Here is a 57,671-nt window from a genome sequence, read left to right as displayed (position 1 = left end):
TGAATGAAATAACTAAAAGGCCCGTCCCCCAACGCTTTAAAGCAGTGAGGGACGGGCCTTTATCTTAGTATGTCCGAAACTCTGCAGTGACCGTAGCTGTGACACCGATTTGTCCGGGCTGAAGATTCGTGCTTTCTTCGGCTGCTTTGACAAAGGCTGTCGGGGCAAGCGGAACCAGTGGTGTGCCAGCGTGCTCGATAATCGATTTCGGGTGCGGGTCCAATTGCTGGCCGGATTTGTTTGATAGGGTCAGGGCTTTTTCCAATGCTTTTTGATAAGCCGCTGTAAGTGCCTTTCGGTAGGTCTTTTCAGGGGATGAGTTGATAAATTGGATGTTTTCAACCCGGTTTGCACCGCTTTTGACGGCATCGTCGATGATCGATCCGATTGAGTCGATGTTTTCAACCGTTACTCGTAGAACATGCCTGACCTCATAACCGGAGAACACCTGCTTCCCATCTTCATAGTTATATTGCGGGAAGATTTGATAGGTGGAGGTCTGGATATCCTTTTTTTCAACATTATTGTTCATGAGCGATTGGATCACTCTATTTGATATCCGGTTATTTTCTTTCTGCGCAACTTCAAGATTTTCATTCTTTGTCACGATGCCGATGGATAGAATGGCTTGATCGGGATTTACATAAACCGTATGTTCCCCTGAAACGGTAATGCTGCCCGACCTTCCTTCTTGGTGGGCGCGATCAAAGTGTGGATATGGATACATATCCATCACCTACACACAAGTGAATGATCGGATCTTATCTAAATCGATGCCAAAGTATACCCATCTCCACCCGATCCATCTCCATCCGGCAACCGATTGGCGGCCGACGAATACAGGGTAAAACCAGAACGCATCCCGTCTCAGCCAAATATAGGTGTATCGGAACATACAGCGTCTGATGCCGCCTGGGTCGATCGAATAGGTGCTAGGCGCACCGGGGCCGCCTTGCATGGATGTCATTTGTGGTGTGAAATTTGGTGGTGGTCCGGGTGGCTGCTGATTGCCCCCTTGTTGTCCTCCGGGTGGCGGTGAACTTGGTGGACCTCCACCGGGAAAGCCTCCACCGGGAAAACCTCCAGGAAATAACTGTCTGTCGTCGTACATAGAAGAACCTCCTCATAAACGAATTCTCAATAGTTTATGAGGAGGCTTTGTGGGCGTGCCTGTCTATGCAATGTCGGGGGACAACCCCCTTATTTCGTTTCGGCGAATGCTTTATTCATGACCGCTTTTAACGTTCGAGCAGAATGGTCGAATTGACGCTGTTCCTTATCATTCAATGGGAGCTCCACTACTTTCCGGATGCCTTCACGATTGATGATCGCGGGTACCCCGATGTATAGATCCTCTTGGTCATATTCCCCTTCAAGAAGAGAAGATACGGTCAGGATACTATTTTCATTGTTGAAGATCGCTTTTGTGATCCTCGCAAGTCCCATGGCGATTCCGTAATAGGTAGCCCCTTTCCGCTCAATGATATGATAAGCGGCATCCCGTACATTGATGAAAATGTCATCCAGTTTGTTTTGGACATTTTCTTTATTCATATCGACTAATTCAGAGAGGTGGCTGGCACCGACTGTTGTATGGCTCCAAACAGGGAATTCTGTATCACCGTGCTCTCCCATGATGTACGCATGGATGTTCCTTGTATCGATATCAAAATGCTCACCGACCAAATAGCGAAGTCTAGCCGTGTCCAAAATGGTACCTGAACCGATGACTCTCTCTTTCGGCAAGCCGGAGAATTTCCAGGTTGCATATGTGAGGATATCGACCGGATTGGTGGCAACTAGAAAAATGCCGTTAAATCCGCTTGCCATCACCTGCTCGACGATGCTCTTGAAGATGGTGATGTTCTTTCCTACAAGATCAAGGCGGGTTTCACCTGATTTCTGATTTGCCCCTGCGGTGATCACAACAATATCAGCGTCATGACAATCACTGTAGTCACCGGCATGAATCTTCATTGGAGAGGCAAAAGCCAGTCCGTGATTAAGGTCGCGGGCATCTCCGTCAGCTTTTTCTTTATTCATATCGATCATGACGAGTTCATGGGCGATTCCTTGATTCAAAAGGGCGAAAGCATAACTTGATCCGACAAAACCAGTCCCGATAAGAGCTACTTTGTTTGTACATTTGATTGTCATTGTTTCACACACCTTACTTTATAGAAGATTTGATATGGTTCTATTGAATGAAGTATTGTGAATTAATTCACAAACTAATCATATCATGAAATTCTTGATTATTCTACTGCTAACATCCTAGGAACATACCAATAAGGAGAATAATGTTCCCGTTTTCACGGAATTGTCAATTTCAATATGGAGAAAAGATGCCTTCACTTCGGTCTCAAGCAGGAAGGTACGTCCCTCGATGCACTACCGTGGTGAAGGAATGGAGGATTTTGGGGTGGGGGTAGTGAATAGGTAATGGGAAGAGGGGGAATCAGTGGTGAAGGTGAATGTAGGGAATATTGGAATTCGTCCGATTGAACTGGGCGATAGGGAGATCATGGCCGCTTGGCTGTCTGATCCTGAAGTGCTGCGTTTTTATGAAGGTAGGGATCGTCCTTTCACGCCTGAAATGGTGGAGGAGCACTTTTTATCTCGAAGTCGCGATGTTACAGGCTGCATTGTGATCTGTGACGGGAAATCGATCGGGTATCTTCAATACTATCCGATTGATGATGGAGAAAGGGAGAAATATGGCTACAAGGATCGTGAAGAAATCATTTATGGTACCGATCAGTTCATAGGAGAGCGGGATTATTGGAATCGGGGAATCGGGACGGAGCTGATCAATATGGTCAAACGTCATCTCATCAATACATACGGAGTTAACCGCCTAGTCATGGATCCGATGACGTGGAACGAACGGGCCATCAGGTGTTATGAGAAATGCGGGTATAACAAAATCAAAATTCTTCCCCGGAATGAACTGCATGAAGAGATATGGCATGACGCCTGGCTTGTGGAATACTCTGCAGAGGAAAGAGGGAACTCGGAAATGGTAAAAGAAGGGATCAGACTGCGAGAGAACGGGGAGTACCAGGATTCAATCGACTATTTCAAAAACTTGATCGAATCCGAACCCGATAACGGAGAACTTCACTATCAATGTGCATGGAGCCATGATGCCTCGGGTAGAGAAAAGGAGGCCATCCCTTTTTACAAAGCAGCCATTAGCCTGGGACTGAAGGATGAAGACTTGAAGGGTGCCTATGTAGGGCTCGGCAGTACATATCGCACATTGGGGAGGTACAAGGAAGCGGAATCAATCTTGAGAGAGGGGATGGAACGATTCCCGGATCATCATGCACTGAAGGTTTTTTACGGCATGACCTTGCATAACCTTGGCGAACACAGCGATGCAATGGAGATCCTGCTTCACATTCTTGCGGAGACCTCTGAGGATCACTCCATACAATCTTATAAAAAAGCGATCTTGCTTTACGCCAGTCAGATGGACACAATTTGGGATCAATAGATGAGATGAAACCTTAGTCCACATATAAACGTATAAAGAGTGAAGCAGGGAGGGATCGATTTGGGTTTCGCACTCATTTTGCTCGTTGTTGGTACGATGCTCGGCCTAACGGTTTACCTTATCCAACGGTCTTATGCGACATGGTTCTACGGCAATAAAGGACTAGATCAATCTTCGAAGGAAGTCGAGTGTCCGAAGTGCCGGAAGCATACAAAAAGACAGAGTAGGTCCCAGCAGTGTGAACACTGCTATACAAGTTTTTAAGAAGAGATGTGAGAGAATGAAAACACAGGTTTATTTTGTGCGGCATGCCCATTCGGATTACACACCAGATGAGCTGAAAAGACCGCTCTCAAAAAGAGGCAGGAGCGATGCAGAACGAGTGCACGCTCTCCTGAAAGATCAAGATATCCACGCCGTTTGTTCAAGCCCTTACAAAAGGGCGATCGAGACCGTGGAGGGTACAGCTACATTCTTCAATAAGGAGATCGATCTTTATGAGGAACTGAAAGAAAGGCAGCTTTCCGGTGAACCCGTGGAAGATTTCAATGCTGCGATCATGAACGTATGGAACGACCCTCATCATTCCCTTCCAGGCGGTGAGTCCAACGTCCAAGCACAGGAAAGGGGTGTCCGGGGATTCCTGCAAATGATCGAAACGTATGAAGGCAAGAATATCGTTGTCGGCACACATGGGAATATCATGGTATTGATCATGAATCACTTTGATGAACAGTATGGGTACGAATTTTGGAAGGGCCTCGAGATGCCGGATATTTACAAGCTGACCTTTGAAGGGAACGAAATGACAGATGTGGTACGGGTCTGGGGATAGGACTCGTACTACATAACAAAAGCCGCTCATCACTGAGCGGCTTTTTTATTAATGAGGCAGGAAGGCGAGCTGGTAGAAGAATAATACCGCAAAGATGTAGACAAGCGGATGTACCTGCTTCCATTGCCCTTTTACGACTTTTAATAATGGGTAGGAAATGAACCCGAGCGCGATCCCTGTTGCAATGCTTGATGTCAGTGGCATGCTGAGGATGATCAAGAATGCCGGAAATGCTTCATCAAGCTGATCCCATTTGATATGGGAGATGCTCCCCATCATCAGGCTTCCAACAATGATCAACGCAGGTGCCGTGATGGCTGAAATTCCTGACACTGCACTGACAAGAGGACCGAAGAAGGCGGAGGCGATGAATAATACCGAAACGGTCAATGTCGTCAAACCGGTCCTTCCACCTGCGGAAACCCCTGCAGAAGATTCGATATAGGCTGATGTAGGGCTTGTACCGAACATGGCCCCGATTGTCGTTGCCACGGAATCGGCAAGAAGTGCTTCCCTGGCCCTTGGAAGCTGATTCCCTTTCATCAATCCAGCTTGCTGTGCAACCCCGATCATGGTTCCGGTCGTATCGAAAATGGTAACAAGAAGGAACGAGAAGACAACGGCATACAGCCCGTATTGCACCACATCACTGAAAGCAGTGAGCGGATTACTGATGATGATGCCCTCCGGTAGGTGAGGGATGGCGAAGATCCCTTTATCAAAGGATAGCTCACCGGTAAAATAGGCAATCAATGCCGTCACGATCATTCCGATGAATAATGCACCATGTACATTCAAGACCATGAGAACGAGTGTCACCCCGAGACCGATCAGTGCAAGAATGGCAGAAGGAGAATGAAGGTCTCCAAGCTTCACTAAGTTCGTCGGGTGAGCCTCGATCAATCCAGTAAGGCGCAGACCGATGAACGCGATGAATAAACCGATTCCTGCCGTGATCCCGTGCTTGAGGTTCTGAGGAATCGCCTCTATCAACTTTGCCCTGAATGGGGTAAGGGAAAGAATGACGAAAATGATCCCTGCAACGAAAACGGCTGAAAATGCAACAACGTATGAAATCTCGTCATTTGCGCCTACAACGGAGTAAGTGAAGTACGCATTGAGTCCCATACCCGGTGCAATGGCAATCGGATAATTGGCGAATAACGCCATCCATAACGTACCTGCCACCGCTGAAATGATTGTAGCTAAGAAAACTTGGTCAAATGGTACTCCTGCATCCGCTAAGATGATCGGGTTGACAATGACGATATAGACCATCGTCAGGAATGTCGTTAAACCCGCCAAAATTTCAGTTTTAGGAGTAGTGCCGTTTTCTTGTAATCTAAACATAATAATACCTCCATAAAAACGAACATTAAAAACACACAAATTATATAATATTCGGTATTGGGGTGGAATTCAATAGATGTGACTCAAAAAATATAAAAAAATATTTTGAAACCCCTTCCATATGGTACCCATTTTGGTTAAGATGTTATCAATCATCAAAAGCATAATATTGAAAGGAGCGGTTTCAAGGTGTATGAACAGCTGAAAAATAAATCAACCTCCGAAAGGATCGAACTCATCACACGATCTTTAGTCGCTCTGAAAAGCTATAACGGTACATTGGGAGAAAAACAAAAAGCTCGCTATATATATGAAATCATCCTATCATTCCCTTATTTCAGGCAGCATCCTGACAAGGTGTGGATGCAGGATGTGCCGGGTGATCCGATCGAAAGGCAGAATGTGTTCGCGCTACTCGAGGGGGAATCAGTAAAAACGCTATTATTCCATGCCCATTATGACACAGTGGGGACCGATGATTACGGTGCCCTGCAGGAAATGGCCCATGATCCGGATTTCCTTCAGAAGTTCTTCATGGATTATGAAGGCGAAGAAAGAGTCAGGGAGGATGCCAGATCAGGAAATTGGCTGTTTGGAAGGGGATCCCTTGATATGCAGAGTGGGATCGCCGTACACCTCGCCAATCTTCTTTTCTTTACGGAACAAAACAGTGCCCCCCCTGGGAATCTCCTATTCTTGTTCAATGGTGACGAAGAAAGTGAACATGCCGGGCTGATTGCCGCATTGTCCGAGCTCGATCGTCTCAAGGGGGAAGGGCTGGATTATTTGGCGGCAATCAATACAGATTTCATATCGCCGATTTATGACGGTGATTGCAAGCGATATATTTATACAGGTGCTGCAGGCAAATTTTTGCCTGGATACTATATTTATGGGCGCGAAGCACATGTCGGCGACGTACTGACGTCCATCGATCCGACCGCGATCGCTTCAAAAATCAACCTGGAAATCAATCAGAACCTCGACCTCGTCGAGAAGATACCGGGTGAATTCACTCTGCCGCCTTCCTGCCTCTACTTCAAGGATGATAAGACGGCGTATAATGTTCAGACACCGCTTAGTACGTCGATCTACTTCAACTATTTCGTCTATGAAAAGACGGCCCGTGATGTTCTATATCAAATGAAGAAAGCCGCCATGAAAGCGGTCGCGCATCTGGAAGAGCGAAGCAAGGAACAGTATGAGAGCTACCGGAAATACCATGGGTTCCCGGAAAGGGAGTTGTCCTGGCAAGTCGAGGTGCTCACATTGAGGGAATACATCTTCTGGTTGAAAGAAAGGGGCATCGAACCTGAGCCTGTGATGGAGGAAGTTTATGAACAGCATAAAGGCGAAGACAAGCGCTCGATTGCCTATAAAATGGTGGAAGCCCTTCAGCTTCTGGATCCGGACCGGACACCGAGAGTCATCATTTTCTTTGCTCCTCCATTCTTGCCTCATAACTACCTGAATGAAGAAAATGAGCACGGGAAAAAAGTGAAGGAAGTACTAGGTAAGTGCCTGGATGACATTTCGGAAGAGACAGGTGAAGAGTTTGTGATGAAACGGTTTTTCCCTTATCTTGCAGATGGGAGCTTTCTATCACTGCATGAAGAAGATGAAGACATTGAAGTCATCAAAAAAAATCTGCCGTTGATCGACGAACTATATCCTGTCCCGATCGATCACATCCGAAAGTTGAATATCCCATCGATCAACATCGGGGTCTACGGAAAAGATGGTCATCAGTGGACGGAGAGAGTATATAAGCCATATACCTTTTCGGTGCTACCTGTGATCATACAAAGGGTGACAGGGGAATTATTGGACATCTGAAGGTATTGAAAAAGCCACATCCATGTAAAGAGGATGTGGCTTTTCCTTTATCACTCTGCCCAGTCAATCAGATTGCGAATATCTAGGCGATCGGTTTTACGCGCTTCTTGCAAAGGTTTTCCAATCGTGATCAGCATGATCGGCAAGTAGCGATCAGAGACATTGAATTCCGTCATCAGGGCAGCTGGGTTGAAGCCTCCGATCGGACATGTGTCCCATCCCTTGGCTTTCGCAGCGAGCATAAGCTGCATGGCTGCCAGGGAAGCATTACTGAACGCTGCATCCCTTGGGTATTGTTCACGGCTGTACGCGCCTTTGATTTGCTTCGTTAAAATTTCTTTCAATTCTGCGGTCATTTCCCCTTTTTCCACTGAAGGATCGAGGACTGGATCGATATTCTTATCGGCTTCAAGATCACCTAATACCGCTACAACCGCGGAAGCATCAACAACTTGCTGCTGATTGTAGGCAATCGATAGCAAGCGCTCCTGAACATCTTTTTGGTCGAACACAAGAAATCTCCAATGCTGCAAGTTCCATGCCGAAGGTGCCCTCCCTGCAGTCTCAAGAATTTCAACCAATTCTTCTCTCGGAATCTCAAGCTCCGGATTATACACTTTCGTAGATCGTCGTTCCTCTGCTACTTGAAAGAAGTCTGTCATGATATTTGCCTCCTTGATGTGAGAAAAGTGCTATAATATAGGGTATATTTGGATGATGCTTACTTTTTGTAAGTGAATCTTATAACATGACTACTATAACGGACGTCAAATTTTGCGTCAAGATATGAGCTTGTAAGGAAGTGTAAAGGAAGTTGAAACCATTGATCTGTCCAAAATATGAAGCTGCTTTTTCAATCTTGGGAAAGCGCTGGGTGGGTGTCATCATAAAAGTATTATTTGACGGAACCTGCCGTTTTAAAGATATTAATGAAAGAATCCCGAATCTAAGTCAAAAGGTACTGTCCGACAAGCTGAAGGAACTTGAGAAATGGGGAATCGTCAAACGGGATTGTGTGGATGGCCAGCCTGTAAAGATCACTTACAGCCTGACAGATAAAGGAAGAGACCTTCAACCGGTCCTTGAATCGGTACATGGATGGGCCAATAAGTGGATGGACCAATAAATAAATCTTGACCGGCTCGTTCCTTTATCATAGGTCGGAGCCGGATACAGAAGATTACATGCGATCATTAAAAAGTGAATCAAACGGATCATCTCTGTCTTTAACGGTGAAGAAATTGATCGGTTCCAAAGCAAGATAGCCACCACCTATTATAATGAAACAAAGAACGGGAAGGTACAAAATGCCAAGCATGCTTCATTCCTCCTTTAGAGAGCATCTTTTGTAACTACCCCCACTATAATTTGTGAAACGCGTTTCAGTGCAAGCGTTATTTTTAAAATCATCGAATCTAAAAATAAGAGGGGATAGTACCATGACGAATATCCGAAAGATCGCCCATAAGGCCGGTGTCTCGGTTTCGACCGTCTCGAGGGTGTTGAATGACCATCCTTATGTAAAGGAAGAGAAGAGACAGAAAGTATTGCAAGCTGTTAAAGAATTGAACTACATAAAAAATGCCAATGCTGTCCACCTCTCCAAAGGAAAAACGTATTGTATCGGTGTCGTCCTTCCATTCCTGAATCTTCCCTACTTCGGTGAGATCCTTCAGGGCATTGCCGGGGAAGCGCTGAAACATGGTTATCACCTCAAGGTTTTCCAGACTGATTATGAAAAGGAAGCGGAGCTGGATGCATTTCATCGCCTCCAGATGAAAGAGGTCGATGGCTTGATCATCGCTTCAAGGACGAATTCCCTTGAAACCTTATCACCATTTCTCCATGGACAGAATGTCGTATTCTGTGAAAACCTTCATGGGACTGAGAAAAAAGTATTCATTAATCATTATGAAGCCATCCGCGCCGGTATCGATCATCTGCAACCAAGGGGCCATAAGGAAATCGGATTATGCATCCACCGTACATTCGGTACAAACAGCGAGGAACGAATACGCGGTTTCTCCGATGGAATAGAAGCCTCGGGACAACAAGTAAGAAAAGAGTGGATCTTTACAGAGTGCATCGACCTTAAAGATGGAAGGGAGGTCCTTCTCCACTGGCAGGAATTAAAGCAGAAGCCAACAGCCCTCATTGTGACAAGTGACCAGGTAGCTGCAGGAATCGTATCCGAAGCAAGGAGAAAGGGGATTGTCATTCCCGACGACCTGGCCATCCTGAGCTTTGATAACCATCCAATCGCAGAAGCTTTCGATATCACTTCATTTGAAGTGCCGATCAGGAAGCTTGGCGAGGAGGCATTTAACTTGTTCTTGGAAGACAATGCTTCTGCCCCGGTCATACTTGAAACACATCTGATCGAACGAACCAGTGTGTAAAAAGTGAAACGAATGCTAAATTATCGTACACTGGGGGAAGGTAAACTACAGGGAGGCGAATCACTATGCTTGGTAATAAGGAAGAAAAAATCCTTGTCATTGTCATGTTCATCGTTGCCTTATTCCTTCTCTTTGCCATGGTACGAAAGTATATCATGTAAGAAGCCGATCATTGGACCGGCTTCTTTTTTTCATAAGTTTGTCCTCATACCCGCCTGACCCGGACCATATGATTTAATAAGGGAATGGTAGGTGAAGAAGTGGATGTTGAAAGAATTCAAGCATTTCATTTCAAGGGGAAATGTCTTTGACCTTGCCATCGCTGTCATCATCGGGGCAGCTTTTGGAAAGATCGTAGAATCCCTGGTTCAGGATATCATGATGCCCCTCGTCGGCATATTATTCGGAGGCATAAACTTTGAAGGATTGACATTGAAAGTAAAGGCTGAGGTGATCGAAATTGGGAAGTTCATTCAGACAACAGTCGATTTTCTCCTTGTCGCTGCCAGCATCTTCATCATGATCAAGCTCTTCAACCGCTTAAAGGGAGGGGAGGAGCCTTACAAAGTCAGACCGACCACGAACCTTGAAGTGCTACAGGAAATAAGGGACTTGATGAAAGCGGATCAAGCAGTTGAGAAGCCCCTCGGTAAACCCACGAACGAAACGCCCATTGCGAAAAGCGGAATGAAAATCCAGATAAGAAATAAGAGATCCCGAAATGATAAACGATTTTGACAGTAATCCTACTTTTATAGTAGGATTACTTTGTATTTAAGTCGGTTTTATCATCTTTTAAAAAATGAGGGAATGCTCTTGAAAAAAATTCATGTGATACACGAAAACAGTGATTGGACCCAACATCTTACGAATCGCCTGAATGAACTGGACCTCCCGTTTGAGGAGTGGTTCCTCGATCAAGGAGTGGTTGATTTAACGGAAGCGCCCCCGGAAGGCATCTTCTATAATCGGATCAGTGCATCCTCGCACACCAGAAATCATCGCTATGCACCGGAGCTCACGGAAAGCGTCCTATCCTGGCTTGAGCGCCATGATCGGAAGGTCCTGAACGGCACACGTGCACTTCGATTGGAAGTCAGCAAGGTCAATCAATACATGGCATTGAACGCTGCAGGCATCAAAACGCCTCTGACGATCGCTGCAGTCGGGAAAGACCAAATCATCGAAGCCGCAGAAAAACTCGGTAAGCCATCATTCATCACAAAGCATAACCGTGCCGGTAAAGGCTTGGGTGTACAATTATTTCATTCGGTGGAAGCATTGAAGGAATATGTATATAGTGATTCGTTCGAGGAGCCGCTGGATGGGACAACCCTGATCCAGGAATACATCGAGTCTCCCGATTCATCCATCACCCGCTGTGAATTCATCGGTGGCAAGTTTATCTATGCAGTCCGCGTCGATACGTCCGAAGGCTTCGAACTATGCCCCGCGGATGCCTGCCAAATCGACGATTTATATTGTCCGGTCGGAGAGAAGGAAGAAGCACCAAAATTCAAGGTGATCGATGGTTTTGAAGACGGAATCTTAACAAAGTATGAGGAATTCCTTCGTATGAACAAAATCGATATCGCCGGGATCGAATTCATCAGGGACGCTGAAGGAACGATCTATACGTATGATGTGAACACCAATACCAACTATAATAAAGACGCCGAGGAAGCTGCCGGGAAGTACGGCATGCTAGAGCTTGCAAAGTATCTCGGCAGTGAGTTGGAAAAACTGTGATGGTTGTTGGATAGGTTGGAATGGGAGCCCTCTTGGATGAGGGCTTTTTTTGGTTGGTTTGGGGTGTGGTGGTGCGTTGTTATAGGTTTGTTGCTGTTTGTGGGTTTATTTTCCAAATGACGCAATAAACGTGAAAATCGAAAGAATAATGGGTGGAACTCGAAGATTGTTGATTGGAACCGAAAGATTAGTGGTTAACGTTAAAAGATTTTTGAACAAACCTCGAAGATTGAGGCTAGAAGACTGGGTTAATCTGCTATAGTCGAGTCTGATCGTGGATAAATTTACGAGCCTCTATTTAAATGGCGACTTTTTGTTTGTCTGTTTATGGATTTATATTCCAAGTGACGGAATAAATCTAAAAATCGAAAGAATAATGGATGGAACTCGAAGATTATTGATTGAAACCGGAAGATTTATAGTCAAAACTAAAAGATTCTTGATCAAACCTCAAAGATTCGGACTGGAGACTGGTTTTTTCCGCTATAGTCGAGTCTGATCGTGGATAAATTTACGAACCTCTTTTAAATGGCGACTTTTTGTTTATGGATTTATATTCCAAGTGACGGAATAAATCTAAAAATCGAAAGAATTATGGATGGAACTCGAAGTTTATTGATTGAAACCGGAAGATTTATAGTCAAAACTAAAAGATTCTTGATCAAACCTCGAAGATTCAGGCTAAAAGACTGGATTAATCCACTACGAACGAGTCCATTCGTGGACAGATTTGCGCACCACATTTGGATGGAGGCTTTTAGACTTTAAGTTTTGCACCTATATATTTCGCAACGACACCATAAATATCCACCACATCCAAGCGGATTCCCGCCACTCCCAAACCCACTCCGCATTCCTGTTGTACTTTTACCAATTATCTGATAATATATATTTCTGCTCCCAAACGCCTACATAATTTTTACAGATTTCCATGAGTGTCATTTAACGTGTTAAGCCGCTCGAGAGTCGTTACCTCGGCCGGTGTGAAAGAGACGTTAATTTCTCCATTGCGGCAACCACATTTGAAAGGAGAAAGCTATGACGAAGGAATCAGCATTACACCCCGATTTTTCAAATGAATCAGAACGCCTGGAATTCACGAAGAGGTACATTGATGTGGTGATTGAGACATCACAATCAAGCAAAGAGAAGTACAAAGAGAATATGGAGAAGGCTTTCGGAGATGTTGATTGGGGCGAGTCCAGTGCGGCCTATATCGATATCCTGACGAACTCGAGCTTTTTCGAAATGTCCAAGGAAGAGCTGGAATCGCTTCAGAAAGCGAAGAATAAACCATACTTCGCCAGGATCGACTTCATGAATCAAGGGTCGGACAAGACTGAGAAGCATTACATCGGTAAGACGTCCCTGTATCAGCGCGAAAACCAGGAACAAATCATTGTTGATTGGCGATCCCCGATTGCCAACCTCTATTATGAGGGAAGGATTGGCGACGTTTCCTATGAAGCCGAAGGGGAGACTTATCACGGTGACTTATCGTTGAAGCGCCAGTATATGATCGAAGATGGCAGCCTTGAAGAAATCAGGGATATCGACTTGACCACCACGGACGAACTTCTTCAGGATTCGTTGGCGAAGAGCTCCAGCAATCGATTGACCGAAATCATTTCCACCATCCAAGAGGAACAGAACCGGATCATCCGGGCCGACCTGAATAAGCCAATCATCGTGCAGGGTGCGGCAGGAAGTGGAAAAACGACGATCGCCCTTCATCGGATTTCCTATTTTATCTATAATTACAAACAGCATTTTGACCCGAGGCAGCTGATGATCCTCGCACCCAGCAATCTATTCATCGACTACATTTCGGAGGCATTGCCCGAGCTAGGGGTGGAAAGAGTGAGGCAGACCACTTTTTCCGATTATGTCATGACTTGCCTTGAGAAGAAGTTGAAGCTCATCGAGGATGACAAGTTGATCAGATTGATTGAGCAGGATCAGGATCTTGAGGTGGAGAAGGCATCGTGGATATCCGGATTCAAAGGGTCAAAATCATTCAGAAAGATCTTGGACCGGTATATAGAGGAAATCGAGAAAAGGTTTCATCCAACGGAAGACTTTTATGTGGATAAATACAAGCTGTATTCCGCAAAGAAATTTACGTATCTTTTCAAAGAAGAGTACACCTATATGCCAATTTACCGGAGGATGGAGAAACTCAAGTCCCTCCTGCAGAGTTATGTTCGGTCAAATAAGAAACAAATGATTGAAAAAGTGGAAACATTCTTTGATGAAAGAATCGAGAAAGCCTTGTATCAGCGCAAAGGCGCAGGTAATCGCAAGGAATATATATCGAAAGCGTTGGATAAAAAGGCTGAGCGTCTTGATGAAGTGAAGAAGGCAGTCAGGACCAGTGTTTCGATGTATATGAAACAATTCGAAAAAAAGAAACTGGAAGACTACTATTCAGACCTCTATACAGATCCTGAAAGGCTGGTAGCTTATTCTGGCGGGGAACTGGACCTTGGTCAGGCACAGGATCTTTGCAATTATTCGATGGCGCTATTCACCAAGAAAAGGTTTGAAATGGAGGACTTGGCACCGCTCTTATACTTGCAGACGCATCTTTATGGAGTCGATAAATTCCACAAAGCCAAGAATATCGTGATCGATGAAGCCCAGGATTACAGCTATTTGCAGCTTTATGCACTGAAACGGGCATTGGAAACCGATATGTTCACCCTGGTCGGGGACCTTGCCCAGGGGATCCATTCCTATAGGGGTCTTCAAGCCTGGGATCCCGTTTACCGGGAAGTGTTCCCGAGAGCGACTTATACAGAGCTTCAAAAGAGCTATCGTACCACCATTGAAATCATGGAAGAAGCAAATAAACTGTTGAGTCTGCTGCCATATGAATTTCCAAAGGTAAACCCTGTGGTAAGGCATGGGGATGCACCGGATGCTTGTACGTACGAAGAGGAAGAAGAGCTGGCAGCCATCATCAAATCGAAAGTCAAGCAGGGAAAAGAAGACGGCTTCCAAACATTCGCAGTCATTGGGAAAAGCATGAAGGACTGCAAGAGGATTTATAAGATCCTGAATGAACACATGCCGGGTACGATCAAACTGCTTGAGGAACAGGAATCGATCCCGAAAGATAAAGTGGTCGTAGTTCCTTCTTACCTGTCCAAAGGATTGGAGTTTGATGTCGTCATGATTGCGGTGATCGATGAAGTGTTCAGCAGTGAGAACGAACTTGATATCAAGCTTCAATATGTTGCCATGACCCGTCCGCTACACAAGCTAAGCCTGATAGGAAGGAACCCCAATCAATTTATCACGTGAGCAAAGGTACGTCCCTCATTGCTTTAAAGCGATGAGGGACGTACCTTTCAAAAAATAGGTAATTTGTCACGGTTTTTGTAGTATAATGAAAATTGAGAGTTTGATTGTAGTGACTTTGAGGTGAAGGTGGTTGCTTCTATGTTCTCTGAGATTTCTATACTACTGGTTGCAGCTTGCACCGTGACGGGAGCACTGCTGCTTTTTTTAGCGTGTAAAGCGGTTGCGTTCTATAGACGGAAAATATCGAATTTGGAGGCGATCTATCAGCTGGTGGAACGTTCCCAAGATATTATTTATCATTTCGAGGTCAAACCTGACTTTGGATATAAATATTTAAGTCCTGCCATTGAGAGGGTATTGGGCCCGAATTTGATGGAGGAGAGCAAGACCAATCCATTCCTGGCCTTTGAACGGGTTCATCCGGACGACTATCCAATCCTGCTCAGGAAAATTTCAGGTAAACTTGATTATTCTAAACCTATCAGGCTGCGGTGGAAGAATGAACAGGGAACGTATATCTATTTTGAGGAATTTGTCACCCCCATCTATGAAAATGGTGAACTGACCGCCATTCAGGGGATCATCCGAAATGTAGATGATAAGGTGACCCTTCAAAAGGAGCTCGAATACAAAGCGACACATGATTCTTTGACCGGTTTATTCAACCGCGAATGCTTTGAAGCCGATATGCAGAAGTGTGATCAATGTGAGGATATCCCGGTAGGTCTCATCATCTGTGATCTGGATAACCTCAAACAGATCAATGACCGCAGGGGACATAAAATGGGGGATCGATTACTGATGGAAACTTCCGACATTTTAAGGAACATTTCCGGGGATAAAGTGTCCGTCTGTCGGATAGGTGGGGATGAATTTGCCATCCTCATCGAGAACTGCACCCTGCAGTCCCTTGACGATCTGGTCAAGGTGATTCAATCTAGCATCAGCATGTTCAATCAAAGCAGGCATGAGTTTCCCATCAGCATGTCGATCGGAACCGCTTATATGGAATCGTCCCTTGGCACGATGGAAGAGTTATTCAGAAGGGCCGACAACGAAATGTATCGGCAGAAACAACACCACAAGAAGGTACGTCCCTCGATGCTTTAAAGCGTCAAAGGACGCACCTTCTTTTATTTGTGTTGGATGACGGACATTCCCGAGTAGGTTTATCAAAATATTAATTGAAAAAAAAGAAGTTTAATTCACTGGGAACAGTGTAAATCTTGAATCGTTTATGTGAAATTTGTGAATCTTAAAGGTTGGATGAACGCTAGAAACATATTATTCGCGTATTGACTGGCGATTTTAGTAAGATAAAAAAAGGAGGGATGCTACATGTTAAAAAACTTACAGAGTAAGAAGACGTTACATAATGGAATCGAGATTCCATATGTCGGATTGGGAGTCTTCCAGATGAAGGATCCCCGTGAAACGGTTGAATCTGTCAAGACGGCCATTGATAATGGCTATCTATCGATCGATACGGCAGCCGTCTATGAGAACGAAGAAAGTGTCGGTGAAGGGGTAAGACAAAGCGGAGCGAAAAGGGACGACCTGTTCATTACTTCCAAGGTGTGGAACAGCGACCAAGGTTATGATACAACGCTTAAAGCTTTTGAAACGAGCCTGAAGAAGCTTGAGATGGATTATCTTGATTTATATTTGATCCACTGGCCAGTCGAAGGGAAGTACAAGGATACATGGAAAGCACTTGAAAGACTGTATAGTGAGGGACTAGTCAAATCGATCGGGGTAAGTAACTTCCATCAGCATCATCTTGAAGATCTGATGAACACGAGCAACGAAAAGCCGGTGATCAACCAAATCGAGTGTCACCCTGTACTGAATCAGGGAGATTTGAAATCGTTCTGTCAGTCAGAAAACATTGCAGTGGAGGCATGGTCGCCGATTGCTCAAGGGCGAGTCCTTGATGAACCGGTTTTGAAGCAGATCGCCGAGGCACATGGTAAGTCATCTGCACAGGTCATCCTGCGTTGGCATTTGCAAAATGATGTCGTGATCATCCCGAAATCTGTTCATGCAAATCGCATTAAAGAAAACGCTGATTTATTCAATTTCGAACTGTCCTCAGATGAAATGAACCAAATCAACGACCTGAACAAAAACGAACGATTCGGTCCGGACCCGGACAACTTCGACTTTTAATTTGAAGGTACGTCCCTCATCGCTTTAACGCGATGAGGGACGTACCTTTTTAAATTATCTGTTGACAATCGAGAGTGGGAGTTATATGATTATCTTGAATTCGAAATATATAGGACTGAGATAATTTCTGGTGTTTTTTTATCTATATATCTCAAATTCGAGATTTTTGAGTGCTTGATATTGTGATCTGAACGTTTTGAGTAGGGCATCAATGGGAAGACAGGTAATAGGTAATTTTTAGTTTGTGAAGTAGCGGGATCTGGAAATCAACTTTTGTGTATTACCCCAATTTTTCATATATAAAGGAGAGGTTTTTACTATGTCAAACGTTAAATTAGCAATCATGTATTACAGTTCAACGGGTACGAACTATCAGATGGCGAAATGGGCAGAGGAAGCAGCGAAGGAAGCGGGAGCAGAAGTGAAATTGCTTCGTTTTGAAGAAACGGCCCCTGAAGCGGCGATCTCCTCCAACCCTGCATGGGAGAAGCATTATAACGAAACGAAGGACAGCGTCCCGGTCGCGACACTCGACGATTTGGAATGGGCGGATGCCTACTTGTTCAATGTGCCGACACGTTTCGGGAATGTGCCATCCCAAGTGAAGTCATTCTTGGATACAACAGGAGGTCTTTGGTTCCAAGGGAAACTTGCAAACAAAGTTGTCAGCGCCACTTCATCCGCTAGCAACTCACACGGCGGGCAGGAGCAGACGGTTCTAGCATTGTATACGACGATGATGCACTGGGGCGCGATCATTGCGGCACCTGGCTATACGGATGAATCCTCGTTCGCGACAGGAGGTAACCCTTACGGAACTAGTGTGACGGTCGATCAGGAAGGCAATATGGTCGAGGGCGTAGAACCTGCCGTAAAACACCAGACTCGCCGCACAATCCAAGTGGCTGAAGCAATCAAGAACGGAATGAAATAAGAATGTGAATGGGGTACCCGGCTGTTTGCGGTCAAGGGGCCCCTTTTTGTTTGCAAAAAAAAACCGCTGCACTGGCAGCGGCAGAATGATCACGTTCAATTAGTAAGGCCGACATCATCCAAACACTCAGCCTCACACTCCACTCTTTCTCCCGTAAGAGGATGCGGGAAGGAAATCCGTGCGGCATGAAGGGCCTGGCGTTTAACGACAGGTTTCCCGCCATACAAGGTGTCTCCGACCAAAGGATGCCCGATATGACTCATATGGACACGGATTTGGTGGGTTCGCCCCGTATCAAGTGTGACTTCGACAAGAGTCATATTCTCCCTCATTTTTAATACCTTATAATGAGTGACGGCTTCCTGGCCGGAAGGGGACACCCTCCTTCTCGTACCATGATGGCGGTCGCGCCCGATTCGTTCTCTGATGGTCCCTTTTTTCTGTTTGAGCTTTCCATGAACCAGTGCAAGGTAAGTCCTTTTCACTTTGCGCTCGATCAACAGGCGGTCAAGAATGGCTTTGGCCAAGGGGTGCTTGGCGAAAATGACGGCTCCGGAAGTGTCGCGGTCCAATCTGTGTATGTGCATGACCCGGCAGGTTTCCCCATTTGCTTGAAAATGAAAGGCGATTAGGTTTGCAAGCGTCTCTGTATCTTCAGGACCGTTCGGGTGGGTGTCCATGCCTGCAGGCTTGTTGGCGACAATCAGGTGATCATCTTCATATAACACTTCTAGGTCCCCGTAAGTTGGAGGTACATCATATGCTATGTCCTTGAATAGGTCGATCTGCAATATGTTCCCAGGGATTAACGGCTTATCCCAAGGGTACTGTTCACCGTTCACCTTGATATCCTTATTCATCCTCATCGAGTGTATAAGCTTTTTCGGGGCTTGCCACTCCTGCTTAAGGATGTGCTCAATCGTTACATTTTTCCAATTTTCGGGAATCACCAGTTGAAAGAGTGAACCTTTTCTCATTGTTTTCATCAAAAAGCTCCTTTAAATGACAATAATCTTATGTGGTATTAGGTAATAAGTCCTTATCAATCGCCTGTTTTACCAAATCCATGGGTATAATTACCACACTTGAGGGTAGTGATGTATGTTATCCTAGATGTATCTATTACAGAGAGATTACAACCATTACAAAGGTGGGTTATGACGGTGAAGGTTTTACTTGCTTCAACACATGAACAAGATACGAAAATCCAGGAATTGATCAATCATATGTATTGTACTATTTTCCCTGATTATTTCACAGACGATGAAATTGAGCAATTTGAAGATATGGAAATTCTACATACAGCGACCAGGAATTATGAGTATTGTGGTACATTGAAGGAGGCGTTCCAGGTGATTTCAAGTCTCCAGACGCTGATCTCGATCGTTGAATGTGGAGTGAGGGATGAAGTGTATGAGGAAATGTTCTATCACAATGTCCAGATCCTTCAGAGCTTCGGACTATTCTTTCCATTGTCTTTCGACCAATTTACAGATGATACGGAATGTGGACACTCATTAAGCGTCTATTCAAAGGCCGCGAATCAGCTATTGATATAGTAAGTGTTCAGAAAGTTTCATAAATACGTTTTATTCATAATTGAGTGGGGAATAGAATAAGTACTCAATTACTCGAAGATACGATGTATCTTCTTGAAATTCCTCCTCATTAGTGGACCGACAGGAATGTCGGTTCTTTTTTTGATGAAAGAAGGTCCGTCCCTCAGTGCTTTAAAGCACTGAGGGACGGACCTTCAAAGGTGTTGTCTGCTTTTATTTGACGTATTCTTCGAAGAATTGTTTGAATTCCTCTTCAGGCTGACTTCCGACAACGCGTGCAACCTCTTTTCCATCTTCGAAATGAACAAGTGTCGGAGTGGCCTCGATTGCATAGTCATTCCATCCCTGTTCGAACTCAAGTACATTGTATTGAACCATGTCCACTCCCATTTCCTCGGCAAGCGGAGCGAGGATCGGCGTTGTATTTTTGCAGTGAGGACAAGTGGAACTGTAGAAGTACACGGTCACATCTTCTTTATCTTCAAGCTTTTTCTCCAGTTCATCAGGTAGGATGACATTCTGATAATTAGGATCATCCAATAAGTCCACGGTTGCAGGATCGAGGTTGTCCTTTTTGAATTTATTACCTTCTGCTTTTTGGCTGTTCTGCATGTTCGTCACTAAGGCGATTGCGGCAAACAATCCGATGACTATGACTAAAAAGATGATGATTTTTTTCAATTTATTGTTCCTCCTTCAATGCTTTAAGTGTCAGTAAACTTGTAATGAATATGATGATGAATCCAATCAATGCCAGAAACGGGATGGTGATGAAGCCCATGTAATTGATATATTCCCCTGAACATGGCACACGTCCGCAAGATGGTGCGCTTTCTGAGAGGACGGAGATCTTCTGGATGGAATAATGGTAAATGGAAAACAACATCCCGATCCCGGATAGGATGGAAGAATAGAAAGCCATCCTGAAGTCTTTCTTCACATACGCGGCACCAAGCAAGATGACCAAGGGGTACATCAAAATCCGCTGATACCAGCATAATTCGCATGGTTCATATTTCATCACTTCCGAAAAGAATAGACTACCGAGCATGCTGATGAGTGATGCTGCCCAGGCAATGAAAAGGAAGGAATCGGCTTTTTTATTCATTTTGAAGTCCTTTCTTTTGTTTTCTTACTATTATAAAGGTAAATCCTTCAACCCTGGTAAGAAAAAAATGATCGTTTTTCAACAATTTCAAACCGTGCCAAATTATCCTCCTCTATCATAAAGTGAATGAAGCATTTCGGCAAACGAATAGGTCCCTGATTCAAAATCCTTCAAAACGCATCCTGTGTTTTGGTAAAATGATGGAGGATGAAAGAGAACATTGATGCATGCACTCATGAAGTCTGTTTCACACGTGCATGATAAGGGTATATAAGCGTTTGGAGGAGTGAGTAGTAATGGCAGAAAAACTGGATTTATCCCAATTTGAGAAGAAAATGATCTTACGTCCTATGGAGCATAAGGACATACCCCATATAATCAAGATGCAGGAGGTTTGCTTTCCGGGCATGGATCCGTGGAAGGTGGCCCACCTCGAAAGTCATTTGGATGTATTTCCTGACGGGCAGCTTGTGGCCGAACTTGATGGTGAAATCATTGGCTCATGTTCGAGCTTGATCATCAACTTTGATGAGTATGATGATCGCCATACTTGGGATGATGTGACGGATAATGGATATATAACCAATCACAATCCTGATGGGTATAATCTTTATGGAATCGAAGTGATGGTCCACCCCGAATATCGAAGGATGAAGGTCGGACACCGCCTGTATGAAGCAAGGAAGGATCTTGCTAGGCAGTGGAACCTGAAGAGTATCATCATCGGTGGGCGCATTCCGAATTACTATAAACATTCAGATGAAATGTCACCGAGGGAATATGTCGACTCGGTAGGACGCCATAAGATCTATGACCCGGTCCTGTCGTTTCAGCTGTTGAACGGTTTCACACTGATGCGGATCAATCCGAATTACCTGCCTGATGACAAGCGGTCGCAGAAATATGCCACGCTGATGGAATGGAATAATGTTGATTACCGTCCGTCCAGCAAACGGCATTTCAAGACGAGTTATCCTGTCCGGATCTGTGTCGTTCAATATATGATGCGCAAGATCAATTCATTTGAAGAGTTTGCGAATCAGGTGGAGTATTTCACGGACGTTGCATCCGATGCCAAATCGGACTTTGTCGTGTTCCCGGAAATCTTCACGACGCAGCTCATGTCATTCCTGAACATCAAGTCCCCGAGTCTTGCGGTGAGGAAACTCACTGACTTCACGGAAGAGTATATAGAGCTCTTCACGGACTTAGCTGTAAGGTACAATGTCAACATCATCGGTGGATCCCATTTCGTCAAGGAAGAAGATGACGAAATTTATAATATTGCATACCTTTTCCGCAGGGATGGAACGATCGAGAAGCAATATAAAATCCATATCACGCCGAACGAACGGAAATGGTGGGGAATCTCACCGGGTGATTCCGTGAGGGTATTCGATACGGACTGCGGAAAAATCGCCATTCAAATCTGTTATGACATTGAATTTCCTGAGCTTGCCCGCATTGCAACGGACAAAGGAGCCAAGATCATCTTCACACCGTTCTGTACCGAAGATCGCCAAGGCTATCTACGCGTCCGTTACTGCGCGCAGGCACGCGCGGTGGAAAATCAGATCTATACGGTTATTTCCGGTACGGTCGGCAACCTTCCACAAACGGAGAACATGGATATCCAATATGCTCAATCCGGCATTTTTGCACCTTCCGACTTTGAATTCGCCCGTGATGGAATCGTCGGGGAGACGAATCCGAACATCGAGATGGTCATGATCGGGGATGTCGACCTTGAAGTGCTGCGTCGCCAGCGCCAATCAGGGACCGTGCGGCAGCTGAAAGACCGCCGTCATGATGTGTATGGTGTGAATTATAAAAAATAAACGCCGATTCAAATGTAGTACGTTTCTATGAAAGGCCCTGCCCATTTTTAGGCAGGGCCATTTCTATGTCATTTTCATCACAATCCAGGCACGAAATTATGCTAAAATAAGAACGGTTACATCCTGTCGGAATGTGGCGAAAGATTTTAAAAGGAATACGTGCAACTTTGACAGAATTAATGATTATACACCATTAGGAGGGGATCGCAATGAGTTGGCATGCATCATATAAAAAATGGAGTGACTATGTACATATCGATCGTGAAATAAAGGAACGTTTAAGCTCCATCGAAAATGACGAAAAAGCATTGGAAGATGCTTTCTATAAGAATCTTGAATTTGGTACAGGTGGCATGAGGGGCGAAATCGGACCCGGCACGAACCGCATGAACATTTACACAGTAAGGAAAGCTTCTGAGGGACTCGCCCGGTATATCGTGGAAAACGGGGAAGACGCAAAACGAAGAGGCGTGGCAATCGCGTATGATTCACGTCATAAATCACCGGAGTTTGCCATGGAAGCAGCGAAGACGCTTGCCAGTCACGGTATTCAAACTTACGTGTTCAATGAGTTGGCCCCAACTCCTGAGCTTTCATTTGCATTGCGTTACTTACACGCTTTCTCAGGAATCGTGGTGACAGCGAGCCATAATCCCCCTGAATATAACGGATATAAAGTATATGGGGAAGACGGTGCCCAATTACCGCCGCATATCGCAGATGTCGTGATTGAAAAAGTAAATGAAGTGGAGAACGAGCTTGAAATTGACGTGAAATCAGAAGCTGAACTGAAGTCACAAGGACTGATCAAAATGATTGGCGAAGAGATCCATCAATCGTATCTTGATCATTTGATTTCAATCTCTGAAACACCACAGATCAGTAAGGAAGTGGACTTGAAAATCGTATTCTCTCCTCTGCATGGGACGGCCCTTAACATGGCGGAAAGAGGCTTGAAGGCACTTGGGTATGACAATGTCTCGATTGTTAAAGAACAGGCAAGTCCAGATCCGGAATTCACGACTGTCAAGTCACCGAATCCAGAGGATAAGGATGCATTCCAATTAGCGATTCGCTACGGCGAGGAAGTGGACGCGGATATCCTGATCGCCACTGATCCGGATGCTGATCGCCTCGGTGTCGCGGTGAAGGGTGAAGACGGGGAGTACCTGTTGATGACAGGTAACCAAACAGGTGCCGTCCTCATGAATTATATTTTATCCCGTAAACAGGAGAAGGATATGATTCCTGCAAACGGCAGGGTATTCAAGACGATCGTCACATCCGAGCTCGGAAGGAAAGTCGCCGAGGAATACGGCGCGTCCGTGGAGGATGTGTTGACAGGATTTAAATTCATCGGGGAGAAGATCAAGAAATATGAAGAGTCTGGTGAATACACGTTCTTATTCGGCTATGAAGAGAGCTACGGCTACTTGATCGGGGATTTCGCCCGTGACAAAGACGCTGTACAAGCGGTCCTGATGGCAGCAGAAGCGGCAGCTTATTACAAGAAGCAAGGGAAGACGCTGTATGATGTACTGAATGAGTTGTTCGAGCGTCATGGTTACTATCAGGAGGGACTGAAGAGCCTTACCTTGAAAGGGAAGGAAGGTGCCGAGCAGATCCAGGGCATCCTCAAGAAATTCAGGGATGAGCCTCTGGGTGAACTTGCTGGCCTTAAAGTGGTATCGGCTGAAGATTATAAGACAGGAAAGAAAGTCGAACTGTCAACCGGAGCGGAAACAAACATCGAACTTCCGGCTTCCAATGTATTGAAGTATTTCCTCGAAGACGGTTCATGGGTTTGTCTGCGTCCATCCGGCACTGAACCGAAGATCAAGTTCTACTTCAGTGTAATCGGTCAAACTCAGGAAGAAAGTGATAAGAAACTGGCTTCCTTGACCGAAGATCTCATGACAAAAGTGGAAACCATCATCCATTAACCTTTTCAAGGTCCGTCCCTCGCCGCTTTAAAGCAGTGAGGGACGGACCTTGTTTATGTGCGCCGCCCGATTATCAGGGAATCTCAGTCAAAAGTCGTAGGAAAATTCCTTCTTTATTCGAATATCGAATTTCATTCTGAACTGTATAATAATAATATGTGTTATGAGAGGACGATGATCATGCAAGAGGAGGCACTTTCAAATATAGAGCTCTTGAAAGAAATCGCCGAATTCCTGAATAATGAAACGGATCAGTGTGATATGCTGCATGGCGCTTTGAAAAAATTGATCAAGGGCACAACCTTTACAACCGGCTGGATCTTCTTTATAGAGGGGGATGGAAAGCACCAGCTTGCCTCATATGAAGAACTTCCGGAATCACTCCAGCACAACGGATGTGAATTGCTGCATGAAGGCGGCTGTTGGTGCGTTAATCGATTCCGAAAGGGGAAGCTGACGAAAGCTTCCAATATCATCGAATGTCAACGGATTGAGAAAGCCATCGAGGAAAAAAGGGGAAAGACAAACGATATCACCTATCATGCAACCATCCCGCTCCAATCGGGGGATGAAGCATATGGGCTATTGAATGTAGCCGCTCCAAACAAAACGCATTTCACAAAAGATGAGTTGGCATTGCTCGAATCCGTGGCCTTTCAAATAGGCTCCGCGATTAAAAGGATCGCGCTGACTAAAAAAGAGCAGGAAGTTGCGTTGCTTGCTGAAAGGAACAGGCTGGCAAGAGACCTGCATGATTCTGTCAATCAGTTATTATTCTCGTTAACGCTTACTGCGCGCGGCGGTGCGGAAATGACCGATGAGCATGAAGTGAAGGAAACATTCCAGACCGTTCAGACCCTTGCACAGGAAGCCTTGTCGGAGATGCGCGCCCTCATTTGGCAGCTGCGCCCGCACGGACTTGAAAATGGGTTGGTGGAGGCGGTAAAGGGTTATTCTGATATGCTCGGCCTACGTCTTCAACCCAAGGTGGAAGGAGTCATCTCTCTAAGTTCCAAAGTGGAAGAAGTGTTATGGAGGGTCAGCCAGGAAGCGCTGAATAATTGTAAAAAGCATTCAGGCGTGTTGGAAATCAGCTATCTCCTGAAAGATGAGGGCAATAAGATTGCTTTAGTCATCGAAGATCATGGTTACGGTTTTCAGTACGATGAAGAACAGCCGCTCGCTTCCATCGGGATCGGAAGCATGAGGGAACGCGTGAAAGGAATGGGCGGAGTATTCCAGCTTGAAAGTGCATTGGGAAAAGGGACAAAATTAACCGTGAAGATACCTTATTAGGAGGACCATATGACGATTCGTATATTGATTGCAGATGATCACCATGTAGTGAGAAGGGGGCTTGTCTTCTTTTTGAAAACACAAAAGGACATCGAAATCGTGGGAGAAGCACAGAATGGGGCGGAAGCGGTCAAAATGGCGGATAGCCTGAAACCGGACGTCATCTTGATGGATCTCATGATGCCGGTCATGGATGGGATCGAAGCCACGAAAGAAATCAAGCAGAGCCATCCTTCCATCCAAGTGCTCATGCTGACGAGCTTCTCCGACCAAAATCATGTCATCCCTGCCATTGAAGCGGGTGCAGCAGGCTATCAATTGAAAGATATCGAACCGGATGAACTGGTCTCGAGCATCCGCAAGCTGTTGTCTGGGGAAAACTCCTTGCATCCGAAGGCAACGAACCACCTGCTCACCAGGATTTCTAAACAAGATCCTCCCCATAAAATCCACGCCCTCACAAAAAGGGAAAAAGATGTTTTGGTAGAGCTTTCTAAAGGGAAAAGCAATAAAGAGATTGCTTCGAGCTTATTTATAACGGAAAAGACGGTCAAGACGCATATCTCCAATATCTTCTCAAAGCTCGAAGTATCCGATCGGACACAGGCGGCGCTTTATGCCGTGAAACATAATCTGGCTTGAAAATAGAAAGGACGTTAGAAATGAATATATTAATCATCAGTGGCAGCCCAAGAAAGAAGGGACGCACAGGTATTGCAGCCCGTTTCATTGCGAGGACGTATAAAACGGATCTAATCGATCTCAGTGATGGGTCCCTGCCACTTTATACAGGGGAACAGGAGCAAGCGGATCTTAATTCCGTTAAAGCCCTCAAGCAAAAAGTGAAGGGTGCCGATGCGGTCATCTTAGCTTCACCCGAGTATCACGGCGGCATGAGCGGTGCATTGAAGAATGCACTGGACTTTTTGAGCAGCGAACAATTCGCACATAAACCCGTGGCATTGCTGTCATGTGCAGGTGGGGGAAAAGGCGGGATCAATTGCCTGAATAATCTTCGCATCGTGGCGAGGGGTGTATATGCAAATGTCATCCCGAAGCAGCTTGTGCTTGATCCACATTGCTTTGATTACGACAATGACGGATTGTTGTCTGAACCGGCGAAGCTGGTTGATGACTTGGTAAAGGAATTGAGAGTATACGTAAAAGCAGCGGAGGCCGTGAAGGAAGAAGCACGGAAGAGAGACTGACACTCGATGTCGGTCTCTTTTTATATGGGAGGGTGATTGGTAGGGTATTCGAAACCCTTCCATACATAAAGCACCATCTAGTTGCACATACTAAAAGCCGATTCAACAGTGAATCCTGTTAAATCGGCAAGGTTAGGTGGAATTCTCTTCTTACATTTCAGCAAATGTCTCCTCAAGTGGTTGCTCGACACCGAAGGTATAATTTGCGTGCTCGATATATCTCATTAATGTGTAAAGACTTCGTTCAACAACAGTGTAATCTTTTGAAAAGTGATACGCGTGCAAGAAATGTTCGATTCTTTTTGAAAGAAGGTCATCTTTTGTCCTTACCATCAGAATGAGTAGGTTATCCCATTCGGACCGGTGGGTATAATACAGGGCCCGGTCATAATCGACTTTGTTCACTTTTGTTTCCCTCCTTTTGAAGGGGGTAAGCTTATTGTGTGAAGAAAAGCGTCAATCATTTCGCTGAAAAACTTGGCACTCCTGCATATACGGGCTTTCCTTCTATTGGGTGAATATTTTTGTGTTTTTACTACATCCTATCTAATGAAAAGACTGAAGAGGTGATGGAATGAAACATGTAATCATGCTGGTGACGGCGCTATTTTGTCTTAACTTCACAGCCGCTGTTCATGCGGAGCAGCCACAGCCGTCCGATTATGCAAAGTTCGGGCGCATCGCGACAGCCGTCATAAAGGAAGATTATCCAGGGCAAGCATTGAAGGATTATAAGTATCAGGGTCGACAGAAGATCGATGAGGGCAAACTCGCTGATAATTTTGAATTCACCGTTCAAGATAACGGCAAAGAAAAGAAAGTCATCGTCAAGGTGATCCATGATCTTGATAATGAGAAGATATTGAATATTGCTGTCAACGAACAGCCATGACACAACAATGAACTGACATGATGCGGATTGACGCGATCAAGTCAGTTCATTGTTTTTTTGTATAGCTTTTTATTTTCTGAATAATTTGTTAAAATTAATCAATGCGAAATGGAGAGGAGCTTTCCCCTATGTGATATGTCTTTTTTATCCTTGAAAAAATTGAATAATGGGAGGAAAAGACATGGCTTCACAATCATTTCGTCATCTTTGGGTCGGACAGGCACTAGCAAACATGGGCGATATCTTCTATGTGGTGGCATTGATCTCACTGATCGATCATGTGACTGGATCGCCTTTATACCTGACCATCGTACCACTTGTGATTACTTCTTCACGCTTCCTAAGCAGCGTAATGGTACCGCTGCTTCTTAACCGGACTCAACTGAAATGGCTGATTGCATACTCACAGCTTGTAAAGACAATGCTGCTTGTTCTCATGTTTTCGCTTGTTGTTTTGTCACTGGGGAATGGTTGGATCTATCTTGGAGTCGCTGGTTTGATTTCCTTTATGGATGGATGGGCACTTCCTGCGAGGAATGCATATGTCCCCTTCATTGTGAAGAGGGAAGAGTTGCTCGGGGCAAACGGGTTCTTGTCAACCGTCGATCAAACGATCCAATTTTCGAGCTGGGCCGTTGGTGGTTTGCTTGTTGCTGCATTGAATGAAAGTATATTACTTGCACTGGTCATACTATTGTTTTTGATCAGTACGTATTATATGCTCAGGCTTCCGGTCATCCCCCGTACCACGCTCCAACAGAAAAGACATTGGTGGGAACAATTCGGGGAAGGCTGGTCGGAAGTGGGGAAGAATAAGAGCCTGAGGAATCTGTTCGTTATTTATGCGATTGAATCTGCAGCTGGCGCTGTTTGGATAGCTGCGGTCCTATATTTATATGTAGACCTGATCCTGAATCGAAGCGAGGCGTGGTGGGGATTCATCAACAGTAGTTTTTTCATTGGCTTGGTTTTAGCATCGTATCTGATATACAGGATGCATGGTTATTTTTCATCGAAGAGGAGCGGTTGGCTGCCTGTGTGCATGCTGATGACCTCGATAGCAACATTTATCTTCGCCTGGAATAGTTCGGCGTTATTTGCACTGATTTTATCCCTGGTCTTCGGTTTTTTTGACCAAATTAAGACCATCATCCTTCAAACCTTTTTGCAGGAAACAGTAACTGCCGGGGAAATAGGGAAGGTATATGCGGCACAGGGTGCATTGACGACCCTCATCTTCGGATTATCTTCCGTTGGCGTCGGGTTGCTTATGGAGGTTACGAGCGTTGAAACTGTATTTACACTATCGGCTTCGCTGTTGGGACTGACACTCTTTCCTGTTTATAAGATAAGGAAGGTTCTCTCCTGATCAATTGGACTGGATCCGTTTTTAAAAACGGATCCAGTCCTTTTTTAAAAAAGGGGGAGTTGGGAAATCTTACGCTTGGGTATTTAGACAACTTTTCTTCTCATGAATCCCATCTTCTTCTCATACATTGAGATAAGAGTATGTAGAGGGGGATGACCATGAACCAAGAGGAACAAAAGCAATTGCAGAATGCGATTGGTGAAATCACTGAAATAGCTGCCGGATTCGGTCTCGACTTTTATCCGATGAGATATGAGATCTGCCCTGCTGATATCATATATACATTTGGTGCATACGGGATGCCGACCCGTTTTTCTCATTGGAGCTTTGGGAAGCAATTTCACAAAATGAAGCTGCAATATGATCTGGGTCTGAGTAAAATCTATGAGCTAGTGATCAATTCGGATCCATGCTATGCGTTTCTATTGGATTCCAACTCGCTGATTCAAAACAAGCTGATTGTGGCGCATGTTCTTGCTCACTGCGATTTCTTCAAAAACAATGTTCGGTTTCAGAATACAAAGCGCGATATGGTCGAAAGCATGGCGGCTACGGCCGATCGTGTAAGAAGGTATGAAATCGAACATGGTAAACAGGAAGTGGAAAATTTCCTTGACGCTGTTCTCGCCATTGATGAACATATCGATCCTTCCTTGATGCGGCCGAAACTTTCCTGGACGATGGATGATGTGGAGTGGGTGGAAGAAGAAGTGAATGCAGCCACTCCTTATGATGATTTATGGTCGCTTGACGAGAAGCCGAAAAAGAGGAATACGAAAAAAGTGAAGAAAAAATTCCCTCCTCAGCCTGAGAAGGATATTCTTCTGTTCATTGAACAATACAGCCGCGAACTGACTGATTGGCAAAGGGATATCCTTACCATGATGAGGGAGGAGATGCTGTATTTCTGGCCGCAACTTGAGACGAAGATCATGAATGAAGGCTGGGCTTCCTACTGGCATCAGCGGATCATCCGCGAGATGGATCTGACAAGCGGGGAAGCAATCGAATTCGCCAAGCTGAATGCAGGGGTCGTGCAGCCATCACGCACAGGAATCAACCCTTATTATTTGGGACTTAAGATCTTTGAAGATATTGAAGAGCGCTACGACAACCCTACGGAAGAAATGAAGAAGCGCGGGGTGAAACCAGGTTCTGGGCGGGATAAAATGTTCGAGGTCCGCGAAATTGAATCGGATATTTCATTCTTGCGCAATTATTTAACGAAGGACCTTGTGATGAGGGAAGATATGTACCTCTTCCAGAAGCAAGGAAAAGATTATAAGATTGTCGATAAAGAGTGGACCGCAGTCCGAGATCAGCTGGTGAGCATGAGGGTCAATGGAGGGTTTCCTTATATCACGGTCAATGACGGCGACTACATGAAGAGCGGGGAACTCTACCTTAAGCACTGGTTCGAGGATGTGGAGCTTGATATCAAGTATCTGGAAAAGGTGCTCCCTTATGTCCATCGCCTGTGGGGCAGGCCGGTTCATATTGAAACGCATGTGGAGAACCGGGATATGCTGTTCACTTATGATGGACGGAGTGTGCAGAGAAAATATCTATAACAGGGGAAGGGAAATGGAGGGGGAATCGATATGGCAGATGTTGAAGTGTTCATAGGTGACCTGACGGACGAAACATTCCATTATGGTGGAGGCGACTGGAATCACAATTATCCCAGGAGAATAAGCGGATTCTTCCCTAAAGGGTACGATTTGTTCTTCTCAGTGTTGGATGACATCTATTATAACCGAATCGAAGGCAGGCAGACGGACTGGGGAAGCCATACGTGCCCGATGTATCCACATGAAATCATGACGTTGCTGGAGGGGTACTATACAAAGCATATGCACGACCTCAGGGTCCAAGAGTTATTCCAGTTTGTGAAACAGCTCGATCCGGAACAGCAATATGGGCTGGTGGCTTGTGAAATGACATAGGGAATGCAGTTTGCTACGCACACCCTTGTCGGTTTTGGGATAAGAGTCATTGATCGCGGCATGAAAAAATCGGATCACTTAGTGATCCGATTTTTTTTCTGTCCGGCAATGCATTGCAAAGGGCGGTTATTGTGCCGTATAGCCGCCGTCCAGCACGACGGCCTGACCCGTCACGCCTTTCGCTTTATCACTTGCAAGGAACATTGTATAATCCGCAATCTCTTCCACCGATAGTAATCGTTTCTGTGGTACGAGAGGATAGATGACTTCTTCGAGCACTTTTTCAAGCGGGACCCCTCTGGTAGAGGAGATATCCTGTAATTGATTCCGGACAAGCGGAGTATCTACATACCCCGGGCACATGGCGTTGACCGTGATGCCATGCTCAGCCCCTTCAAGTGCAGATACTTTTGTCAAACCGATTACGCCGTGCTTGGCGCTATTGTAGGCGGCCTTCCCTGCAAACCCGATCAATCCGTTGATGGAGGCCATGTTGATGATGCGCCCGAATTTCTGCTTTTTCATATGGGGGAATGCAAATTTCGTTGCAATGAAAGGCGCAGTCAGCATGATCCTGATTAGAAGTTCAAATTTCTCGATTGGAAAATCTTCAATCGGAGCAACATGCTGTAAGCCGGCATTGTTGATCAACACATCGATTCTCCCGTAATGTTCGACCGTCTTATCGATCCCAGCCTTCACCTCTTCTTCACTCGTCACATCACACTTGACGCCGATTGCATCAAAGCCCCTGTCTTTCAGTTCTTCGACGGCTTTATCAAGTCCTTCCTGATTGATATCGGAAAGCACGACCTTTGCCCCGTTTTGTGCAAAATGCTCCCCGATTTCAAATCCGATGCCGCGGGCGGCACCAGTGATAAAAACAACTTTTTCATCTACCATGATTCATTCCTCCTAAGTGTTTGAGTATTGTGATGGTCGTTCCCTGGAAAGAGTACGGCTATATGAACAATGTCATGATGATTCGACCACGAATCAATTCTCCCTTAATATATCCCCATATTCGCCAAAATAATGGACGCAATTTCAGCGACGGTCGGAATCAGCAATCCAACGACCGCGACATCCAGATAAGAGTCTTTATGCGTCAGTCCCGTTACCGCAAACAATGTCAGCAGCGCCCCGTTATGAGGCAGGATGGAGGCACCGGAAGAAATGGATGCGATCCTGTGAAAAGCTTCCGCGCTGATGCCCGATGATTGGGATAGTTCATAGTATTTATCGCCCAATGCCTCAAGGGCAATGCCCATCCCACCGGATGCCGAACCGGTGATGGCAGCCAGGACCTGGACGGCGATCGCTTCTGAAATGACAGGATTCCCTTTGATTCCAAGAATCAGATTTGTCAGCGTCTTGAAGCCTGGAGCGGCTGTAACGACGGCACCGAAACCGACGGCGGCGCTTGTATTGATGACCGCCATGACAGAGCCTTTCGCCCCGCCGTTAATCGACGGTATGAACTTCTTGAAATGCTTGAGATTAATCAATAAGATTGAAAGGATCCCCACCAAAAGGGAGGTCAATATGTTCCAATCGAAAACATTCAAGGTCACCACCACGATGACCAAGGGCAGGAAGGACAGATAAAAGTTAGGAAGTTCATCCTTTTTGATTTCCTTTACTTCATTCCCTTCGCCCGGCTCGGTGAACGTATCACCTTTCTTGGTGAACATGCTTTGACGCCATCTAAGATAAAAGTACCCGCCGGCGGCCATGATCAATCCTCCGACAACCCCGATGATCGGAGCGGCTGTAGGGGTCGTCTTGAAATAATCCATTGGAATCAGGTTCTGGATTTGGGGTGTGCCCGGAATGGCTGTCATCGTAAACGTAAATGCCCCCAGTACGAACACAGGAGGAAGAAGCTTACGGGTTATGTCCGCTTCCCTGAACATCGCGATGGCCAGAGGGTAAATGGCAAAGACGACGACAAAGAGGCTGACTCCGCCATATGTCAAAACGGCTGCCGCGATTAGGACGCCCAATATCGCCCGATCTTTCCCGATGATGCTGGTGATTTTATAGGCAACGGACTGTGCGGCGCCTACATCTTCCATCAGTTTTCCGAAGATCGCCCCGAAAAGGAACACAGGGAACCACTTCTTTGCAAAATCAACAAAGCCGGTCATATAGGTTTCTGTATACGCAGGAAGCAAGTCGAGTCCGCTCATGAGCGCGACCAGTCCTGCCACCAAAGGGGCAATCCAAATGATGGACCAGCCCAAGTAAGCTAATAACATAAGTAGAAGTAATCCAATAATGATGCTAGTCATAATTCACCTCTCAAACTTGTTTACGATTATTCTTCCAAAATCATACCGATTTATCCTGATTCGGTGGTTGTAATATAAAAGCTCTTTTCGTAAAGGTAGTTGTAAGTAATTACTCTGTAGAACACCCTGCCCGATTCCTTGCAAGACTCCGCTTTCCGCTCAGACTTTCCCCGAGGAGGCTCAGGCTCGCTCCCCACCGAAAGTGAGTCACCTGGAGAGAAAATCAACCACTATTCGCTTCTTTCTTAAGGTACAACCATGTTTACGGGAAACCTTCGAAAAACGTAAAGGCAGTCCGCATGATCACTCGATGGTGTTCATGCGGACTGCCTTTATAGTCATTCATCAATTACACAAATCTCTCTTTTTTCTCCTTGTGATTAAAGTGCAGCTTGCCCCGAGACAGGGAAATGACGGTGTCTGAAACGAGTGAAAGTTCTTGATCGTGGGTGACGACAATCACACATTTGTTTTCTTTATGGGCAAGCTCCTTAAACAGCTCCACAATTCCCCTGGCCGTGGACTCATCCAGATTACCGGTCGGTTCATCAGCGAGGATGAGAGAGGACTGGCAGGAGAGTGCCCTTGCAATGGAGACTCTTTGCTGTTGTCCACCGCTCAGTGTCAGCACTTTCTGTCGTGCTTTTTCTTCTGATATCCCAACTTTTTCGAGCATTTCCAACGCATGTGCTTTTTTGTCTTTCACCTTTGATTTTGTGATTTCCATTGCGGTAATGACATTTTGGAGTGCTGTCATATAGGGGAGGAGGTTATAGGACTGAAATACAATCGAAACATACTGATTCCTGAAAGTTGTCAGCCCTATATCCTTAATGTTTTTCCCTTCATAAAGCACCCTGCCCCCTGTCGGCACATCAAGTGCACTGGCGAGTGACAGGAAAGTGGTTTTTCCGGACCCTGAAGGGCCAACGCATGTATAGAATACGCCTCTATGAAACTCTGCTGTGACGTCATTTAAGATCGGATGCGAATCTGCCCCCTTTTTATAGCTGTAGCTTACGTTTTCAAATTGCAACAACTGACTCATATTGATGACCTCCTTAGTCCTTTGTCAAAATTGTCTTTGGATGCAGTCTCAGTACGGTAAGTGATGGGAGGATGGTTGAGACGAGGACAACGAGTAGTCCGATGAAGAACAATCTCATTAGATCTCCGCTCGTGATATCAATTGATAATTCATCCACTACATCTACATCTTGAAGCTGCTGCTGGAATGGGTTACGGCGGCTGTTAGGTAACGAAGCCGGCATATCAGCTGTCTCGCTTGTCGTGATTTCTTGCTGGAGCAATTGTTTTCCTATCTGTTCAGCAACCAGGTTACCTGAAAACGTGGATATTCCCATTGCAATGAATGCGACAATGGTGATTTCAATGAGGAATTGACTGATGAGCTTCGATTTCCTCTCACCGATCGCGAGCAATACGCCCATTTCATATTTTCTTTCCCTTATTGTCATCATGATGATGAGTGCTAATATGATGGCGCCGGCTATGGTGACAAGAATGACTACATGACCCGAGAAAGAAGCCACATTCTCGATCGGTCCCATCATCTGTTGATATAATTGATCATTTGCATCAAGTTTAAATTGATTGAAATCAATGGAAGTTGAAGCTTTTGCATCATTCATGAATGCCTGGATGTCTATCGGGTCTTTCATAAAATAAACTGCCCGGTCAATGGTACCCGTTGATCCTTTTAATGTGCTTGCAGCAGTGACTGGGACAAATAGTTGATTATAAGGGTTCAACGATGTAATGTTTTGAGCACGATCGTCGATTTCGGCAGTTGTCTCATAGATGCCCACGATTTCCAGATTTAATTCCACACCATCTGCATTTGAAACTGTCAGTGAGTCACCCACACTCAGGTCATTTTCACTTGCGAGGTTTTTTTCGATTAAAGTGACTTGTTGATTCTCATCTTCCGCTGTCAGATGACGTCCCTCAAGCAGGGTTGCTTGTCCATTCATGAAAGATTCCGAAGCGTCGGTATAAGAGACGCCCTGGATGCTGACATCACCTGCCATCCTTCCTCCCCCGAAGCCTTGGCCTTGATCCGAGGAGGACTCGGTTACTTCACTTCCTATCGCATTGAACCCGTTCGCAAAAGCAGTAGTGCTGGAATAATAGTTATAGCCTTTCACATAGTTGGAATCCTTTAATTCGTTCGCAGAATCCTCAGGGATCGGGACTGGTTCAAATCTTGCCCTTCTCCCTGCATCATCTTGTTGTGTCTCCATCAGCTTTTCTCGATCGACCGTCAAGGTGACTTCTCCACCGAGTTTCTCCCGGGCCATAATACTGGATTGATTTGCGGCAGTCTGTATCGTCAGACCGGAAAGGACCAGTACGGATATAACGGTCAATACAATGAGCAATAGCATGCTTTTCCCCAACCGGGAAGTTACGTTCCAATATGCACGTTTAATAAAGTTCATACTCCTGATCTCCTCCGAAAATTAAAGGGACTCCAACGTTCCGATTAATCCCTTTCTAAATTCACGCCTCTCTTTTTTTAGCGCTTCAAGGTCAATCTTTTTGTTTTCTACGTAGTCTTGTAAACTCCTTTTATCCAGATCCAGTCCTATTAGTTCATCAAGACTTTCGCCTGTCAGTTTTGAAAGAGGGGCGAGGCGGGCAATCTTATGCAGTTCGACTCCTTCAGTTGTGTATTGTGTCAGCTTCTCTTCGGAAACCCCAGTATAAGTCGAAAGATATTTGATCACCTCTGAACGATGCTCCTCGATGTGGACTCGCATTTTATGACTGGGGCGTTTGTCTTTTTCCTTGAACTCGATCGAGTATTCTTTCGCTACACTCACCCAAGAGCCCAATTCCTTGTAACGCTTCAATAACGCTTCTGCAGATGCTTTCCCTTCAGTTTTTTTCGCCAGGTGATTGGCGATGTGAAGATCATGTTCATCGAAGCCTTCTTTCACAAGGTCATCCATTTCCACCTTCGCAGGTTGCCCTTCTTGCAAGATGGAAGATGAAGGGACCTCTTCAGCGCTTACAGGCTGGAATAACAGTAAACTTACGATTGGTATGGTAAGTGATACCGCCGAAACTCTTTTTGTCTTGAACATTGTCCTTCATCCTTTCTATTAGTGTGATACAGTGATAGCTTATCCACCATTTATGACCAAACTATGAACAAAGAATGACCTAACGTTTAAATGTTCAAGAACAAACAAATAAACATTGAAAACATGATTGAAACACAGTACTTTAAGAGAAAAGACAAGGTTCGGACAGGGGGTAATGCAATGAAAATTTTGGTTGTTGAAGACAATATGAGTGTGTGCTCAATGATTGAGATGTTCTTATTAAAAGAAGGATATGAAAGTACATTTATACATGATGGTGAAGAAGGATATCAACAGTTCCAACAGGGTGAATGGGATTTGTTGATTCTGGACTGGATGCTGCCTGGTATGGATGGTGTTTCATTATGCAGGAAGATCAGGGAGAAGAGCTCGGTTCCAATTATTATGCTTACGGCAAAGGATAGTGAATCCGATCAGGTCATCGGACTTGAATTAGGTGCCGATGATTATGTGACGAAGCCTTTCAGCCCTTTAGCTTTGATGGCACGCATCAAAGCCGTGATGAGAAGGACGAAAAGACAAGGGAATGAAGGTGTACCTCAGGAATTTGTAAAAACGAAATATTTCAAACTGAGTAAAGAAGCGAGAGAAGTCTATATCGGTGACAACCTGATACCGGATTTAACACCAAAGGAATTTGATTTGCTTTCCCATTTCATCGAGCACCCAAAACAGGTCTTTTCAAGGGAACAGTTATTGGAGAGAGTATGGGGGTACCAGTTCTATGGCGATGAACGAACCGTTGACGTACATATCAAGAGACTGCGCAAGAAGCTTGAGTACCTTCTTCCATCCTTCATCCATACAATCTGGGGAGTAGGGTATAAATTTGATGAAACAACTGCAGATCATGAACATTAAATATCTCTATCAGTTATTGATCAGTCATATGACCCCGATACTGGTTGCATTTCTAATATTGAGCTTCTCTTTTTCACAATTCATAGAGAACCTTGTGTATGAGAACAAGGTTGAAGAATTGATGACGTATGGCGAACAGATCGGTTCCCTATCAAATGAGCGGATGCCGCGTGGTAACACGATGACAAGAGTCCGCAGTTACAGTGATTTACTTAAAGCAAGGAATATTCATTTCCTATTCTTTAATGAAGAGGGAAAAGTGAATTTTCATCCTGCTAAATTACCTCCGGATCTAAAACTATCGGAAGAGGAGTGGGAAACGATCAAAAGGGGCGAGAAGCTTGTTGTGAAGCGTGATCTGGATCGGTTTGATCAGGTGGTCTCTCTTGTTGCCATTCCGCTTATAAAGGACGGGACCTTTCAAGGTGGGATTATGTTGACTTCGGCGATTTCTGGATCGGAACGTATGATATCCGAAATCAATAAATCCCTATTCACGATTATGATGTTTACCGTTTTCATAACAGTCCTGATCAGTTGGTTCCTATCTTCTTTCCATGTGAGAAGGATCCGGAAGCTAAGGGATGGGACCTCTAAAGTGGCACTTGGTGATTACGACGTAACCGTTCCTGTGACGTATAGGGATGAAGTGGGAGAATTGTCCAGGGATTTCAACGAAATGGTGAAAAAGCTCAAGGAATCGGATGAAGAGATAGAGCGCCTCGAAAAATTAAGAAGGCAGTTCATGGCCGATGTATCACATGAATTGAGAACACCTTTGACTACGATTAAAGGGATCATAGAAGGAATGAGGACAGATATCCTTTCAGGGAAAGAGAAGCAGAAAGGTATCGACCTTATGCATTCAGAGACGAAGCGGTTGATTCGACTTGTAAATGAGAACCTGGATTACGAAAGAATCCGTACAAATCAAGTACAACTGCATAAAGTGAGAGTATCCCTGGTGGAATTGTTCGAGACGATTAACGATCATCTAGCCCCTTTCGCCAAAGAGAAAGGAAACCGAATCGAGATCGAAGCAGAAGAAGGAATCACCTTATTCGCCGACTATGACCGTGTGATCCAAATACTGATGAATCTCACGAAAAATAGTATCCAGTTCACTGAAAATGGCACAATTTATTTGAAAGGGCAAAGAGGGTACAATGAAACGGTCATCATGATTGAAGATGATGGAATAGGAATGGACCCTGAAGAGATCCATTCAATATGGGAAAGGTTCTACAAAGCCGATGTATCGAGGAGGAGTCTCCCACATGGGGAATTTGGGCTTGGTCTTTCCATTGTGAAGAAACTGATTGAAATCCATGACGGGACCATAGAAGTGAAGAGTAAAAAGCAACAAGGAACCGTGTTCACCCTCAGATTTCCACATGAGCAAACAACTTGATGATCAACATGTGGAACGATTTCGCATTGTATTCAGTAAAAGTTTAGGCTTGAAATTGGATGATAATGAGTTTATCCTTTTAAAGTACCATGATCCATTTTTGGGCCAGGCTGTTCTATGTGGTGAGTGAATTGACCCTCCACAACTATTACAATCAGCATGGACTCACATTGGATGCAGAAAGGAGAACGGTTATGGCCGATGTATTCAACCAGGAGTTTGTTGTCGCTCTTATCATAGCCTTTTCTGCTTACATCATTTTAAGAGGGATCGCAATTTTCTTCGGGAAAGCAGGAAAAGGTTACTTAGAAAATATAGAAGCACCAAGAAAGCTTTATCTTCAGCTGATCGGAATCTATTACGTCATTTCAGGAGGGTTGGGGATGATGGTCCCTAGACTCGATTGGAAAACGGAAGACATCTATTTCGCGATTTCATACTTTGCAATCGTTTCGGTGGTCTTCTGGGTAGCGTTGGATTTCTTCATTAAACGTGATAAGAAAAAGCAGCTACAGCAAAATTGACGAAGAAGATCGGGGAAGGATTACCCGGTCTTTTTTCATTTGATTATACAATCAGCAGCTTGAGGCGTTAGTAGGTTTACTCCTTGCCCGTGTCAGGGTATATCCCAAAGTGGAGGGATGAACCATGCTGCATCAAGAAAATAAATCAACCGAACCAGATTCACCTGAAATGAAAAAAGATTTCTATATCCAACAGCTATTAAGAATTGGTGTATATAAATACTTTGGCAAACAGTTATATGAGCTTTCTTTGGATGAAATCCAGGAAGTTTATATCGAATATTATATTAGCTGAAAAAAGACGACCCTTTATAGTAAAAGGATCGTCTTTTTTTTGATGAATGATTCCTTACGGGACATCGTGTCCCATTGAGCTTTGGAGGATCTCGAACCATTGATCGTGGTTCAGTTTTAAATCGAGGGACTCAATCGCTCTTTGAATGCGTTCTTCTTTACCTGAACCGACAATCGGCATGATGCCTGCAGGATGATTCAGCAGCCATGCGTAAAGCACGGAGTCGATTCCTTGGGCACCGATTTCGTCCTTCACTTTCTCAAGTGTATCGCGAAGGCGGATCGCCTTCTCATCCTTGCCTGTAAAGATGTCTCCGCCTGCAAGCGGTGACCATGCCATCGGGGCAACCCTCTTCTCCTGACAAAGATTGAGCGTACCGTCTTCAAAATTTTCAAGGTGGTAGGCAGATAGTTCAATCTGGTTCGTCACTAATGGGAACGGGAGGTATGATTGCAGCATGTCCCACTGGTGTTTCTTGAAGTTGGACACACCGAAGTGCCGTACTTTCCCCTCATCTTTAAGTTGCGTAAACGCCTCGGCTACTTCCTGGCCATCCATGAAAGGATCCGGGCGGTGAATGAGTAGCACATCGATATAGTCGGTTCTCAGATTCTTCAATGACTGTTCAACCGACTCGACAATATGTTTTCTGCTTGTATTGTAGTGATGAGTCTTGTGCTGAGGACGGTTTTCAGACGGAAGGATTATGCCGCACTTTGTCACAATCTCCATCTTCTCCCTGATGGAAGGTTCCAATGAAAGGGCGTTCCCAAATAGTTCCTCACATGTATATGACCCATAGACATCGGCATGATCGAAAGTCGTGATGCCGTTTTCAAGATTGGATTTAATCAGGGATAGAATCTCTTCGTTAGATTGATTCCATTCCGCTAACCTCCATAGACCATGTATGATCCGGGAGAATGATAATTCTTCAGCGATATTGATTCGTTCCATATGTAGATGACCTCATTTCGTGTTGGTATGCAGTCGCTTACAATAAGCTATACTACATTGTATCTTACTATGATATGGGATGAATTCAAAATGATAGAGCTCGGCTCATACTGGAAACTTGATGAATACGAACTGGCCGGAGATCATTTGAATGTACTGCGGGTTTTGTCTCATGGAAATTCATTTTATTTAAAGTGCCGGAATTCAACATCAAAGAAGGAGCGACTGGAAGAATACAGGATTACAAATTATCTGGTCGAAAGGGGTGTTTCCGTAGAGACCCCGATTTTGACGATGGATGGACAATCCTTCATCGAGAGTGGCGATGCCCATTACTCGTTATATCGTACTATGAGAGGGTCTTCGACGCCAAATGGCAGCATGATCCCTCCAGTCAGCTTTTCTATACTAGGTGAATACCTGTCTGCATTCCATTCCGCGTTGATGGCATATCCGATGGATGCAGACACACCTGTCTGGGATCTAAACGGAAATCTTCAAAAGTGGCTTTCCGTTGTCGCCCCTGAAAAGGAGGGGTGGGCGTACCGGATATCCCGCATGCTTAGTCCCTATGAGGCGTTGTATGGACGGTTGCCTGTACAGCTTGTGCACAGTGATATGCATCTTCGGAATTTCATCTGGGATGGTGATCGATTATGCGGAATGGTCGATTTTGAAAGGGTGAGGCAGGCACCCCGATTGGCGGATATCGCTTATTTGCTCGTGAGTCTCCTGAGGGATTACGGAGGCGAATTGGAATCGATCGGTCTTGCCAGGCGGATTCGAAATTTCATTAAGGGTTATACCGTAAATCTGCCATTATCCGATGAAGAACAGGCATTGCTACAGCCCTTGGGCACGAACATCCTGCTTCAGTATGCGCTTTTCTACTCTAGGAATGGGTTCGAAGAAGAGTCAGATTGTCATGTTCGTATGATCGATTCCCTAATAGATGGCGAGTATTTTAGTTCCATCATTGGCAAGTCTTGAGCAATGGAGTCCGTCCATTGCTTGACCCAAGCAAAGCTTCGATGAAACATCTTTTACCATCATAATTCTCCCACAACTGAGAGAAAATGAAGGCAATGAGTCATGTATTCCTGTTGACAACCTTTTGAACTGAGCGTGCATTACTTAATCAAACAGACTCAATAATGAAAATGAGAAGGTGAAGAAGATGGAATTAAATAGTCAAGGTCTCCCATATTCTCCTGGGGATGTCGTATATGTGATTTACCGCAACCCTCATACGCAAAGTGTCGCAAATGTCCAGGAAGCGGCAGTTGTGAATAACCCGGAAAACCCGGAAGAACTGGCGCTGTTCTTATATGAAACCTATTACCCTTTGACAAATGAATTGGCTGTGTATGCTTCGGAAGCGGAAGCTGAACAGGTTTATAACCAATCATTTGGGGATTTATAAGGGGGAAGGAACATGGTTAAACCTTTTATCCCTCAGTTGGTATACTTTGAACCTGGGGCGTTGGAATACCCTTTAGGTAAAGAGCTCAAGGAAAAATTCGAAAAAATGGATGTTGAAATACGGTATACAACCTCACATAACCAGGTGCGTAATCTTCCGGGTGAGAACCACTTCCAAAAATACAGGATCGCGAAGTCCACACTTGTGGTGGGTGTCAGAAAGACGTTGAAATTCGATACTTCCAAACCCTCTGCCGAATATGCCATCCCATTTGCTACTGGGTGCATGGGGCATTGTCACTACTGCTATCTGCAGACAACAATGGGAAGCAAGCCGTATATCCGGACCTATGTAAATGTAGATGAAATACTGGAATCGGCAGATAAATACATTTCTGAACGCGCACCGGAAATGACGAGATTTGAAGCTGCGTGTACATCGGATATCGTAGGGGTGGATCATCTGACACATACGCTGAAGCGTGCAATCGAGCATTTTGGAGAGTCTGAACACGGAAAACTCAGGTTCGTGACGAAGTTTCATCATGTCGACCATCTGCTAGATGCAAAGCATAACGGCAAGACAAGATTCAGGTTCAGTATAAACGCAGACTATGTGATCAAGAATTTCGAGCCGGGTACTTCCCCGCTTGATAAAAGGCTGGAGGCTGCAGGTAAGGTGGCAAGGGCAGGATATCCGCTTGGATTCATCGTTGCCCCGATCTATATCCATGAAGGTTGGGAAGAGGGCTACAGGAAAATGTTCGAGCATCTTAGTGAACACCTGCCGCAGGATGCCAAAAAGGATTTAACATTCGAGTTCATCCAGCATCGTTTCACGAAACCTGCCAAGCGGGTCATCGAGAAAAACTATCCTATGACAAAGCTTGAACTAAATGAAGAAGAACGAAGATATAAGTGGGGGAAATACGGGATTGGTAAATATATCTACCAAAAAGACGAGGAGCAGGAATTAAAGGATAAACTGTATTCATATATGGATAAGTTCTTCCCTGACGCCAAACTCGAGTATTTCACTTGATCCGTCACAATGAGGGTTGATTCGGGATGCGACCAATGTTCATTTCCCTTAATGGGAAGGGTCGATCCTTATAAAAAAAGGACCGATTACATTTATGTTATAATGTTAATCGGTCCTTTCAACGAAATCCGAGGAGAAGGGGTTCTAGGCTCTTCACTTTTAGCGCCAATTCATCACAGATTTCCTGATAAATGATCCATTCTTCCAGACAGTCTTTCGACCGCTTGCCCGGATTCGGAAGGTCCCAGTGGATGGACTTCCTTTCCAGTTCCAGTGGTAATGGGATATCCTCCTCATACTCGGTGTCCCTGATCTTCACGATTACATCCGCCTTGATCAGGTCTGAATGCTGGATGCGCAAAAGGGGAAAAAAGCTGATATCGATGCTTAATTCCTTCATGGCAAGGACAGGAAGCCTTTGGTCGGCTGCTTCTGATAAGCCTGCGCTCCTGAATGTCCAGTTCGACAAAGGTAACTTACCGGCCCAGCCTTCTGCCATTAATCCTCGCTGGCCACAACTTGAAAGAAAATATACGGTTTTATTCATACGCACTGTTCCTTTCTGTAATCTAGCTGTTACTAATCCTTACCCAATCCCGCATAAGCTAATCCTAATATGGGGTGGAGGTTTCTGGAAAATGCGATAGGTAGAAGGAATTAATAAATCCCTTATTTTACATGGAGGAACGTCAATTACATAGTAGGAAAGATTGAAATTGAACAGTAGCTAATTAAATATTTGAATAAATCAGTATAATGGAGAGGGAAATTCAAACAGTAAAGGTTTAAAAAGTTGACCAGAGGGTAAACAAATGTAAATTATTTTGCCCGCTTACCACATTTAGTAAAGAATAAGGAGGTACATCAATGAAATTAAATTTAACAACTAAGATCATCCTTGCACTCATACTCGGGGCCGTTGTAGGACTTGCCCTGAATATATTTGCTAAAGATGCATTCGATATATTGGATCCATACTTATTCACACCACTTGGGAAGATCTTCTTGAACTTGATCAGCATGCTTGTGGTTCCCATCGTGTTTTTATCAATCGTACTGGGATCTGCAGGGCTAGGTGATCCGAAGAAACTTGGAAGAATCGGGTTGAAGACCATCTCATACTTCCTTGTGACCACGTGTATTGCCATCATCATCGGTCTGACGCTTGCCTATATCATCGACCCAGGTATGGTGGAAGGGATCGACAAGAATCAGGCACAGAGCTTCGAGGCAGATAAGGCACCGCCTGTCGGGGAAACCATCATGAACATCATCCCCAAGAATCCTTTGACGGCGATGACCGAAGGCAATATGCTTCAAATCATCGCATTCGCCATTTTCATCGGTCTGGGACTCACCGCACTAGGAGAGAAGACAAAAGGGGTCCTGAAGCTCGTGGAGCAGGGAAATGATCTCATGATGTACTTGGTGACGCTCGTCATGAAGTTTGCTCCATATGGTACATTCGGATTGATTGCTTCTGCGATCGGAAGTCAGGGAACGAGTGCGCTCAAAGCGATGTGGCTCTATTTTGTCGTTGTATTATCCGCTTTGATCGTCCATGCAATCATCACATATGGAAGTACGGTTGCTTTACTTGCCAGGAAGAATCCCATCTGGTTCTTCAAGAATTTCAGCCCTGCCATGAGTGTTGCGTTCAGTACTTCAAGCAGTAACGCGACGCTACCTCTATCAATGGAAGTGGCACAGGAAAGACTGAATGTCTCTAAACCGGTCAGTTCGTTCGTACAGCCTCTAGGTGCCACAATCAATATGGACGGGACAGCCATCATGCAAGGGGTGGCAACGGTCTTCATTGCACAGGTATACGGAATCGACCTTACACTTGAACAACTGGTCACTGTCGTACTGACAGCTGTTCTTGCAAGTATAGGTACAGCCGGTGTACCCGGCGTGGGATTGATCCTTCTTGCCATGGTATTGAGCTCGGTAGGCTTGCCGGTTGAAGGGATCGGTTTGATCCTTGGGATCGACCGTCTGCTTGATATGGCAAGGACAGCCATCAATATCTCCGGTGATGCGGCGTGTGCACTCTTCGTTTCGGAAAGTGAGAAAAAGCGTACGATAAAGGAACAAAGAGGGGAAGTCTGATGAGTGGTTTTACAGGCTTACCTAGATGTAGGTAGGTGGAAGTCATCGATCTATAGCGAATCAAATCGTGAAATAAGCTGTCTCTTATTGAGGCAGCTTTTTCTTTGCGAACACCCTTCTATTCGTTAGTGATATCCACAGTGTGGTGGGGATGGATTCAACGACTTGCTAGCAAGGGGAAATATCGTGTAATATTACACTAATGATAGAAAGGTGTGGGACGTATGTTGAAAGACGAAGTCATCCTGATCATATCCAATAAGATGCGGTTAATCCGGACAGAGGCAGGTTATACCCAGGATAAGATGGCGACAGTGATCGGGTTATCCAAAAAGACATTGGTGCAAATTGAGAAGGGACGGGTAGAGGCAAGCTGGACCGCAGCGATCGCAGTTTGTGCTTTGTTCAGGGACAGTGATACGTTGGCGTCGGCACTTGGAGGAGAGCCGCTTGAAGTCATTGAAATGATTGCAAGGGAAGAAATGGACTTCAGGAAAGAGAAAACCCTTGGGGGAAAAGTCTGGTGGAAGGAAATTAATAAGCGTGGAGGATATGTCCTTCAGCAAAACCTGTTCAGCAAACACTTTAGAATTCTTGATGAAGATGATTACAGGATTTACAGCAGCTTCGATGAAGAAGGGGCTCGGGACCGTTTCGAAGAGGTTTCTTCATAATCATTCTGTTAGAGCCTGAAGGCGAGTTGAAGAAAAAAGGGGAGAGGGCCTATAAGATTGGCCCTCTCCCCTTTTTTAGTTGGAAATGTCGTCATTTCACAACCATGACACTTGTTTCACAGTTGTGGGCGACCTTTTCACTTACGCTTCCCAATACCCATTTCTTCAAGTTCGATTTTCCAGAATTCCCGACCAACACCAAGTCTGAGTTGTTTTCTTTTGCGTATTCACAAATCCTTTTCGCTTCCGAGCCTGATAAGTGTACGTAATTTATGTTGAGATGATAAGGTTCTAGCCTTTCTTTTACATTTCTTAGGACACCATGTTCGGATGAGGGGGTGGTAATTCCCTGGTTTTGATTGCTTTGTCTTTCTGGATGTATTTTCTCATCCCGCGCAACGGATAAGTTGCCCATGTATTGGTTATCAAAGCCAGGAGATGTATCAGCCAAAACGTGTGTAGGTGTGAAATGATCATCTGAATCGACTGAGCCCTTTTCCTCTGAAACATAAAGAATCGTCAGTTTTGTATCGTGTGACTGTTTTGTTAGTTTCAATGCTTCATCCAATGCTTTTTTACTTCCATCGGTTTCGTCGTATGCCAGTAATATATGCTTATACATGCCATCACCTCAATAGTAAGATGTCTATTATGTACCCTTCTTTGATAGGTTCTAATCATTTTAATGCCGAGGTTGGATTCTGCTTTAACATTCTCGGGCACCTCCACAATCGGAAATTGCCATATTGCCTGACATTCCAAATAATTTATGAGATAGAAGAAGAGCAGGATCGGGGAAGATCGATCCTGCTCTTTCTCATTTGGACTTACATATAGAATGATTGCTGTTTGTTAAGATGATAATTAAAGCATGCTGATGATCCATCCGATGACTACGATGGCACCGATGACCATTAAGATTGTACGTAACATATGTTTCACCTCGACTTATTGATATCAGTAGAAAAAATAGGATTGTTGATAACCGGTTAGTGTATTGTTACCCCGTAGATTTCTACTCGAAACATCCATCATGGGCTTTCAGCCATTGAAGACCGTCATGTGTGATTTCTGTCCCTTTTCTACCTCTATAAATCACCACATACCCGAGATCTTGAAGTTCATTCAATCGTGTCCGGATCTGCTGGACAGATAGTGGTGTGGAACGGTCTAATAATGTAGAAGAGAGCTTTTCCCTGCTTGCGCCCTTTCCTTCTTGATGACAGGTATACAATACGGAAAGGATATTCCGATACGCCTCTGTCTGGTTCAAGGATAGAGTGGTATGATTAGTTTGGTCATTTATCGAGAAATTATGATCGTTTTTTGGCAATAAATCCGTTGTCAGCCTCTTGCCATCCGAGATGGTCATCATATACAAAAGAGTATGGCGCAACTCCCTGATATTACCGGTCCATTTGGCTTGGGCCAATACGGTGAGCAGTTCTTTGTCGATGCTTGAGATGCTGCTTTGCTCCGAGCGGAGGAAGTATCTGATCAAATCCGGAATATCTTCAGGCCGTTCACGAAGGCTCGGGAGTCTCAACGATAATACTTTTAACCGGTGATAAAGATCCTCGCGGAACGTGTTTTCCTCTATCAGCAATTCAAGGTCTTTGTTGGTCGCCGCAATGATTCTTACATCCACAGGAATGTTCTTGTTACCGCCGATTCTTCGCACCTCCATTTCTTGAAGCACCCTTAGGAGACGGGTCTGGAGTTTCATGCTGATATCCCCTATTTCATCAAGAAATAAAGTGCCGCCATCGGCTTGTTCAAACAATCCTTTTTTTCCGCCCTTCAATGCCCCGGTGAATGCGCCTTCTTCATAACCGAATAATTCACTTTCCAGTAAATCTTCTGATAAGGCACTGCAATTCACTGCAAGGAATGGACTGGTCGATCGCGATGAAGCATTGTGGACAGCACTTGAAAACAGCTCTTTCCCTGTACCTGTTTCTCCCATGATCAAAATGGGCCATTCGCTAATGGCAAGCTTTTTGGCAATTGCAATGGTCTCCCTGATCGCCGCGCTTTTTCCGAGAATACTGTCAAAGGTGTACTTGGCAATATGTCCGCTTCGCTGTAATTCGCGTCTTCGGACTTTTTCCATCTCGATGGTTTCTTCCATATCCTTGAACGTTGCAACAATGACTCCTTCCGACTCCATCCGGAAACGGTACACCATCACGTTTTTTTGCCTCAATGTAAAATGCTTCTGATCTTCACTTTCTGTCGAGGTTAGAAAGTGAGTGAGTTCGATGTTCTTAAATACCCTGCTCAGCTTTTTTCCCTTTGATGAAGCGGCGTCCATACCGAGCATTTGTTCAAGAACTTCATTGAAGACGGTGATCTCGCCGGTCTTTTCTTGGAAGGCCAATATTCCATCATTTACGCCATCGACGACTTTATTTAAAAACTTATTGAGTGTGTTGGCTTTTCTGTTGATGGTTCCAAGCCTTTGACTCAATTCAATGATTTTCTTCGTATAGCGATCGGTGATGTCGAATGTCATTTGTTCTGAAAGCTGGAAATGTTGAATGATCCTGGTGATTGTATTTAGGTCGATCAACCGTACCCCTATATCGATCTTCACAGGGATGGAATCAGGGATAAGGGCCGTTTCACCGGGGGAAATGGCGGTATCGGAATGGACTTCAGGGCTCTCGCCCGGCGAGTAAGGGATATACTCTACATGATCAATGCCTAATTTTTTTAACGTGGATATCGCTTCCTTTGCTGTTTTAAGAAAGTCATTTACATATAGGATTTTCTTACCGTGCGGCAGTTCGAAGATACGGTCGATAAACTCATAATTGACCGTCCTTCTTGCCTTGATGATGGTGCAGGAGTCATGGTCGATATAGTCTTTGACTTCATCTTCAATAAGAGTGGAAGAATAGACGATCAATTTATTCGTGAAGAAAGCAGAGATCCCTGTGTCGCAGGCATAGCTTTTTATCGAAATTAATTCACCAAAAACCGATTTCAATTGATTGTGCAGTGCTATTTCGGTTTCTTTTGTCCCTGCAAGCAAAATCAGTTCGTGTTTCATTTCATCACACCTTATTCGTTATATTGGTTATAATTGTTTCGATGATTAACAACCTTATATAACCAATATATCATAAGGAATCGGTATTTTCAGAATATTTAAAGTTGGCATGAATCTTGCATTGTTAAGAGTGAAAGATAAAATAATCGTTTGAGGGGGATGAATAATGGAGAAAGAACAAAAGGCTTGGAAAGTACCGCATACGTTCATCATTGTGTTTTTTGTTGTGTTGGCTGCTGCGGTCCTGACCTACATGGTACCAAAAGGTCAATTCGACACGGAAGAAATCACCTTTATGAAGGATGGGGTCGAACAAACCAAAACCGTATTGGATCCGGATTCTTTTCAATATTTAAAGAACGATGAAGGGGACCTGATCAGGGAAGGAACGAGTCTATTTGAATCAGGCGGAGGAATCGGGTTCCTGAATTACGTCTTTGAAGGACTTGTTTCAGGAGATAAATGGGGGTCGGCTGTAGGGGTAGTCGCATTTATATTGATCATTGGTGGAGCATTTGGAATCATTATGAAGACTAGGGCAATCGAAGAAGGGATCCTGAAAGTGATCGAACGGACTAAAGGGAAGGAATCACTGATCATTCCCATCATGTTCTTCCTGTTTTCCTTGGGCGGGGCAGTATTTGGGATGGGTGAGGAGGCCATCGCATTTGCGATGATTCTCGTTCCGATCATGATTGCAATCGGTTACGATGCCATTACGGGCATCATGATCACATATGTAGCCACGCAGATCGGTTTTGCAACTTCTTGGATGAATCCTTTCGGGGTGGCGATTGCGCAGGGAGTCTCAGGTGTTCCGGTCTTATCCGGAGCTGGGTTCAGGATTGCGATGTGGATTGTGTTTACGGCAGTCGGGATCCTCTATACATGGAGGTATGCTTCTTCCATCAAGAAAGATCCGAGGAAGAGCTTATCTTATTCCACGGATGAGTATTTCCGTCAAGACGGGAAGATAAAGGATCTAAATACCTCTTTCACTCTTGGTCATACGCTTGTTATCTTGACCGTGGGAGCAGGGATCGCCTGGATCATTTGGGGCGTGGTGGAACATGCATATTATATTCCGGAGATCGCGACTCAATTCTTCACGATTGGATTGGTTGCAGGGATCATCGGGGTACTCTTTAAATTGAATGGAATGAACTGGGACGACGTCGCAAACGGATTCATCGATGGAGCCAAAGACTTATTGCCGGCGGCATTGGTTGTCGGGATGGCAAAAGGGATCGTCATCATCCTCGGGGGTGATGCACCGGATGCGCCGTCTGTCTTGAATACGATCCTATTCGGTGCCGGACAGGTTGTCGGTGACTTCCCGCAGGCTATATCCGCATGGTGTATGTATGTATTCCAATCAGTCTTTAACTTCTTTGTTGTTTCGGGATCGGGTCAGGCAGCGTTGACGATGCCGTTGATGGCTCCACTTTCAGATATTGCAGGTGTCTCCCGACAGGTAGCGGTGCTTGCGTTCCAGCTGGGCGATGGATTGACCAATATCCTTGTCCCGACTTCGGCAGCCTTGATGGGTACGCTAGGTGCAGCGAGGGTTGATTGGGGAGTTTGGGCAAGGTTCATCATCAAGTTCATGCTGATTTTATTCGTATTATCGTCAGTCTTTGTCATTGCGGCATCACTCGGTGGCTTCTAATTGAAATTTAAGACTGACTGCAACGGGAATTGTAGATTTCGTTAAAATTCATTTATAGTACAACTTTATAAAGGCTGCTGCTTTCCATGCAAGGCACCTGCCTTGCATGGATTCAGTAGGAAAAAAAGAAGGGAGCAGGACATCATGCTGACACTCATTCGAAACGGAGAAATCTATGCTCCAGAATATTTAGGAAAGAAAGATCTTTTACTTGTAAACGATAAGGTTGGTTTCATAGAAGACCACATCAATCTCCCCGATCGCTTTGTTGACATTAAGGTGGTTGATGCATCAGGTAAATATGTTGTACCGGGTTTCATCGATTCGCATGTACATATCATGGGAGGTGGCGGGGAAGGAAGCTTTAAGACCCGGACGCCTGAAATACAATTAAGCCAAGCGACCCTCTCTGGCATAACAACCTTGATCGGGGTCATCGGTACTGACGGTACAACCAGGACGATGCCGAGTCTGATTGCCAAGGCAAGGGCCCTTGAAGAGGAAGGGATCACTTGTTTTGTTCAGACGGGTTCATATCAAGTGCCACTTAAGACGCTTACTGGTAAGATCGAAGATGATCTCATTTTGGTTGACCGTATCATCGGGGTCGGGGAAGTGGCGATTGCAGACCACCGGTCGTCTCAGCCTACCGTCAATGAGTTGGCCAAGATCGCTTCTGCAGCAAGAGTGGGAGGAATGCTTTCAGGGAAGTCGGGGATCGTTAATATCCATGTAGGTGACAGCAGGAATCATTTAAAGTTGATCGAGGAAGTGGTTGAAACAACCGATGTTCCCTTGAAACAATTCTATCCGACACATATCAACCGGAACCCGCATCTTTTTGAAGCGGGGATAGAATATGCACTCAACGGTGGCTATGTAGACTTTACCACGAGCACAATTCCTCAATTCCTTGAAGAAGGCGAAGTGAAATGCAGCGTGGGACTGAAACGGATGTTAGATGCCGGTGTCTCCATCGATCAAATCACCTTTACGTCGGATGGGCAGGCGAGCTTGCCTCATTTCGATGAAAATGGTGAATTGATAGGATTGAAGATCGGGATGGTCTCAAGCCTATACAAGGAAGTGAAAGACGCAATCAAGGACGAAGGGATCCCGCCTGAAATAGCGCTCAAGGTGATTACCTCGACTCCAGCAAAAATCTTGAAATTAACCAATAAAGGTTATGTGAAAGAAGGCGCGGATGCGGACCTGGTCCTGCTCGACAAGGAATCCTTCGACATTGATACTGTATTGGCAAAAGGCAAGATCATGGTAGAGTCCGGAAAAGCGATTGTTAAAGGAACGTTTGAAGCTTAAAGCAGCGAATATAAGGAGTAGCATGTGAAGGCATGCTGCTCCTTTTTTATTTTATGAAGGTGATTTTTCTGTATTTTCAAACGAAAAGTCAATGAGTATAATGAAATAGATTCATCAAGGGGGGATTGGGATGGTCGGAAACGTTATATTCATTGAAGGGATTCCAGGAGCGGGAAAAACATCAACGGTAAACATGATAGCGGAATTCTTAAGGGGAAAAGGAGTTGGGGTAAGGGCTATCGTTGAAGGAGAACTCGATCAGCCTGCGGATTATGAAGGGGTGGCATTCCTCACGGATGATGAATGGATGTCGATTCAAAAGAATCATTGTAAGGAAGCTGAACGAATGAATAACGATCGTAAGCCAATGCTTCATGGCTGGCTTGTCCATTATAGCAAAATGGCACGAACCGGGGATTGGCCAGAGAAACTCATACATGAACTATCGATCCACGATATTTATAACAAGGAGCCAGAATTGTATGCTGCCCTCATAAAACATAAATGGCAAGACTTGAATGAAATGCTCCATGGTACGGATGAGGTGATCCTATTGGATTGCAGCCTGCTTCAAAACCCGACGACGTTCCTTTCTGCCAAACACGATATAGGAGAGGACGGAATCAACGCATTCGTCCTGGATTTGATCCATGCGATCAGGGCTCATCGACGATTGGTCATTTATTTGGAGCCCCGTGAAATAAGGGCGTCATTCCAACATGTCATGGCTGAACGTCCGGATGATTGGTATCACTTCGTCAAGGATTACTATACAACCGGGGCATATGGAGTGAATCACCAGCTGAGCAATGATTTGGAGGGAGTCTTAACGTATCTGGAACAACGGGTGAAATTGGAAAAGTCGATTTTGGAAGTTGCGGAAATAGAATGGCTACATATTGAAAGGAATCAATCTGATTGGGATGATGTGAACAAAAAAATCACGGATTGGCTCTCACTGAAGATGGAAGGGTGGAGAGCACTTCAGACTCCAGGCGGAGGAAGAAACCACCAATAGACGTTCGAAGCCTGATAGGAACTCGGGTAGGATGAATGTAGAATAGAAAAAGATGGAAGAAGGGTTCCTATGAAAAAAATGATTGAGATCTTCAAAAATCCGATTTTTACGAAGCTGTTCCTTGCCAATCTCACGTCCCATATGGGAAGTGTCATCGGTCTTACTGCATTCATGTTCTATCTTCTAGACCGATTCACGGACCAGCCGATGTATGCCTCGTTGACGGAAATGATGTATTCCCTGCCGACTTTGGTCGTGTTTTTCTTGGTGGGTGTATTGGCTGATCGCATGGACCGGCAGAAGATCGCGTATCATTGCGATACAATCAGCGCGATGCTGACTGTGGTCTTGTTGGGTGCGATCTATATCGGATGGCTGCCGTTGATTTTCGCTGTCCTGTTTCTGCGCAGCGGTGTCCAAAAATTCTTTTTTCCAGCCGAGCAAGCCATATTGCAGGGAGTTTTATCAAAGGATGATTACTCGACTGCAGCAGGATTGAACCAAATGGTCATGAGCCTATTCATGCTGCTAGGAAACGCGGTTGCGATTTTTGTCTATTGGAATGCAGGGATTTACGGTGCAATAGTGGTAGACTTCATTACGTTTGTCCTCAGTGCATTTTTGATTAAAAAATGTGTCATCCCTGAAGAAGTTCGTCAACCGAATGGAAAGCATACATGGAAAGACTTGAATGTCTCGTTCGTTTTGAAAGATTTTAAATCTGGCCTGTTTTACATCCTGAATCATAAGCTGTTACTTTCGTTGATCAGCGGTTTCGTCGTCTTTGGGATTGTAAATGGCGGTTTCTCTGTCATTCCGATCTTCATATTGAAATACAAATTGGCTCCGCAATCGTATGAAGAATATTCAATCATCCTCGGGATTGCCTTCGGATCGGGAGTTTTGATCGGAAGTGTGGTGTCCTCCATGCTTACACAGAAATTTAAATTTTATCAATTGATCGTCGCAGGTCTCGTTATTTCAGGAACATTCATTATTGGTGCATCCTTTGCACCTACTACGTGGATCTTCATGATGGTCGTGTTCATCGCTGCACTGGGACTTCCGCTTGTCAATATTGCGATCGGAGGGTGGCTGCCGGGCATCATCGATCCGAAAATGATGGGAAGAGTGCAAGGGTGGATCAACCCACTCATGATGCTGTCACAATCGATTACGCTCGGAATCATCGCACTCACATTCCCGGGGCTGGTTTCAGTGGAAATGCTCTACTGGCTCGTCGGAGGATGCTTACTAATAGTCGGTGCATTTTATTCAGTGATTTTGCCAAGATTAATGAAAGAAGAAGAAACCCAATCTGCCGTAGTCAATGGATAAATGGCTGAAAGAATAATCTCCATGAAGCTTCATGGAGATTATTTTCGTGGAAAACGTTGTATATAATTGATAAAGAACTAAGTGTTGATTTTGTTTGATCAGGGCATTATTAGAGTCTTTTTGAATTTTTCACCGTTTACAGCTGTTGTAAGGAGTGCAAGGCGTAGACTTCTGCGGGATACCCCCGGAAAGTGAAGTCTTGCATAATTCTATTTTTAAAAAATTTGAACGTTTTTTCTTATCATTCGTATTATCAATGAACGCATTGGCGGATAGAAGGGAAACATGCGATGGAAGAGAAACAATTAATCAAACGCGCAAAAAAAGGGGACCATGAAGCCTTCGCGATCTTATTCAAACAACATTATCCTTTTTTAGTGAAATACCTCATTAAAGTGACCATGAACAAGGACCAGGCAGAAGAACTTGCGCAGGATACCATGGCGAAAATAGTGGAGAAAATACATCTTTACAATGGTAAGTCGAAGTTTTCTTCCTGGTTGATCACAATCGCAACCAACCGTTATATCGATATCCAGCGGAAAAAGGGAAAAGAGAAGGACTGGCAGAAAGAAGAAGCAAATTACCGCAGTTTGAAATGGAATCTGGAATCTAGAAATGAAGAGTGGAATGATGTACTCGATGCTCTATCCAAGCTAGAAGATGGGGTGAGGATACCAATTATCTTAAAGCATTACTATGGCTATTCTTATGAAGAAATCTCAGAAATGATTGGAATACCACCCGGTACCGTTAAGTCAAGGGCGCATCACGGCATTCTCCGGTTACGAAAGGAGTTGAAACTGGATGAACAACAGACAACAGCCAAATGAAGAACGAGAATTGGAGCACATTCTGAAAGCGGGACTGGAGCCTTTGGAAGAAGAAATGGAAATCGACGTCCCCTCCCAGGAATGGTTTGAGCAATTTGTCCTTCAGGAACAAAAAAACATAAAAGAAGGATTGAAACGGGACATCATCCTGTTTGGGCTCATTGCAGGCTGCCTGCTGCTAATCCTTTCACTCACACTTGTTAAATCGCCGGCAACGTTCCTTCTATTGCAAGTTGCTGTTTTTATCGGTGCGGTTATCTTCAGTAGCTTTACGTTTTATAAGCAGGTGAGGAAGACATGACAAAGGAAGAAATTTATTTATTGATTCTGATCATCCCCATTCTGCTTGCTCAGAGCATTTATTTATTCCTTGATGCAAGGAAGAATGGCCATCTTTATTGGTTCTGGGGGTTATGGGGTTTGATCCAAACACCAATGCCATTGATTTTTTATCTGCTTTTCGCAAAGAAAATTTGGAAGAAGTATAAAAAAGGGAGAGAATCGAATGATCATCGTAACAACTGATTTTGTACCGGGGAAGGAAATCAAGGAATTAAAAGGGTTTGTGAGAGGGAGTACGGTACAAGCCAAACATATCGGAAAAGATATTGTCGCCGGGTTGAAAACGATTCTTGGGGGAGAAATCAGTGAGTATAGTGAATTGATGGAAGAAGCAAGACATAAGGCCATTGAAAGAATGAAGGATGAAGCTTCCCAGAAAGGCGCAAATGCAGTGATCGCCGTACGGTTGGAAACATCTGCCGTGATGCAGAACGCTTCTGAAATCATTGCCTATGGCACGGCTGTGACGGTGGAATAATCAAGTCATGCGACACATATAGTGAATTGGGTGCACTATGACCGAACGAGAAACATAGAGTATAGTGAAAATTATAAATAAAAATAAAATTGACACAATTCAAAGCGTATAGTATGGTTATTAATGGAATCTAAAATATCAAGGAATTGGAGGGTTTGTGATGATTAAAGCGTATCGAGTTCAAGGCAGAGGGAAAGCTACTGCGACTAATTTCATATCATCACATAACCAGTAACCCCCCATTCGATCATTCAAATGGATTACAGGCACAGGTTATGATTGATAACCTGTGCTTTTTTATGTGCAATTATGGGCGTTAATCAGGCACCGGCAGGGCCGCTTAAGCAAATCAGACCTGCCTTAAAAGCCTTATTGACGCCTTTTTTTGTTTGGATAGATCGTTTTTATTATTGATTTCTACTGCTTCCAGGGGTTGCGCGAAAAATCAATAGCCGCATAAACCGACTATTTCGGTGTTGTCAGGTTCAGTACCTGTTCACATAAAATTAACCCATTCAAGGAGGAAGAAAAAATGCAAAAAGTACAAACGAAGAGAATGATGAAACTGGTGGAGACAGAAGGCGGATAGTGAAACGGAAATGTAAGGGGGAGTAAGCATGTTTAGTATTTTTAAGAAGTTATCATGGTTCTTTAAAGAAAACTGGAGGCGTTACACGGTTGCAATCATCCTGCTGACGATTGTAGGGATCCTCGATGTGATCCCGCCAAAGCTCGTCGGAAATGCAATCGATGATATCCATCTCGGGGGGATGTCCTGGGATACATTAAGTAAATACCTATGGTTGTTAGCGGGCATTACGATCATTTCATACTCTATGACCTACGTGTGGATGTATCAGCTGTTCGGCGGGGCGTTCCTCGTAGAACGGAAGCTACGTTCCAACTTCATGGGACATTTATTGAAGATGACACCAACATTCTTCGAGAAAAATCGTACCGGCGACCTGATGGCAAGAGCAACGAATGATTTGAAGGCGATCTCCGTAACGGCCGGATTCGGTGTGTTGACTCTGATCGACTCGAGTGTGTTCATGCTGACCATCCTGTTCACAATGGGGTTTCTGATCAGTTGGAAATTGACCATCGCTGCCATCCTGCCGTTACCACTGATGGCATTATTGATGAAGGTGTATGGGGCAAGGATCCATAAACGCTTCACCGAAGCACAGGACGCATTCGGGGATCTTAATGATAAAGTGCTTGAATCGATAGCGGGTGTCAGGGTGATCCGTGCATATGTTCAGGAAAGGGCGGATGAAGGCCGTTTTTCCGACATGACGGAAGATGTTTATAAGAAAAATATTGAAGTGGCAAAGATTGATTCGCTGTTCGATCCGACCATAAAAGTACTGGTCGGACTGAGCTATCTGATCGGACTAGGGTACGGGGCGTACCTTGTGTTCCATCAGTCCATCACACTTGGTCAGCTCGTGTCGTTCAATGTCTACCTTGGGATGCTGATTTGGCCGATGTTCGCAATCGGTGAACTGATCAACATCATGCAGCGGGGGAATGCATCACTTGATCGTGTACAAGAAACGCTGGATTACGTCCAGGATGTGAAAGATCCGGAGAGTCCCGCATCAGTCGACACACCGGAACAGGTCGCATTTGAAGGGGTCGACTTCCAATATCCGT

General features: G+C 44.7%; 59 protein-coding genes and 1 pseudogene (2 of these 60 running past the window's edge). 41 read left to right on the top strand and 19 right to left on the bottom strand.

From position 1 onward, the window contains the following. Positions 1-7, top strand: the end of a protein-coding gene (gene proC, locus LCM10_RS16350) for a pyrroline-5-carboxylate reductase (protein WP_224877366.1). Its footprint begins 800 nt before the window's first position; 7 of the gene's 807 nt are visible here — the last part of the coding sequence; its start codon lies off the left edge, out of view; it ends in the stop codon at positions 5-7. A gap of 57 nt (positions 8-64) precedes the next feature. On the opposite strand, the gene LCM10_RS16345 is transcribed toward proC, so the two are convergent. The 3 genes from LCM10_RS16345 to LCM10_RS16335 all read right to left on the bottom strand — a co-directional run bounded on the left by LCM10_RS16345 (position 65) and on the right by LCM10_RS16335 (position 2,157). Beyond that, positions 65-727: an SIMPL domain-containing protein gene (locus LCM10_RS16345; protein ID WP_224877365.1), complete on the bottom strand. Its 663-nt coding sequence runs from the start codon at positions 725-727 to the stop codon at positions 65-67. Between the two features lie 9 nt (positions 728-736). Then, complete coding sequence (locus LCM10_RS16340) at positions 737-1,111, bottom strand: hypothetical protein (protein ID WP_224877364.1); 375 nt, start codon at positions 1,109-1,111, stop codon at positions 737-739. 89 nt (positions 1,112-1,200) lie between these two features. Continuing rightward, entirely contained in the window at positions 1,201-2,157 is a 957-nt protein-coding gene (locus LCM10_RS16335) for an L-lactate dehydrogenase (RefSeq protein WP_224877363.1), read from the bottom strand. 307 nt (positions 2,158-2,464) lie between these two features. On the opposite strand from LCM10_RS16335, the gene LCM10_RS20795 reads away from it, so the two are divergent. The 3 genes from LCM10_RS20795 (at position 2,465) to LCM10_RS16315 (ending at position 4,334) form a co-directional block, all read left to right on the top strand. Further along, positions 2,465-3,499, top strand: a complete 1,035-nt coding sequence (locus tag LCM10_RS20795; RefSeq protein ID WP_318247504.1) for a tetratricopeptide repeat protein — start codon at positions 2,465-2,467, stop codon at positions 3,497-3,499. A gap of 96 nt (positions 3,500-3,595) precedes the next feature. Beyond that, the gene (locus LCM10_RS20885; protein ID WP_412103413.1) at positions 3,596-3,763 is read left to right on the top strand and encodes a DUF2614 family zinc ribbon-containing protein; all 168 of its coding nucleotides are present in this window, start codon (positions 3,596-3,598) and stop codon (positions 3,761-3,763) included. A 16-nt stretch (positions 3,764-3,779) separates the two neighbouring features. Further along, entirely contained in the window at positions 3,780-4,334 is a 555-nt protein-coding gene (locus LCM10_RS16315; RefSeq protein WP_224877361.1) for a histidine phosphatase family protein, read from the top strand. Positions 4,335-4,382: 48 nt separating this feature from the next. Here the strand turns inward: LCM10_RS16315 and LCM10_RS16310 are convergent, their stop codons facing one another. Then, a complete protein-coding gene (locus tag LCM10_RS16310; protein WP_224877360.1) occupies positions 4,383-5,684 on the bottom strand; it encodes an NCS2 family permease in 1,302 nt (433 codons plus the stop codon). Between the two features lie 189 nt (positions 5,685-5,873). Between LCM10_RS16310 and LCM10_RS16305 the strand changes: the two genes are divergently transcribed. Then, positions 5,874-7,520: a M20/M25/M40 family metallo-hydrolase gene (locus tag LCM10_RS16305; RefSeq protein ID WP_224877359.1), complete on the top strand. Its 1,647-nt coding sequence runs from the start codon at positions 5,874-5,876 to the stop codon at positions 7,518-7,520. A gap of 50 nt (positions 7,521-7,570) precedes the next feature. Here the strand turns inward: LCM10_RS16305 and LCM10_RS16300 are convergent, their stop codons facing one another. Then, positions 7,571-8,182: a nitroreductase family protein gene (locus tag LCM10_RS16300; RefSeq protein ID WP_224877358.1), complete on the bottom strand. Its 612-nt coding sequence runs from the start codon at positions 8,180-8,182 to the stop codon at positions 7,571-7,573. Between the two features lie 161 nt (positions 8,183-8,343). Here LCM10_RS16300 and LCM10_RS16295 point away from each other — a divergent pair, with 161 nt between their 5' ends. Further along, complete coding sequence (locus LCM10_RS16295; RefSeq protein ID WP_412103411.1) at positions 8,344-8,646, top strand: winged helix-turn-helix transcriptional regulator; 303 nt, start codon at positions 8,344-8,346, stop codon at positions 8,644-8,646. Positions 8,647-8,700: 54 nt separating this feature from the next. Here LCM10_RS16295 and LCM10_RS16290 read toward each other — a convergent pair whose 3' ends face one another. After that, positions 8,701-8,838: a hypothetical protein gene (locus LCM10_RS16290; protein WP_224877356.1), complete on the bottom strand. Its 138-nt coding sequence runs from the start codon at positions 8,836-8,838 to the stop codon at positions 8,701-8,703. 121 nt (positions 8,839-8,959) lie between these two features. Here LCM10_RS16290 and LCM10_RS16285 point away from each other — a divergent pair, with 121 nt between their 5' ends. The 7 genes and pseudogenes from LCM10_RS16285 to wrbA all read left to right on the top strand — a co-directional run bounded on the left by LCM10_RS16285 (position 8,960) and on the right by wrbA (position 18,077). Beyond that, positions 8,960-9,919: a LacI family DNA-binding transcriptional regulator gene (locus LCM10_RS16285; RefSeq protein ID WP_224877355.1), complete on the top strand. Its 960-nt coding sequence runs from the start codon at positions 8,960-8,962 to the stop codon at positions 9,917-9,919. Between the two features lie 264 nt (positions 9,920-10,183). Continuing rightward, positions 10,184-10,540 (top strand): annotated as a pseudogene (gene mscL / locus LCM10_RS16280) (large conductance mechanosensitive channel protein MscL); the annotation flags it as partial. A gap of 195 nt (positions 10,541-10,735) precedes the next feature. Continuing rightward, entirely contained in the window at positions 10,736-11,668 is a 933-nt protein-coding gene (locus LCM10_RS16275; protein WP_224877354.1) for an ATP-grasp domain-containing protein, read from the top strand. 1,038 nt (positions 11,669-12,706) lie between these two features. Beyond that, on the top strand, positions 12,707-14,974 hold the full coding sequence (gene helD, locus LCM10_RS16270; protein ID WP_224877353.1) for an RNA polymerase recycling motor HelD: 2,268 nt from the start codon (positions 12,707-12,709) through the stop codon (positions 14,972-14,974). Between the two features lie 138 nt (positions 14,975-15,112). After that, positions 15,113-16,084: a sensor domain-containing diguanylate cyclase gene (locus tag LCM10_RS16265; RefSeq protein ID WP_224877352.1), complete on the top strand. Its 972-nt coding sequence runs from the start codon at positions 15,113-15,115 to the stop codon at positions 16,082-16,084. Positions 16,085-16,312: 228 nt separating this feature from the next. Further along, complete coding sequence (locus LCM10_RS16260; RefSeq protein ID WP_224877351.1) at positions 16,313-17,143, top strand: aldo/keto reductase; 831 nt, start codon at positions 16,313-16,315, stop codon at positions 17,141-17,143. A 319-nt stretch (positions 17,144-17,462) separates the two neighbouring features. After that, complete coding sequence (gene wrbA, locus LCM10_RS16255) at positions 17,463-18,077, top strand: NAD(P)H:quinone oxidoreductase (protein WP_224877350.1); 615 nt, start codon at positions 17,463-17,465, stop codon at positions 18,075-18,077. 95 nt (positions 18,078-18,172) lie between these two features. Here wrbA and LCM10_RS16250 read toward each other — a convergent pair whose 3' ends face one another. Next, entirely contained in the window at positions 18,173-19,063 is an 891-nt protein-coding gene (locus LCM10_RS16250) for an RluA family pseudouridine synthase (RefSeq protein WP_224877349.1), read from the bottom strand. Positions 19,064-19,240: 177 nt separating this feature from the next. On the opposite strand from LCM10_RS16250, the gene LCM10_RS16245 reads away from it, so the two are divergent. After that, complete coding sequence (locus LCM10_RS16245; protein ID WP_224877348.1) at positions 19,241-19,636, top strand: DUF5365 family protein; 396 nt, start codon at positions 19,241-19,243, stop codon at positions 19,634-19,636. A 213-nt stretch (positions 19,637-19,849) separates the two neighbouring features. Here LCM10_RS16245 and LCM10_RS16240 read toward each other — a convergent pair whose 3' ends face one another. Then, positions 19,850-20,317, bottom strand: coding sequence for a thioredoxin family protein (locus tag LCM10_RS16240; protein ID WP_224877347.1), 468 nt, complete (start codon positions 20,315-20,317; stop codon positions 19,850-19,852). 1 nt (position 20,318) lies between these two features. Continuing rightward, entirely contained in the window at positions 20,319-20,744 is a 426-nt protein-coding gene (locus tag LCM10_RS16235; RefSeq protein WP_224877346.1) for a disulfide oxidoreductase, read from the bottom strand. Between the two features lie 296 nt (positions 20,745-21,040). On the opposite strand from LCM10_RS16235, the gene LCM10_RS16230 reads away from it, so the two are divergent. The 5 genes from LCM10_RS16230 to LCM10_RS16210 all read left to right on the top strand — a co-directional run bounded on the left by LCM10_RS16230 (position 21,041) and on the right by LCM10_RS16210 (position 27,029). After that, on the top strand, positions 21,041-22,582 hold the full coding sequence (locus tag LCM10_RS16230) for a bifunctional GNAT family N-acetyltransferase/carbon-nitrogen hydrolase family protein (protein WP_224877345.1): 1,542 nt from the start codon (positions 21,041-21,043) through the stop codon (positions 22,580-22,582). Between the two features lie 209 nt (positions 22,583-22,791). Then, positions 22,792-24,525 carry a phospho-sugar mutase gene (locus LCM10_RS16225; protein ID WP_224877344.1) on the top strand — a complete coding sequence of 578 codons (1,734 nt, stop codon included), beginning with the start codon at positions 22,792-22,794 and terminating at the stop codon, positions 24,523-24,525. Between the two features lie 180 nt (positions 24,526-24,705). After that, positions 24,706-25,821, top strand: coding sequence for a GAF domain-containing sensor histidine kinase (locus tag LCM10_RS16220; RefSeq protein ID WP_224877396.1), 1,116 nt, complete (start codon positions 24,706-24,708; stop codon positions 25,819-25,821). 9 nt (positions 25,822-25,830) lie between these two features. Continuing rightward, on the top strand, positions 25,831-26,463 hold the full coding sequence (locus LCM10_RS16215) for a response regulator (RefSeq protein ID WP_224877343.1): 633 nt from the start codon (positions 25,831-25,833) through the stop codon (positions 26,461-26,463). Positions 26,464-26,483: 20 nt separating this feature from the next. Next, entirely contained in the window at positions 26,484-27,029 is a 546-nt protein-coding gene (locus LCM10_RS16210) for an NADPH-dependent FMN reductase (RefSeq protein WP_224877342.1), read from the top strand. Between the two features lie 150 nt (positions 27,030-27,179). On the opposite strand, the gene LCM10_RS16205 is transcribed toward LCM10_RS16210, so the two are convergent. Further along, complete coding sequence (locus LCM10_RS16205; protein WP_224877341.1) at positions 27,180-27,434, bottom strand: YhdB family protein; 255 nt, start codon at positions 27,432-27,434, stop codon at positions 27,180-27,182. Between the two features lie 169 nt (positions 27,435-27,603). On the opposite strand from LCM10_RS16205, the gene LCM10_RS16200 reads away from it, so the two are divergent. The 4 genes from LCM10_RS16200 to LCM10_RS16185 all read left to right on the top strand — a co-directional run bounded on the left by LCM10_RS16200 (position 27,604) and on the right by LCM10_RS16185 (position 31,236). Continuing rightward, on the top strand, positions 27,604-27,921 hold the full coding sequence (locus LCM10_RS16200; RefSeq protein WP_224877340.1) for a DUF3889 domain-containing protein: 318 nt from the start codon (positions 27,604-27,606) through the stop codon (positions 27,919-27,921). 181 nt (positions 27,922-28,102) lie between these two features. After that, positions 28,103-29,290 (top strand): MFS transporter, encoded by a 1,188-nt coding sequence (locus LCM10_RS16195; RefSeq protein WP_224877339.1) that lies wholly within the window; start codon positions 28,103-28,105, stop codon positions 29,288-29,290. A 158-nt stretch (positions 29,291-29,448) separates the two neighbouring features. Further along, positions 29,449-30,861, top strand: coding sequence for a SpoVR family protein (locus tag LCM10_RS16190; protein WP_224877338.1), 1,413 nt, complete (start codon positions 29,449-29,451; stop codon positions 30,859-30,861). A gap of 30 nt (positions 30,862-30,891) precedes the next feature. After that, positions 30,892-31,236 (top strand): hypothetical protein, encoded by a 345-nt coding sequence (locus tag LCM10_RS16185; protein ID WP_224877337.1) that lies wholly within the window; start codon positions 30,892-30,894, stop codon positions 31,234-31,236. Positions 31,237-31,362: 126 nt separating this feature from the next. Here LCM10_RS16185 and LCM10_RS16180 read toward each other — a convergent pair whose 3' ends face one another. The 5 genes from LCM10_RS16180 to LCM10_RS16160 form a co-directional block, all read right to left on the bottom strand. Continuing rightward, positions 31,363-32,139, bottom strand: coding sequence for a 3-hydroxybutyrate dehydrogenase (locus LCM10_RS16180; protein WP_224877336.1), 777 nt, complete (start codon positions 32,137-32,139; stop codon positions 31,363-31,365). A gap of 104 nt (positions 32,140-32,243) precedes the next feature. Then, positions 32,244-33,530 carry a GntP family permease gene (locus LCM10_RS16175; protein ID WP_224877335.1) on the bottom strand — a complete coding sequence of 429 codons (1,287 nt, stop codon included), beginning with the start codon at positions 33,528-33,530 and terminating at the stop codon, positions 32,244-32,246. Between the two features lie 349 nt (positions 33,531-33,879). Beyond that, positions 33,880-34,578 carry an ABC transporter ATP-binding protein gene (locus LCM10_RS16170; protein ID WP_224877334.1) on the bottom strand — a complete coding sequence of 233 codons (699 nt, stop codon included), beginning with the start codon at positions 34,576-34,578 and terminating at the stop codon, positions 33,880-33,882. 13 nt (positions 34,579-34,591) lie between these two features. Continuing rightward, entirely contained in the window at positions 34,592-35,992 is a 1,401-nt protein-coding gene (locus tag LCM10_RS16165; protein ID WP_224877333.1) for an ABC transporter permease, read from the bottom strand. 21 nt (positions 35,993-36,013) lie between these two features. After that, on the bottom strand, positions 36,014-36,640 hold the full coding sequence (locus LCM10_RS16160) for a hypothetical protein (RefSeq protein ID WP_224877332.1): 627 nt from the start codon (positions 36,638-36,640) through the stop codon (positions 36,014-36,016). A 180-nt stretch (positions 36,641-36,820) separates the two neighbouring features. Between LCM10_RS16160 and LCM10_RS16155 the strand changes: the two genes are divergently transcribed. The 4 genes from LCM10_RS16155 to LCM10_RS16140 all read left to right on the top strand — a co-directional run bounded on the left by LCM10_RS16155 (position 36,821) and on the right by LCM10_RS16140 (position 39,752). After that, positions 36,821-37,522, top strand: coding sequence for a response regulator transcription factor (locus tag LCM10_RS16155; protein ID WP_224877331.1), 702 nt, complete (start codon positions 36,821-36,823; stop codon positions 37,520-37,522). Next, a complete protein-coding gene (locus LCM10_RS16150; RefSeq protein WP_263621539.1) occupies positions 37,512-38,933 on the top strand; it encodes a sensor histidine kinase in 1,422 nt (473 codons plus the stop codon). Before LCM10_RS16155 ends, LCM10_RS16150 begins: the two co-directional genes overlap by 11 nt. Positions 38,934-39,127: 194 nt before the next feature. Further along, the gene (locus tag LCM10_RS16145; protein ID WP_224877330.1) at positions 39,128-39,457 is read left to right on the top strand and encodes a hypothetical protein; all 330 of its coding nucleotides are present in this window, start codon (positions 39,128-39,130) and stop codon (positions 39,455-39,457) included. Positions 39,458-39,581: 124 nt separating this feature from the next. Next, positions 39,582-39,752, top strand: a complete 171-nt coding sequence (locus LCM10_RS16140) for a Fur-regulated basic protein FbpA (protein ID WP_224877329.1) — start codon at positions 39,582-39,584, stop codon at positions 39,750-39,752. Between the two features lie 54 nt (positions 39,753-39,806). On the opposite strand, the gene LCM10_RS16135 is transcribed toward LCM10_RS16140, so the two are convergent. Next, positions 39,807-40,709, bottom strand: coding sequence for an aldo/keto reductase (locus LCM10_RS16135; protein ID WP_224877328.1), 903 nt, complete (start codon positions 40,707-40,709; stop codon positions 39,807-39,809). Positions 40,710-40,799: 90 nt separating this feature from the next. Here LCM10_RS16135 and LCM10_RS16130 point away from each other — a divergent pair, with 90 nt between their 5' ends. From LCM10_RS16130 to splB, 3 genes are all read left to right on the top strand, one after another. Beyond that, positions 40,800-41,699, top strand: coding sequence for a phosphotransferase enzyme family protein (locus LCM10_RS16130; RefSeq protein ID WP_224877327.1), 900 nt, complete (start codon positions 40,800-40,802; stop codon positions 41,697-41,699). Positions 41,700-41,886: 187 nt separating this feature from the next. Further along, entirely contained in the window at positions 41,887-42,132 is a 246-nt protein-coding gene (locus LCM10_RS16125) for a transcriptional regulator SplA domain-containing protein (RefSeq protein WP_224877326.1), read from the top strand. Between the two features lie 12 nt (positions 42,133-42,144). Further along, positions 42,145-43,173 (top strand): spore photoproduct lyase, encoded by a 1,029-nt coding sequence (gene splB / locus LCM10_RS16120; RefSeq protein WP_224877325.1) that lies wholly within the window; start codon positions 42,145-42,147, stop codon positions 43,171-43,173. 118 nt (positions 43,174-43,291) lie between these two features. Here the strand turns inward: splB and LCM10_RS16115 are convergent, their stop codons facing one another. Further along, the gene (locus tag LCM10_RS16115) at positions 43,292-43,720 is read right to left on the bottom strand and encodes a hypothetical protein (RefSeq protein WP_224877324.1); all 429 of its coding nucleotides are present in this window, start codon (positions 43,718-43,720) and stop codon (positions 43,292-43,294) included. Positions 43,721-44,040: 320 nt separating this feature from the next. On the opposite strand from LCM10_RS16115, the gene LCM10_RS16110 reads away from it, so the two are divergent. Together LCM10_RS16110 and LCM10_RS16105 are read left to right on the top strand one after the other, a co-directional pair. After that, the gene (locus tag LCM10_RS16110; protein ID WP_224877323.1) at positions 44,041-45,285 is read left to right on the top strand and encodes a dicarboxylate/amino acid:cation symporter; all 1,245 of its coding nucleotides are present in this window, start codon (positions 44,041-44,043) and stop codon (positions 45,283-45,285) included. 224 nt (positions 45,286-45,509) lie between these two features. Further along, positions 45,510-45,959 (top strand): helix-turn-helix transcriptional regulator, encoded by a 450-nt coding sequence (locus tag LCM10_RS16105; protein ID WP_224877322.1) that lies wholly within the window; start codon positions 45,510-45,512, stop codon positions 45,957-45,959. Positions 45,960-46,050: 91 nt separating this feature from the next. Here LCM10_RS16105 and LCM10_RS16100 read toward each other — a convergent pair whose 3' ends face one another. Then, positions 46,051-46,581: a universal stress protein gene (locus tag LCM10_RS16100; protein WP_224877321.1), complete on the bottom strand. Its 531-nt coding sequence runs from the start codon at positions 46,579-46,581 to the stop codon at positions 46,051-46,053. Between the two features lie 393 nt (positions 46,582-46,974). Continuing rightward, on the bottom strand, positions 46,975-49,014 hold the full coding sequence (locus LCM10_RS16095; protein WP_224877320.1) for a sigma-54 interaction domain-containing protein: 2,040 nt from the start codon (positions 49,012-49,014) through the stop codon (positions 46,975-46,977). Positions 49,015-49,180: 166 nt separating this feature from the next. On the opposite strand from LCM10_RS16095, the gene yfcC reads away from it, so the two are divergent. From yfcC to LCM10_RS16050, 9 genes are all read left to right on the top strand, one after another. After that, positions 49,181-50,683, top strand: a complete 1,503-nt coding sequence (gene yfcC / locus LCM10_RS16090) for a putative basic amino acid antiporter YfcC (protein WP_224877319.1) — start codon at positions 49,181-49,183, stop codon at positions 50,681-50,683. Between the two features lie 144 nt (positions 50,684-50,827). Further along, complete coding sequence (gene iadA, locus LCM10_RS16085; RefSeq protein WP_224877318.1) at positions 50,828-52,003, top strand: beta-aspartyl-peptidase; 1,176 nt, start codon at positions 50,828-50,830, stop codon at positions 52,001-52,003. 130 nt (positions 52,004-52,133) lie between these two features. Next, positions 52,134-53,021: a hypothetical protein gene (locus LCM10_RS16080; protein ID WP_224877317.1), complete on the top strand. Its 888-nt coding sequence runs from the start codon at positions 52,134-52,136 to the stop codon at positions 53,019-53,021. A gap of 69 nt (positions 53,022-53,090) precedes the next feature. Beyond that, positions 53,091-54,359, top strand: coding sequence for an MFS transporter (locus LCM10_RS16075; RefSeq protein ID WP_224877316.1), 1,269 nt, complete (start codon positions 53,091-53,093; stop codon positions 54,357-54,359). A 290-nt stretch (positions 54,360-54,649) separates the two neighbouring features. Beyond that, positions 54,650-55,192: an RNA polymerase sigma factor SigY gene (gene sigY / locus LCM10_RS16070; protein WP_224877315.1), complete on the top strand. Its 543-nt coding sequence runs from the start codon at positions 54,650-54,652 to the stop codon at positions 55,190-55,192. Then, positions 55,167-55,493, top strand: a complete 327-nt coding sequence (locus LCM10_RS16065; protein ID WP_224877314.1) for a YxlC family protein — start codon at positions 55,167-55,169, stop codon at positions 55,491-55,493. Before sigY ends, LCM10_RS16065 begins: the two co-directional genes overlap by 26 nt. Continuing rightward, positions 55,490-55,717 (top strand): sigmaY antisigma factor component, encoded by a 228-nt coding sequence (locus tag LCM10_RS16060; RefSeq protein ID WP_224877313.1) that lies wholly within the window; start codon positions 55,490-55,492, stop codon positions 55,715-55,717. Before LCM10_RS16065 ends, LCM10_RS16060 begins: the two co-directional genes overlap by 4 nt. Beyond that, complete coding sequence (locus LCM10_RS16055) at positions 55,698-56,012, top strand: YbjQ family protein (RefSeq protein ID WP_224877312.1); 315 nt, start codon at positions 55,698-55,700, stop codon at positions 56,010-56,012. Before LCM10_RS16060 ends, LCM10_RS16055 begins: the two co-directional genes overlap by 20 nt. Before the next feature lie 617 nt (positions 56,013-56,629). Continuing rightward, positions 56,630-57,671, top strand: partial view of an ABC transporter ATP-binding protein gene (locus LCM10_RS16050; protein ID WP_224877311.1) — the 5' portion only. Its footprint extends 716 nt past the window's final position; only the first 1,042 of its 1,758 coding nucleotides appear in the window; the start codon lies at positions 56,630-56,632; its stop codon lies off the right edge, out of view.

It is taken from the genome of Rossellomorea aquimaris (assembly GCF_020171925.1).
In the GTDB taxonomy this organism is placed as follows: domain Bacteria; phylum Bacillota; class Bacilli; order Bacillales; family Bacillaceae_B; genus Rossellomorea; species Rossellomorea aquimaris_F.
This window is presented reverse-complemented; position numbering and strand designations above follow the sequence as displayed.

Bases quoted from the DNA above. Each gene is read 5' to 3' on its own strand.
- LCM10_RS16345 (WP_224877365.1), bottom strand. From the start codon at position 727: ATGTATCCATATCCACACTTTGATCGCGCCCACCAAGAAGGAAGGTCG.
- LCM10_RS16340 (WP_224877364.1), bottom strand. From the start codon at position 1,111: ATGTACGACGACAGACAGTTATTTCCTGGAGGTTTTCCCGGTGGAGGC.
- LCM10_RS16335 (WP_224877363.1), bottom strand. From the start codon at position 2,157: ATGACAATCAAATGTACAAACAAAGTAGCTCTTATCGGGACTGGTTTT.
- LCM10_RS20885 (WP_412103413.1), top strand. From the start codon at position 3,596: ATGCTCGGCCTAACGGTTTACCTTATCCAACGGTCTTATGCGACATGG.
- LCM10_RS16315 (WP_224877361.1), top strand. From the start codon at position 3,780: ATGAAAACACAGGTTTATTTTGTGCGGCATGCCCATTCGGATTACACA.
- LCM10_RS16310 (WP_224877360.1), bottom strand. From the start codon at position 5,684: ATGTTTAGATTACAAGAAAACGGCACTACTCCTAAAACTGAAATTTTG.
- LCM10_RS16300 (WP_224877358.1), bottom strand. From the start codon at position 8,182: ATGACAGACTTCTTTCAAGTAGCAGAGGAACGACGATCTACGAAAGTG.
- LCM10_RS16290 (WP_224877356.1), bottom strand. From the start codon at position 8,838: ATGCTTGGCATTTTGTACCTTCCCGTTCTTTGTTTCATTATAATAGGT.
- LCM10_RS16285 (WP_224877355.1), top strand. From the start codon at position 8,960: ATGACGAATATCCGAAAGATCGCCCATAAGGCCGGTGTCTCGGTTTCG.
- helD (WP_224877353.1), top strand. From the start codon at position 12,707: ATGACGAAGGAATCAGCATTACACCCCGATTTTTCAAATGAATCAGAA.
- LCM10_RS16265 (WP_224877352.1), top strand. From the start codon at position 15,113: ATGTTCTCTGAGATTTCTATACTACTGGTTGCAGCTTGCACCGTGACG.
- LCM10_RS16260 (WP_224877351.1), top strand. From the start codon at position 16,313: ATGTTAAAAAACTTACAGAGTAAGAAGACGTTACATAATGGAATCGAG.
- wrbA (WP_224877350.1), top strand. From the start codon at position 17,463: ATGTCAAACGTTAAATTAGCAATCATGTATTACAGTTCAACGGGTACG.
- LCM10_RS16250 (WP_224877349.1), bottom strand. From the start codon at position 19,063: ATGAAAACAATGAGAAAAGGTTCACTCTTTCAACTGGTGATTCCCGAA.
- LCM10_RS16235 (WP_224877346.1), bottom strand. From the start codon at position 20,744: ATGAATAAAAAAGCCGATTCCTTCCTTTTCATTGCCTGGGCAGCATCA.
- LCM10_RS16230 (WP_224877345.1), top strand. From the start codon at position 21,041: ATGGCAGAAAAACTGGATTTATCCCAATTTGAGAAGAAAATGATCTTA.
- LCM10_RS16225 (WP_224877344.1), top strand. From the start codon at position 22,792: ATGAGTTGGCATGCATCATATAAAAAATGGAGTGACTATGTACATATC.
- LCM10_RS16220 (WP_224877396.1), top strand. From the start codon at position 24,706: ATGCAAGAGGAGGCACTTTCAAATATAGAGCTCTTGAAAGAAATCGCC.
- LCM10_RS16215 (WP_224877343.1), top strand. From the start codon at position 25,831: ATGACGATTCGTATATTGATTGCAGATGATCACCATGTAGTGAGAAGG.
- LCM10_RS16210 (WP_224877342.1), top strand. From the start codon at position 26,484: ATGAATATATTAATCATCAGTGGCAGCCCAAGAAAGAAGGGACGCACA.
- LCM10_RS16200 (WP_224877340.1), top strand. From the start codon at position 27,604: ATGAAACATGTAATCATGCTGGTGACGGCGCTATTTTGTCTTAACTTC.
- LCM10_RS16195 (WP_224877339.1), top strand. From the start codon at position 28,103: ATGGCTTCACAATCATTTCGTCATCTTTGGGTCGGACAGGCACTAGCA.
- LCM10_RS16190 (WP_224877338.1), top strand. From the start codon at position 29,449: ATGAACCAAGAGGAACAAAAGCAATTGCAGAATGCGATTGGTGAAATC.
- LCM10_RS16185 (WP_224877337.1), top strand. From the start codon at position 30,892: ATGGCAGATGTTGAAGTGTTCATAGGTGACCTGACGGACGAAACATTC.
- LCM10_RS16180 (WP_224877336.1), bottom strand. From the start codon at position 32,139: ATGGTAGATGAAAAAGTTGTTTTTATCACTGGTGCCGCCCGCGGCATC.
- LCM10_RS16175 (WP_224877335.1), bottom strand. From the start codon at position 33,530: ATGACTAGCATCATTATTGGATTACTTCTACTTATGTTATTAGCTTAC.
- LCM10_RS16170 (WP_224877334.1), bottom strand. From the start codon at position 34,578: ATGAGTCAGTTGTTGCAATTTGAAAACGTAAGCTACAGCTATAAAAAG.
- LCM10_RS16165 (WP_224877333.1), bottom strand. From the start codon at position 35,992: ATGAACTTTATTAAACGTGCATATTGGAACGTAACTTCCCGGTTGGGG.
- LCM10_RS16160 (WP_224877332.1), bottom strand. From the start codon at position 36,640: ATGTTCAAGACAAAAAGAGTTTCGGCGGTATCACTTACCATACCAATC.
- LCM10_RS16155 (WP_224877331.1), top strand. From the start codon at position 36,821: ATGAAAATTTTGGTTGTTGAAGACAATATGAGTGTGTGCTCAATGATT.
- LCM10_RS16150 (WP_263621539.1), top strand. From the start codon at position 37,512: ATGAACATTAAATATCTCTATCAGTTATTGATCAGTCATATGACCCCG.
- LCM10_RS16145 (WP_224877330.1), top strand. From the start codon at position 39,128: ATGGCCGATGTATTCAACCAGGAGTTTGTTGTCGCTCTTATCATAGCC.
- LCM10_RS16140 (WP_224877329.1), top strand. From the start codon at position 39,582: ATGCTGCATCAAGAAAATAAATCAACCGAACCAGATTCACCTGAAATG.
- LCM10_RS16135 (WP_224877328.1), bottom strand. From the start codon at position 40,709: ATGGAACGAATCAATATCGCTGAAGAATTATCATTCTCCCGGATCATA.
- LCM10_RS16130 (WP_224877327.1), top strand. From the start codon at position 40,800: ATGATAGAGCTCGGCTCATACTGGAAACTTGATGAATACGAACTGGCC.
- LCM10_RS16125 (WP_224877326.1), top strand. From the start codon at position 41,887: ATGGAATTAAATAGTCAAGGTCTCCCATATTCTCCTGGGGATGTCGTA.
- splB (WP_224877325.1), top strand. From the start codon at position 42,145: ATGGTTAAACCTTTTATCCCTCAGTTGGTATACTTTGAACCTGGGGCG.
- LCM10_RS16115 (WP_224877324.1), bottom strand. From the start codon at position 43,720: ATGAATAAAACCGTATATTTTCTTTCAAGTTGTGGCCAGCGAGGATTA.
- LCM10_RS16110 (WP_224877323.1), top strand. From the start codon at position 44,041: ATGAAATTAAATTTAACAACTAAGATCATCCTTGCACTCATACTCGGG.
- LCM10_RS16105 (WP_224877322.1), top strand. From the start codon at position 45,510: ATGTTGAAAGACGAAGTCATCCTGATCATATCCAATAAGATGCGGTTA.
- LCM10_RS16100 (WP_224877321.1), bottom strand. From the start codon at position 46,581: ATGTATAAGCATATATTACTGGCATACGACGAAACCGATGGAAGTAAA.
- LCM10_RS16095 (WP_224877320.1), bottom strand. From the start codon at position 49,014: ATGAAACACGAACTGATTTTGCTTGCAGGGACAAAAGAAACCGAAATA.
- yfcC (WP_224877319.1), top strand. From the start codon at position 49,181: ATGGAGAAAGAACAAAAGGCTTGGAAAGTACCGCATACGTTCATCATT.
- iadA (WP_224877318.1), top strand. From the start codon at position 50,828: ATGCTGACACTCATTCGAAACGGAGAAATCTATGCTCCAGAATATTTA.
- LCM10_RS16080 (WP_224877317.1), top strand. From the start codon at position 52,134: ATGGTCGGAAACGTTATATTCATTGAAGGGATTCCAGGAGCGGGAAAA.
- LCM10_RS16075 (WP_224877316.1), top strand. From the start codon at position 53,091: ATGAAAAAAATGATTGAGATCTTCAAAAATCCGATTTTTACGAAGCTG.
- sigY (WP_224877315.1), top strand. From the start codon at position 54,650: ATGGAAGAGAAACAATTAATCAAACGCGCAAAAAAAGGGGACCATGAA.
- LCM10_RS16065 (WP_224877314.1), top strand. From the start codon at position 55,167: ATGAACAACAGACAACAGCCAAATGAAGAACGAGAATTGGAGCACATT.
- LCM10_RS16060 (WP_224877313.1), top strand. From the start codon at position 55,490: ATGACAAAGGAAGAAATTTATTTATTGATTCTGATCATCCCCATTCTG.
- LCM10_RS16055 (WP_224877312.1), top strand. From the start codon at position 55,698: ATGATCATCGTAACAACTGATTTTGTACCGGGGAAGGAAATCAAGGAA.